The organism is Hydrogenophaga sp. IBVHS1, from assembly GCF_002127265.1.
Taxonomy (GTDB): Bacteria; Pseudomonadota; Gammaproteobacteria; order Burkholderiales; family Burkholderiaceae_C; genus Hydrogenophaga.
Genome location: NZ_NFUU01000001.1, coordinates 610833 through 666600, shown reverse-complemented (window position 1 = coordinate 666600; position 55768 = coordinate 610833). Strand labels below are relative to the sequence as shown.

Below are 55768 nucleotides of genomic sequence, written 5' to 3'. Positions count from 1 at the left end.
CGGCCATGATCGGCTGGATGGGCACGGCCATGCTTTGCTACGTGACACCCAAGGAACACCTGGGCCTGCCCGACCGCGACGACGTGAAACAGGGCCTGATCGCTTACAGAATAGCCGCGCACGCGGCCGATGTGGCCAAGGGCCACCCCGGCGCCCGCGCACGAGACGACGCGATGAGCAAGGCGCGATTCGAGTTTCGCTGGCACGACCAGTTCAACCTCGGGCTGGACCCGCACACCGCGCGCGATTTCCACGACGAGACCCTGCCCAAGGACAGCAGCAAGGAGGCGCACTTCTGCAGCATGTGCGGGCCGAAGTTCTGCTCGATGAAGATCACGCAGGACGTGCGCGACTACGCCGAAAGACAGGGATTGAGCGAGGCCGACGCCCTCGCTCGGGGCATGGCCGCGAAGTCCGCCGAGTTCAAGGCCACCGGCGGCGAGTTCTATGTGCCGGTGGACTCGATCCTGAAAAAGGCCGACGCATAAACTCGGCGGCATGACCGACGACGACCTGCCCCCGCTGCACCCCACGCCCCCCGGCTTCTACCGCCACTACAAGGGCGGCTGGTACGAGGTGCTGGACACCGTGCGCTGCAGCGAGACCCTGCAGGGCATGACCCTGTACCGCGCGCTGTACGGCGGCTGGGGGCTGTGGGTGCGGCCAGCGGCGATGTTTGCCGAGGTCGGCGTGTTCGAAGGGCGTGAGCAGCCGCGGTTCACACGTCACGAGGAGGCTACCGTGCCGCTGGAGATCTTGGACGCGGCTAAAAGAGCTCCTGCTGCGCCCGCACCGCCTGCGGTCTGAACTGCGACGTATCCAGCGGCTCGCGCTCCTGGTTGAAACCCAGGCGCTGGCAGGCCTTGTCGAAGCGCTGGCGGATCAGCTCGGCCCAGACGCCGCTGCCCTTCATGCGCTGCGAGAAATCGGCGTCGTAATCCTTCCCGCCGCGCATCTCCTGCACACGCGCCATCACGCGCGCGGCGCGGTCGGGGTAGTGCTGTTCCAGCCACTGGCGAAACATAGGGCTCACTTCCCAGGGCAGACGCAGCACGGTGTAAAAGGCCCGGCGCGCACCGGCCTCGTGCGCGGCTTCCAGCACCTGCTCCATGTCGTCGTTGATGAAGGGAATTTGCGGCGCCACGCTGACACCCACGGGAATGCCGGCCTCGGCCAGCGTGCGCAGCGTGCGCAGACGCCGGTGCGGCGCGGCGGCGCGCGGCTCCAGAATGCGCGCGAGCTTCGCATCCAGTGTGGTGATGGTCACGTACACCGCGGCCAGGCCTTGTGCGGCCATGGGCGCGAGCAGGTCGATGTCGCGCTCCACGCCGCTGCCCTTGGTGACGATGGCGAGCGGATGGTGCGTGTCGCTCAGCACCTGCAGCACACCGCGCATCAATCGCCACTCGCGCTCAACGGGCTGATACGCATCCGTCACGGTGCCGATGGCGAGCAACTCGGGCACGTGGCGCGGACTGGCCAGTTCGCGCCGCAACACCTCGGCCACGTTGCGCTTGGCGATGAGCTTCGTTTCGAAATCGAGGCCGGGCGAGAGGTTGAGGTAGCTGTGCGTGGGCCGCGCATAGCAGTACACGCAACCGTGTTCACAGCCCCGGTACGGATTGAGGCCGAGGTTGAAGCCGATGTCGGGCGAGTCATTGCGGGTGATGGCGCTCTTGCAGTCTTCCCAGGTGACCTCGGTGGCCGGCGGCGGCGCTTCGTCCCTGGCCAGTGCGGTTTGATCCAGCGCGCCCCAGCCGTCATCAAAAGCCTCACGCGCGGCGCGCTCGAAGCGGTGCGGCTGCTGGTGGGCAACGCCGCGCCCCTTGATGGCCTGAATGGGAATGTGGACGCTTTTCATGGAGACGATCACTGTACACAAAACCAGTGTAGAGTGCGCGATCCAGGAGGATCCATGAACCCATCTTTACAGGCGGCCAGCACCGCCGATTCCATCGTGTCCGTGCGCGGCGTGAGCAAGACCTACCCGGGCGGATTCCAGGCCCTCAAGCGGGTTGATCTTGACATCCGGCGCGGCGAGATCTTTGCGCTGCTCGGCCCCAATGGCGCCGGCAAGACCACGCTCATCAGCATCGTCTGCGGCATTGCCAAGCCCAGCGAAGGCGTGGTGCTGGCCGATGGCTTCGACACCGAGCGAGACTTCCGGCAGGCGCGTGAGGCCATCGGCCTGGTGCCGCAGGAGCTGCACACCGATGCCTTTGAAACCGTGTGGGCCACGGTGACCTTCAGCCGGGGCCTGTTCGGCAAACCACCCAACCCGGCCTACATCGAGAAGGTGCTCAAAGACCTCTCGCTCTGGGACAAGAAGGACAACAAGATCATGACGCTCTCGGGCGGCATGAAGCGGCGGGTGCTGATCGCCAAGGCGTTGTCGCACGAGCCCAAAATTCTGTTTCTCGACGAACCCAGTGCGGGCGTGGACGTGGAGCTGCGGCACGACATGTGGCGCATGGTGCGCAAGTTGCGCGAAGGCGGCACCACCATCATTCTCACCACGCACTACATCGAAGAGGCCGAAGACATGGCCGACCGCATTGGCGTCATCAGCCAGGGCGAGCTGATCGTGGTGGAAGACAAGCATGTGCTGATGCGCAAGCTCGGCAAGAAGCAGCTCACGCTCACGCTGCAGCATGCGCTCGCGCAGGTGCCCGAAGCGCTGGCGCACTGGCCACTCGAACTCTCGGGCGAAGGGCTCACGCTGACCTACACCTTCGACACGCAGAAGGAAGAAACCGGCATCGCCGAACTGCTGCGCGCGCTGGCGGGGCAAGGCATCGATTTCAAGGACCTGCAGTCCAGCGAGAGTTCGCTGGAAGACATCTTCGTCAGCCTGGTCCACAAGAAGCAGGAGAGCCTGGCATGAACATCCACGGCATCAAGGCCATCTACCGTTTCGAGATGGCGCGCACTTTCCGCACCATCACGCAGAGCATCATGGCGCCGGTGCTCACCACCTCGCTCTACTTCATCGTGTTCGGCACGGCCATCGGCTCGCGCATGGGCGAGATCGACGGCGTGAGCTACGGCGCCTACATCATCCCCGGCCTGGTCATGCTCTCGCTTCTGAGCGAGAGCATCTCCAACGCGTCCTTCGGCATCTACATGCCCAAGTGGTCGGGCACCATCTACGAGCTGCTCTCGGCGCCGGTGTCGTGGGTGGAGGTGTTGCTGGGCTATGTGGGGGCGGCGGCCACCAAGTCGGTCATGCTCGGTCTGCTGATCCTGCTCACCGCGCGCGTGTTCGTGCCGTACCACATCGCCCACCCCGGCTGGATGATCGGCTTCCTGCTGCTCACCGCCGTCACCTTCAGCCTGTTCGGTTTCATCATCGGCCTGTGGGCCGACAGCTTCCAGAAACTGCAGGTGATTCCGCTGCTGGTGGTCACACCGCTCACCTTCCTGGGCGGTGCGTTCTATTCCATCAACATGCTGCCGCCCGTGTGGCAGACGGTGTCTCTCGTGAACCCGGTGGTCTACCTCATCAGCGGCTTCCGCTGGGCCTTCTATGGCGTGGCCGATGTGCACATTGCCGTGAGCACCGGCATGACGCTGGTCTTCATGGCGGCCTGCCTGGGCTTCATCTGGTGGGTCTTCAAAACCGGGTACAAGCTGCGCCGCTGAGGGCCCGCCGTGGATTCGCTCATCGCCGCCTCTGCCCGTGCGCTGGCCGCCGGCGATGCGCTGGGCGCCCTGAAGCGCGTGGCCCTGCGGGAGGACCCGCCGGCGCTGGCACTGCGAGGCATTGCCATGGCGCAACTCGGTGAGCACGCGCGTGCCCGCACCCTTTTGCAACTCGCTGCGCGCCGCTTTGGCACGCACGAGGAACGGGCGCGCGCCCGCTGCGTGGTGGCCGAAGCTGAAGTGGCCGTGGCCATGCGGGATTTCAGCGGCCCGGTGCGCGCGCTGTCTGCCGCGGCGGCCACACTGGAGGCGCACGGCGACCGTGCCAACGCGCTGCAGGCGCGGCTGATCGCAGCGCGGCGTTTGCTGCTGCTGGGCCGGCTGGACGAAGCCGCGTCCACGCTCGGACGACCCGACACGCAGGGCCTGCCGCCGGTGCTGGTGGCGGTGGCTGAACTGACCGGGGCCGAACTGGCGCTGCGTTCGCTGCGGGTCGACGAGGCGCAGGCGGCGCTGCAACGCGCCCACCAATCGGCCACGCTAGCGGGCGTTCCCGCGCTGGTGGCCGAGGTGGCGCAGGCGCAAGCCACACTGGAACGCCCTGCCGCCCGGCGCCTCGGTGCGGGCGGCGAACAGGCCTTGCGACTGGACGAGGTGGCGGCCCTCAAGGCCACCGACGCGCTGGTGGTGGATGCCTGCCAGCGAGGCCTTGGCGCGGGAGCGGAATGGCAAACGCTGGCGCGGCGCCCGGTGCTGTTCACGCTGGCACGCGCCCTGGCCGAGGCGTGGCCCGGCGAGATCGACCGCGAAACCCTGATCGCCACCGCCTTTAGAACCCGCCGCCCCGACGAAACTCACCGCGCACGTCTGCGGGTGGAAATCGGTCGCCTGCGCGCACTGGTGCCCACGCTGGCCCGCATCGAGGCCACCGCGCGCGGCTTCGCACTGAGGCCGCTGGACGATCGCCCTGTGGTGGTACTGGCGCCCCCCATCGATGGCGAGCAGGCCTCGGTGGTGGCACTGCTTTCGGACGGCGCGGCCTGGTCCACGTCGGCTCTCGCGCTGGCGCTGGGTGCCAGCCAGCGAACGGTGCAGCGTGCGCTGGCTGAACTGGAAACCGCAGAGCGCGTGCGCGCCATCGGGCAAGCGCGGGCACGCCGCTGGCAGGCGCCGCCGTTCACGGAATTCACGACGATCTTGTTACTCCCTGCTGCGCTGCCGATTGCCTAGAGTGGCGCCATGGCTTTATTCCGAGGCCAACCAAAGGAACCACCATGCCCACCACCACCAGCGCCCCCTTGAAATCCAATTCACGCGCCAAAGCGAGCGCCGCCGAGATCGTGCGGGAGTACGGCCCGTTTGCCCAACCCGAACCCGCCCACGGTGTGACCTACGACGGCCGCAACGTCTGGGTGGCCAGCGGGGCGACCCTGGTCGCCTTCGACCCCGACAGCGGCGAGCGCACACGCACCCTGAACTGCACTGGCGATGCTGGCACCGCCTTCGACGGCACGCACCTCTACCAGATCGCCGAGCAACGCATCGACAAGATCGATCCGGCCACCGGCAAGATCCTCGCCACCATTCCCGCCCCCGGCCAGGGCGCCGACTCGGGGCTCACCTGGGCCGAAGGCAGCCTGTGGGTGGGGCAGTACCGCAACCGCACCATCCACCAGATCGACCCGGCCACGGGGACTGTCCTGCGCACCATCGAGTCGAACCGCTTCGTGACCGGCGTGACCTGGGTCGACGGTGAACTCTGGCACGGCACCTGGGAAGGCGAGGAGAGCGACATCCGCCGCATCGACCCGGCCAGCGGCGAGGTGCTGGAGCGACTGGAGATGCCTGCGGGCCTGGGGGTCAGCGGGCTGGAATCCGACGGCGCCGATCTTTTCTACTGCGGCGGTGGGCCCACCGGCAAAGTGCGCGCCGTGCGCCGCCCCCGAAGCGCGAGCCGCGCCTGAGGACGCCTCAGCGAGACAGCGCGAGGAAGAAGCGAACCATCTCTGCCGAGGCATCGGGTCCTGCGCCGTCGGCGTAGGACCCCCGCGCATCGCCACCGGACCAGGCATGCCCGGCCCCGTGCAGGACCCAGGACTCGATGACCCTCCGACCCGATGCGTCGGTGTGCACGGTGCAGGTGTAACGCCGGCCACGTGCCTCGCCCGTCTGAGTGCTTTCGGTCAGGTTTCCGCCCCCCGCTGCGGCCTGGTGCGCGCTCCGGGCCTGCTTCACGATTTCGGTGGCGTTGGTCTGCTGCACGGTGTGATCGCGGTCGCCATGGAACACGATGGTGGGCACGGCCCGCGCGGCAGCGCGGTTTGATGCTGCGGGACGGGCCGGCAGGTCTTTCAGGCCGGGCATGCCACTGCGGCCGCCCTTCATGGTGGCCATCGCCGAAGCCACGTCCTGCGCACTGCCGAAAGGCAGACCCGAATGCGCCCCCACGCCGGCGAAAAGCTCCGGATAGGTCTCGCCCATCACCACCGCCATCGCCGCACCTGCGGACAAGCCAGCGACGAATACCTGGCGCGGTGCCACGCCGTGGCGCCCAGCCACCTCTCGCACGATGCCCGCAATCAACACGGGTTCGCCCGCGTCTCGCGCCTGGTCTTGCGGCCGGAACCAGTTCCAGCACTTTGACGAATTGGCCTGCGCGGTCTGCTCGGGATAGACCACGAGGAAGCCGTGCTCGTCGGCCAGGCGGTTCATGCGCGTGCCCACGGCGAAGTCGTCCGCCGACTGCGTGCAGCCATGCAGCATCACCAGCAACGGCGGCTCGTCCACCACGCGGGTGGGCGTGTAGAGCTTGTACGGCCGCACACCCGCGCTGTGCCGGAACTCATGCTTGATGAATTTTCCGGGCGCCTGCACGCTGGCTTCTGTCGTGGCTTCTGTCGTGGCTTCTGCGGTGTCTGCGACCGAGTCCACCACGGTAGCCTCCACGTCGAACACGGTCGCGCTCTGAGTCGCGCGGGCGCCTGCCTCACTCGCACCCGCTGGATCCAGTGCGCGCCGTATGGTGTCGGTCACATCGCGCATCGGGCCCGTCGAAGTGTCCAGGCCAGCGGATGCCAGCGCTCGCTGGATGGTGTCGTTGATGGCCTGCGCGTCGTAGGACGGTGGGCGGGCGCCGAAGGGGCTTTTCATAAAGGCTTTCTGTTGCCGAGGTGAGGGGCCGAGGCTTTGTGCTCGCTCATGCCCTTGCGCGAACCGTGGCGGTGCGCGTAGATCCAGGTGAACTCTGCACCCAGCAGAAAAATCTGCGCCGAGTAGTAGACCCACATCAGCAGTACCACCAGCGAAGCGGCGGCGCCAAAAGGTGAGGCCACACCACTGCGGCCGATGTACAGCCCGATGAGGAACTTGCCGACCGTGAACAGGAAGGCGGTGAGCGCCGCACCGATCAACACGTCGGGCCAGGCCACCCTCACGCTGGGCACCCACTTGTAGATCATGGCGAACATCGAGGTCATGAGCGCAAAGCTCAGCGTCCAGTCCACCAGGTTCGCGACCAGCGCCATCTCCCCGAACCAGGGCGCCCACCATTTGCCCAGCGCCGCCAGCGCGGCACTTGCCACCAGCGAAACCATCAGCAGGAACACGATGCCCAGCACGATGCCGACCGAGAGCAGGCGGCTTTTGAGGAACTGAAAAATGCCGCTGCCACCCCGCTTCTCGGGCGCACGCCAGATGCGATCCATGGCGTCCTGCAGTTCGACGAACACCGTGGTGGCGCCCACGATCAGCACACCTACCCCCACCACCGTGCCGTAGGCGCCAGCCTCTGGCCGGTTCAGGCTTTCGAGCAGCGTCTGCACCGTGCGCGCACTCTCGGTGCCCAGCAGACCCGAGAGCTGTTCCAGGATTTCGCCACGCGCAGCCTGTTCACCGAAGAACAGGCCAGCGAGCGAAATCACGATCAGCAGCAACGGCGTGATCGAGAAGATGGTGTAGAAAGCCAGCGCCGCACCCATGCTGGGCGCGTAGTCGTCGATCCACGCGTTGAGGGTGTCGCGGATCAACGCACCGATTGGCCGGATCATCGCAGTGGGCGCCGCACGCGCGTTTCGCTCACGTCCTCGAGGCCCAGTCCATCGCCAGCTTGCCACCTGCCGCCGCCGCCGTGCTGACGAAGGTGCCCCACGCAATGTCGATCACCGAAAGGCGCCAGGGCCAGTCGCGCAGCGTGGCGAGGTTGGTGAGGTCGTAGGTGGCGTAGGCGAAGAAGCCAAACAGCGCCGCCATCAAAAGGGTGTGGCCCCAGTCGCTGCCGCCAGATTGTGGCGACACACCGAAGATCACCACGCCCGCCGCGTACAGCGCATAAAACGCCACCGCCACAGCGATGTTGGGCCGTTCCGACATGAGGTGACCGATGCCTTGCTGGTACATCGGCTTGGCGATCACGCCCAGCCAGATGAGATCCAGCACGATCATGACAACGGCAGTGCCGGCGTAGGCTGCAAGGTATTTGTTCATGGACAGAAGTATCTACCGGACGCTGCGGGTGAGCCAACCCCAGGGATTCTTCAGGGCCGCGACAGCCCGCTGTGCGAACCCGATTCGCCCATGGCGATGGGTTTGCCCGCCAGCGCAGACGCCACCACACCGAAGGCGCGAACCATCTTGCTGTCGGGTGCGTCCCAGTAGTCGGCGGCCTCGGCCACGAACTTGATCAGGCCCAGATTGGGCGAGTCGGGCCCTTCCGGAAACCAGGGTTTGGCAAAAGCCGTCCACAGCCGTTCGATGTGTGCGCGGTCGGTCACGATCTCACCGCGTCCCGACAGCGAAACGTATGTGCCTTCGGAAGCATCGGCAAACGCCAGGTTCACCGATTGCAACTGCTCCACCTTGTGCGAGCGCAGGTCGGTGTAGAACCAGATGGCACCACTCTCGTCCATTTCCAGCGGCGCCATGGGCCGGCTGGCCAGGCTGCCATCGGGTTCCACGGTGGTGAGCATCGCGGTGCTGATGTCGTCGATGAGGTCGGCAATGTGCTGACGGTCGGGGCTGGTCTGGGTGTCTGGCTTCATGGGTCAAGTTCCTTGAATGGTGAGGTGGGCTCTGTTCGACCGATCAGGTGAAGATGGCGATCAGGATGATGATGGGCAGGGGTACGCCGAGAAAGAGCAACAGAAGTGAACGCATGTCGGCCTCTTTGAATGGTGGGTTGAAGGGACAGGCTCAGGCGTCGCGGCGGCGCCCGCCGAACGTGGCCGCCAGACTGGCCACGAAGGCGCCCGCGAGCAGCGAGATGAAGAGCCAGAGCGCACTCTTCGCCGATGCCGAACGGGCCTTGTCAGCGGCCTCCCGTGCCGCTGTTTCGGCTTCGCGAAGGCGGGTCTGGGTGCGTTCGTAGGTGTCGGTCACTCGGCGTTCGGCTTCCTGCTGCGACAACCCGGTGCGTTGCGCCACCAGCTGACCCACATGGCGAACGTCATCGGGTGGCAAGGGATCGGTGAAGCCCGCGTTCAAGAAGATGCGCGTCACTTCGATGCTGTCTTGTGGCGAGCGCTGGAGGGTGAACGGCTGAGGGGCAGCGGGCGCGACACCCGGCGTGGTGGACGTGGCAGCGGCCGCGTCCTGCGGTGTGGGTGCATTGCGGCGGAACAGCGAGTCGACGAAATAGCCCATGAGGTCCTCGCCTTCACCCGCCTTCGAGCCGGAGGCCACAGCGCCCACCGCAGTGGTGGCGGCGGTGCTGGCAGCGCCGCCCGCCACAGTGGCCGTGGCCTGCACCCCGGTACCAACGATCGACGCCACCACCGACGTGAGCAGCGCCGCCGTCGTCAACGTCGCCACGGCCCAGGCGAGAAAGCCATGGGCGGTGTCACGGAAGTACACCTCGTCGATGTGCGTGCGGAGCCAGCGTGTGCGCAGCCGCCCGGCCAGATACCCACCCATGCCCGAGGCAACCAGTTGCGTGGCAGTGAGCCACACGATGGTGGACACACCGAGCGCCGTGGCGCTGGCGCCCTCGCTGGCCCAGGGCGATACGGCCGACAGCCCGAGGCCGACACCCAGCATCAGCAGGATCAACGAAAGTGCCGCCGCAGCAGCGGCGCCGGCGAAGACCGCACCCCAGGAAACGGCACCGAGCATGGTGGGACTGCCGTCGTCGTTGTCGATGTTGTAAGAAGGGACCTGACCGGGCCTGCCGGTGTCCGAGGTGGTGATGGCCATGAAGATCCTCCGCGTCTCTGCAATATGAGACTGCACCGTATCTGCTCGGTGAAGGAAGGGTCTGTGCGCTCTCGCACCTTTCAGGTGGGCCGGTGTTTCATCAGCAAGGCGTGGAGGCCCTGTGCAGCGGATGAAAGCGCACGGTCTGCGCGCTGAACCAGGAACACCTGCCGCTTCAGGCCGGCGGATTTGATCCTGCGCGCCAGCAAGCCGGGTTGCTGAAAGTGGAACAGCGTGAGCGAAGGCACGATGGTGATGCCCAGGCCCGCCTGCACCATTCCCGCCACTGTGCTGAGTTGTTCGAGTTCGAGCACGGTGCGCATGCGGTGCGGGTACAGCGCGGCCTCCACATACTGCCGCACGCTGCTGGAGCGGGCGAGCTGAATGATGGGCCACGCGTGCAGCTCGGCCAGGCGAACCGGGCCTTGGGCCTTGGCCAGCTCATGCGCTTTCGGGTAGACCACGTGGAAATCGTCCGAGCAGAAGCGCTCGGTGCGCAGCTCGGGCAGATCGGTGCGCGACGAGGCCAGCGCGAAATCGGCACGACCCGAACGCACACGCTCCAGGCATTCGTCGGACAACACATCCGCCACATCGAGCTCGATGCCGGGATGTGCCTGGTGAAAGCGCGCGAGCAGAGGCGGCAACCATCCCGCTGCGAGCGAAGGCAGGATGGCAATGGCGACACGACCGCGCCGGCGCGCGACGTGATCGCGCACGCCCTCGATGGCACCCTCCGCGTCCTTGATCAACCGCAACGCTGCATCGAGAAACGCATCGCCCTCCGCGGTGAGTTCCACATGCCGCGTGGTGCGTTCGAACAGCCGCCCACCGAGATTGGTTTCCAGCGAACGAATCAGGGCCGAGAACGCGGGCTGCGACAGATGGCAGAGCGACGCCGCGCGCGTGAAGTTGCGCTGCTCGGCCAGCGCCACGAAAGCACGCAATTCACGGGTGGACAGATTGATCTGCATTGCGGATCAATATATCTGAATTTCGAGTTTCCACAATGACTGGATCGCGCCTACATTGCCCGGCATGGCAGACAACAACATGCTTCACGTGGGTTCGGCCGCCGGCTTCTCCGGCGACCGCATCGACGCCGCCGACGCCGTGGTGGATGCCCTCATCCGCACCGGAGGACCAGCCTGCCTGATCTTCGAGACCCTCGCAGAACGCACGCTGGCCCTGGCGCAACTCGCCCGCCTGCAGGACCCGGAGGGCGGCTTTGAACCGCTGCTGGAGGAACTGGTGCGCCCCGTGCTTGCGCGCTGCCTGGCGCACCGCATTCCGATCGTGAGCAATTTCGGCGCCGCCAATCCGCTCGGCGCGGGCAAGCGCATCCAGGCCATCGCTGCATCGCTGGGCTTGCGCGCGCCTCGCGTGGCGGTGGTTCAAGGCGACGATGTGTCGAACCGGGTGGTCGACCGCCTGATGACGCCGGACTTGCAACAGCAGCTGGCCGGCCGTGCGGTCATCAGCGCCAACGCCTACATCGGCGCCCAGGCCATAGCCGATGCATTGCGCGCGGGAGCCGACGTGGTGGTGACAGGCCGGGTGGCAGACCCTTCTCTGGTGCTGGGCCCGGCCCTTGCGCACCACGGCTGGAGGCTGGACGACTGGGACCGCATCGCCGGGGCCACCATGGCGGGGCACTTGCTGGAATGCGGCGCGCAGGTCACCGGCGGCTATTACGCAGACCCGGGCGTGAAGGAGGTACCCGATCTGGCACGGGTGGGTTACCCCATCGCGGCCATCGAAGCCGACGGAAGCTGCACGGTCTTCAAACCCGAAGGCACGGGTGGCGTGGTCGACGAGCACACCGTGAAGGAACAGCTGCTCTACGAAGTGCACGACCCCGCCGCCTACCTCACGCCCGATGTGGTGGCCGACATCACCCACGCGCGTGTTGAACAGGTGGGACCCGACCGGGTGCGACTGTCTGGAGTGCGGGGGCACGGCCGGCCCGACACCTTGAAGGTGAACGTGTGCTTCGAGAGCGGCTGGCTGGCCGAAGGGGAAATCTCCTATGCCGGTGTTCGCGCTGAATCCCGCGCCCGGCTTGCCGCCGATATCCTGACCCAGCGCCTGCAAGGCACGGGCCCGCTGCGCATCGACCTGATCGGTGTGACCAGCGTGCTGGCCGACGACCACGGTCGCTGGTTGCAGGAGACCCCACACGGCCGCGCCACCGACGTGCGCCTGCGTGTGGCCACACGGCATGCCGACAAGAGCACCGCGCAACGCCTCATGCGCGAGGTGAACGCGCTCTACACCTGCGGCCCGGCGGGCGGTGGCGGCGTTCGCACGGCACTGCGGCCCACGTTGGGCACCGTTTCGTGCACGCTGGACCGCGAACAGGTTCCCACCCGCTTCCTCATGCTGGAGTCCGCGCCATGAGCGTTGCCGTCCACATCCCGCTCTGGCGCGCCGCCCACGGCCGCACCGGTGACAAGGGCAACCGCTCCAACATCAGCGTGATTGCCTGGAGCGAGGCGCTCTACCCGTTCATCGAAGCGCAGATCACCGCGCTGCGCGTGGCCGAGCACTTCCGTCACCGCGCGCCCACTCGCGTGGTTCGCCATGTGCTGCCCAACCTGCACGCGCTGAACTTCGTGCTCGACGAAGTGCTGGACGGCGGCGTCAACGACGCCCTGAACCTGGACAGCCACGGCAAGGCGCTGTCCTTTCATCTGCTGGAACTCACGCTTGAGGTTCCTGCCGACCTGGTTTCCCATCTGCGCGGTCCGTCGGACTGACGCAGCTTCCATCCCCACCCACAAGGAGACAGACATGACCCATCCCTTCACCCGACGCCGCGCCGTCATCGCCCTGGCATCTGCACTGGCAGCGCCAGCCGCCATGGCGCAGGCCACACTCACCACCAAACCCATCACCTTTGTCGTGCCATTCGCTGCCGGCAGCGCCACCGACATCCTGGCACGCGCGCTCGGCCAATCGGTCAGCGAACAGACCGGCCAGCCCGTGGTGGTCGACAACAAGGCCGGCGCCAGCGGGATGATTGCCGCGCAGGCGGTGGCCGCGGCGCCCAAGGACGGTCACACAGTGCTCATCACCACCAACACCACGCATGCGGCGAACCAGCACCTCTACAAGAAGCTGTCGTACGACCCGGTGAAGGACTTCGCGGCCATCACCGGCATCGGCAAGGGCGGCCAGATCATGATCGTGCGCGCCGATGCACCTTACAAGACCGTGGCCGATGTGCTGGCCGCGGCCAAAGCGGCACCCGGCAAGCTCTCCTTCGGCAGTGGCAGCTCATCGAGCCGTGTGGCGGGTGAACTGTTTCAGCAACTCGCTGGTGTGAACATCCTGCACGTGCCCTACCGCAGCAACCCCATGGGCATCACCGACCTGCTGGGCGGCCAGATCACCATGATGTTCACCGACGCCTCGACCGGCATGCCGCAGATCACCACCGGCAAGGTGCGCGCGCTCGGTGTGACGGCATCGAAACGCATGACGGCACTGCCGGATGTGCCCACCATCGCCGAAGCCGGCGTGAAGGGTTACGACATGGGCTACTGGTTCGCCGCCTACGCTCCTGCCGGCACGCCGGCCCCCGTGGTGACGCGCCTCAACGAACTGCTGCACAAAGCCATCGAAAGCCAGGGCGTGCGCCAGTTCTTCGCCAACAGCGGCGGTGAAGTGTTTCCCACCTCACCGGCCGAGCTGGTGAAGTTTCAGGCCAATGAAACCGAGATGTGGGGCCGGGTGATCAAGGCGGCCGGGATCGAGGCGGAGTGATTCAGGGGGTCGCCGCCATGTGCGTCGACAGGAAGTCCAGCACCGCGCGCACCGAGGGCAGCAGGCTGCGACGGTGGGGAACCAGCGCGGTGGTGGTCACCGCGCCTGCTGACCAACGGGGCAGCACCTGAACGAGCTCGCCACGCGCCACGTGGTGACCGCAGATGCTTTGAGGCAGGCAGGTGATGCCAAGGCCGGCTGAAGCCGCATGGAGCAGCGCCACGGACTCGTCCGCCACCAGGCGGGGTGGCATCGTCACGGTTTCGCTCGCACCATCGTCGCGCCGCAGTGCCCATGCCACGGCTTCGGGCGAGGTCAGCAAGCCCGGGTGCTTCAACAGGTCTGCGGGTTTGCGAGGCGTGCCATTCGCCTTGAGCAAGGAGGGCGCGGCCACCAGCCACACCGCTTCTTCCATCAACTTGCGCTGCACCAGCCCCGAATCGGGCAATGGCGAAAAGTGGCTGCGCACGGCGATGTCGAACCCTTCCTGCAAGAGGTCCACGAAACGATCGCTGGCATGCAGCTGGATGAGCAATCGCGGCCATTGGCGGGCCAGCGCCGGCAGGTGTTGCGCCAGCAGGAACTGCACCACCGGCACGGCGGCGGTGATGCGCACGGTACCGCTGGGTTCGGCGAGACGTTGCTGCACGATCTGCTGAGCACTCTCCGCTTCGATCAGCGCGGCCCGCGCGTGCTCGTAGAAGTCGCGCCCGGTCTCCGTCAGGTGAAAGCTGCGCGAATTGCGTTCGATAAGACGCACACCCAGACTGGTTTCCAGTGCGGCCACGCGCTTGCTCAAGGTGGACTTGGGCACTGAGAAGCGCCGCGCTGCCGGCGCGAAGCCACCGCTTTCCACCGCCTGGGCGAACAGGGTCAGGTCGTTCAGGTTCATGGGGCCATTGTCCACATTCGTGGACTTTGCATCCACTTTTTGCCATCTAGTCATCCATCGTCCACGACGCAACAATTCGCTCCTTCATCCAACCCAAGGAGTTTTTCATGCATCCCATCCTCTTCTACGGTGTGCCGGAATGCTGCTCGTTCGGCTCCATCGTGGCGCTCGAATGGAGCGGCCTGCCCTACCAGCTCTGCCGCATCGAGATGCCCACCGTGGTGAGCAGCGAGGCCTACCGGCGCATCAACCCGGTAGCCGAGACGCCTTCTCTGCGCACCGCCGATGGTCGCCAAGTAAACCAGAGCATGGCCATCCTCCACCACATCGGTGCGCAAAGCACAGGCAGCGGATTGGTCCCCGCGCAAGGCACGCCTGAGTTCGACTTTTTCAATGAAGTGCTGGCCTTTCTCAACACCGACTTCTTCGAGTCGTTCTCGCCCCTCTGGTACGCCATGGAGCATGGACTGGCGAACGAGGAGCAGCGTGTCGTGACCACCATGGGGCACCACAAGGTGCGCAAGGTGCACGCAGATCTGGAGCAGATGCTGGGCTCGAATCCCTGCCTGGCGGGCTCACGACGCACCGCCGCCGACGCCTACTTCATGGGCATCGCACGCTGGAACGACTTCCACCAGGTGCTGGACCGGCGCGAGTTCCCGGCCCTGGCCGCTCTGCACGCGCGTCTTGAGCTCGACCCCGCCGTGCGCTTCGCCCATGCGGTGGAGCGCGGTGAGTTTGCGCAGAGCACAGGCGCGTTCGGTGGGCATGTGGATCTGGATGACTTGCTGCTGAGGCTTCAGGCGGAGGCTCCCGCCAACTCCACCGCATCCGAAGCGTTCAGCCGGCACGTCGGGTAGGCCCCGGGGAGGCATGCGCTTGGGTTGCTGACCCGCAATGCAAGCGCCTTGTCATGACAATGCATTTGCATTACCATGCGATATCATTTTCGGGACCACCGCCATGCCGAACTCTCTCGCCGCCGAATCCACTCTCACCGACCGGTACCAGACCACGGTACCAGAGGCCGTGCGCCGCACGCTCGGCCTGAACAAGCGCGACAAGATCAGCTACCTGATCCGACCCGATGGCGAGGTGGTGCTGACACGCGCCGTGTCCGATGCAGCGGTCGACCCTGCCTTCGAGCCATTCCTGAACTTGCTTGCCCTCGACATCGCCCGCCACCCTGAGCACCTCAAGTCGTTGGACGCGGGCCTGCTTCGACACGTGAAAGCCTTGACCCAGGCCGTCCAGGTCGATCTGGATGCGCCGCTCTCGGCCGACGATGAATGAGCCGCGCGTCCCCAAAAAAGCCTGCGGGCGCGCCTGTGGTGGTCAACGGCTGGACGCTGTTTGCGCATCCTCTTTTTCTCGAGCAGTTGCGTGCGCTGACGCAAGATGTCGTCGACCTCCAGCGCAAGGATCCCAAGGGCTATATCCACAAAAACGCCACCAAACGCCTTGCCGCCATCCGCCAGTTGGCGTTTGAAGTCATCCCGCAAGACCCGACCCGACCTGAATACCGTCAGGGCGACACGCTGGGTGAGACTCACCGGCACTGGTTCCGTGTGAAGTTCTTTCAACAATACCGGTTGTTCTTCCGCTTTCACGCTCCCAGCCAGACCATCGTGTACGCATGGGTGAACGATGAGGCCACCAAACGCGCCTACGAAAGCCGTCAGGATGCCTACCGCGTCTTCTCGCGCATGCTGGAAAGCGGCCATCCACCGGATGACTGGTCGCAGCTGTTGACCGAGGCTCAGCGGTCAGACCCACCGCTGACGCTGCACAGTCCAAGCGCTCTGAACGTCTGGGATTGATCACATGCGCTCCCGGTTTGTTGCCTCCATCTGCCTCGCGTTGGTCTGCGCCACAGCACAAGCCACCGAGCCTGAAAACATCCCCTTCATCGACGCCCACGTGCACCTCAACGACGAGCGCATGCAGGTCGAGCTGATGCAGCGCCACGGTGTGGAGCGCGCCGTGGTGTTCTGGGGCCGCAGCAGCGACAACGACACCGTGGCGGCCAGCGCGAAGCGACACCCGGGTCGCTTCATTCCGTTTGCTTCCGTATCCCCCGAGCGCGCCGCGTACCGGCGCGGCTGGGAGCGGGACGACCCGGCCCTGCTGGAGACGCTGGACACGATGCTGGCCACCGGGCTGTATCTCGGCATTGGCGAGATCTCGGTCACGCACTTCCCTTCCCCTGGCCTGCCCGAGGCCGACTTCAATCCCAACGGCGCCACGCTGCGCGGCATCCTTTCGCTGGCGCGCAAGCACCTTGTGCCCGTGATGGTCCACGCTGAGTGGACGCGGCTGCGCGAGTTCAGCGAACTGCTGCGGTCGTTCCCCGATGTGCCGGTGATCTGGGCGCATGGTGGCTACACGCCTCTCTTCGTCGCGCAGCGCATGCTCGATCAGCACCCCAACCTGTTTTACGAACTGAGCGCACGCACCTGGCCTGTGCACCCGCGCTCGCCCGACTACACCATCCTGCGCGACGGCCAGAACGTGTGGCCGCAGTGGCTCGCCTTCATCGAGAGCAAGCCCGAGCGCTTCCTGGTCGGCACGGACGCCAGCCACCGCTCCGCCGAGAGCGAGGCCATGAAGTTTCAGAGCGTGCAAAACTTCCTGCGCCAGCTCACCCCTGCAACACGAGATCTGGTGGCGCGTGGGAACATCATGAAGCTGTTGAGGTTGCCCCCATGAATCCCTTCTGACAAGGACATCACATGCCCACCACCGAAACCCTGGAGCGCTTCATCGAGCGCGTCGAACAAGGCCTTCACGCGGAAGCCATCGAAGAGTTCTATGCAGAGAACGCCAGCATGCGGGAAAACCTGGCTGCGCCGAGGACGGGCAGGGATCGCCTTGTGGCGCTCGAACGCAAGGTGCTGGCGCGCGCGCGCTCCGTGCAGTCAACCTGCGTGCGGCCTGTGTTCGTCAACGACTCACACGTCGTCATCCGCTGGATTTTCGAGTTCGAGTGGAAGGACGGCAGCGCGACGCGCATGGAAGAGCTGGCCTACCAGCGCTGGGAAGGCGAGCAAATCGCCGAGGAGCAATTCTTCTACGATCCGGCGCAGATGGCGCCGACGCAGCCCGCCTGATTCCCTGCAGGGGTGCTATCGCTTCTGCCGCGTGGCTTTCGCTTTGGTCGCTGGCTGCTTCAATCGGTTGCCTGCCTGATCAATCCACAGCAACGCATCTGCATGCGCGACGAAGCGTCGCAGGTAGTCGGGCGACAAGGTCTGCAACATGCCGAGCGTGCGCAGCACCAGCATGTGCGAGTTGAGCGGGCCGGCATTCTCGGGGCCGCGTTGCACGGCGTGGGTCACCTCGTTTTCGGTGGAGATGCGAGCCCAGCTTTCGCGGAAGGCCTGCACGCTGCGGAGTTCAGCGCCCGGCGGGCTGAACCCTGCGATGTGCTGGTTGAGCTGGGCCAGCGGGGAAAGCAGAACCCGTTCACTCACGGTTCGGCGCTTTCGATGGCGTGGCCTTGGGCACCGGGGCCATCTCTACCCTTCGATTGAGCGCCCTGCCCTTTTCTTCGCTGTTGGAAGCCACGGGTTGTTCGGCACCGAACGCGGCGCTGAACACGCGCTGAGGTGGCATGCCTTCCTGGATGAGCGCGCGGGTCACCGTGAGGGCGCGCTGGGCGGAGAGTTCCAGGTTGTCGGCGAAACGCTGGTTGGTGGCCTGCACGGGTCGGTCGTCGGTGAAGCCGCTGACCATCAGCATTTCATCTCGCTCACCCAGGTACACCTGCAGCGGCGGCACCAGGCTTTGCAGAATCTGCCGGCCTTCGGGGCGCAGTTCGTCGGAGTTCAAGGCAAAGAGCACGCTGCCGCTGATGCCGATGCGGCCGTTGTCCAGCGTCACGCGGCCGTTTTGCAATGGGATGGCAAGTGCCTTCTCCAACGCCATGCGGCGCTGTTCTTCCTGCTGGCGTTTCTGCACCTCGGCCTGCAGGCTGGCCGCCAGGTCCATCTGCACCACCAGCACGCCCACCAGAATCAGCACGAAGGCGCCAACCAGGCCGGACATGAGGTCGCCGAACACCGCCCACACGGGCGCGGTGCGGTCGGTGCCGTCGTCGTCATCGAGCGCGCGATCGTCCAGGCGGGTCATCATGCGATGGCTTTCTTCTCGGCCTTCTCGGCCTTCGCCACCGGCTCGGCGCTGCGCAGGCGGCGCAGGTCTTCCAGAATCCCTTGCTGCGATGTGATGCTGAGGTCGATCACCTCGCGGGCCTGGGCCACGTAGTAGGCGAGCTGTTCGTCGCTGCGCTGGATGGACTGGCTCACCGCGTTTTCCACGCCCTGCAGGCTGGCAATGAGCTTTTCGTTGGTGGTGCTGAACAGCTGCACGCCGTGGCCGAACGCCTCGCCCAGGTTGGCGAGTTCGGTGGCGCTGCCACTCACCTGCGCCGCCACGTCTTCGGCGCGCACGGCCTGTGCGCCCACCGTGTCGGCGAACTGCCGGCCCACCTGCTCGAGCACGGTCCCGGCCGAAGTGACGAGCGATTCGATGGCAGCGCGCTGTTCGCCGGTGGCCACCTCCACACTTTTCAGCAGGCCATCGATCTGGTTCATGAGTTCGGCGCGTTCCTGCAGCGCGCGGTTGTCGCGCTCGGTGAGCTGGCTCATGTCGTGCCGCAGTTGCCCGATCACCTCTGCCGCGGCCATAGGTGCTTCGGCGGCGGTGTGCAGCAGGCTCTGCATGACCGCTTCACCTCGTGCGGCTTCTTCAGCGCGCAGCGTGGCGAGTTCGTTGCGCCACAGCGTGGCCGTTTGCGCCAACTGGTCGGCGGCGGCCTGTTGCTGAGCCAGTGAATTTGCGCCCGCCTGTTGCCATTCAGCTTGCAGTGTGGTGGCCAGGGATTGCAGGGACGCGGCCCACGCGGCCTGCCGCTGCTCCAGTCGCTCGCCCATGCCGGTCAACTGCGTGTTCACCAACTCGCCCACGCGCTCGTGCAGGCGCGTGGTGTCCTGCGCGATCGCGTTCATGGCGTTGCTCACCACGGGTTGCAGGCTCTCACCCGCGGCGCGGGCGCTGGCGGCCATGCTCTCCTTCAGTGACTGCTCCACCGAGCCTGCGAGACTGCTGTAGGCCTGTGCCGCTTCCTGGTGAAACTGCGCCTGTCTTGCCAGCAACTGTTCGTCAAGCTGCTGGCTGCGGCGCTCCATCTGCTCCATCAGCGCGCTGAGCTGGTTCGCCACCGCAGGCAGTGCACCCGCCTGCTGCTGCAGGGCCTTGAAGGTTTCCTGCCGCTGGTGCGCCAGCGAGAACGGGCGCAAGGTGGTGGCGGTCAGGGCGTCCAGCTGCCGCGCCACGTCCTGCCGCTCGCGCCGGCTCAAGGCAGACATGAGGCCCAGCATGGCCGAGGTTGCCACGCCCACCACCGAGGTACCAAAGGCCAGGCCAAGGCCCTTGATGGGCGCGGCCAATGCGGAGCGGATGGCCTGCAGGTCGGCCGAGCCTTCGAGCGTGAACACCACCCCCTTGAAGGTGACCACCATGCCGAGGAAAGTGCCGAGCATGCCGAGCATCACCAGCAGACCGATGAGGTAAGGCGTGAGCGCAAGACCCGGCAAGGCACCGCGCTCGGCTTCCACGCGTTGGCGCACAGCGTTCTGCAGCGCGGGTGGCACGCGGCTGAGCCAGTCGCCCAGTTGCTCCAGCGGCTGGGGCACATTGGCCAGCGCCTGCGCGAGGGACGCCGTGACCGCGCGAAAGCGCCGGATCTCCTGCGCCCCGATCAAGTAGATGGCGCCGATGAGCACGGTCATGCCGAGGGCAGTGGCGCTCGTGCCCACGAAGCCCAGGCCCACCCAGACAATGGCGGCGAGGCCGAGAACGAAGGCGGAGAGGAGAAACAGGCGGTTCAGAGAAGGGCTGCTCATAAGAGGGCGTTCAGTTCGTGTCTTGGGTCAGCGCTTCCACGAGCCCAGTGGCCGGCTGAAGGCGAAGCTCCAGTTCGGCTCGAAGGGTCTGCTGGAAATCGTGTTCGAAAAGGGGTGGCCAGCCTTCCGGCTCGGCCTTGCGCAGTTGCTGGAAACGGGTTTTCAGAAAGGACGGCACACCGGCCAGCAACTTCTGTTCGCGCCCGCCCATCATCTGGTCCACCACGGCATCCAGCGCCACCAGTTGCGCCAGGCGCGTAGAAGTCTGGCTCAGCGCCTGCCGCAGGTGGCCGCGGAAGGCGTCAATGGCCATTTCCATGCGGCGTTGATGGTCCAGGTAACGCTGGTGGTGCGGAGAAAACTCGGTGTCGGCCGCGTGCACCGGGTGGATGGGTGGTGCGGCGATCGAATGGGTCAAGGTGGTGCGCAAGCGTTGCAGTTCGGCCTGCGCGGCCGGCGCATCCATGGGCTTTCCCCCTCGCCGGCGGGTCTTGATAGCGGGCAGGCTCTGATGCGCGGCATGCAGCGCAATGGCATCGGCCACGTTCAGCCATTCACCCAGCCGCTCGCCGATGTCGCGCCGGGGCGCGGCCTCGGGCTCGGCAGGCAGCCATGCGGCGAGCTGTCGCACCAGCGGGGAACGGTTGAAATGGCTGTAACGCAAACACTTTTCCTTTGGAACACTTCGCGCCGGTCGGTGAACACCACCGCCCAGGGCACCACGCAGAGGTCGCTCAGACCACCAGCACGGCGCGGAAGTCGTTCACGTTGGTGTGCGTGGGCCCGGTGATGACGAGATCGCCGATCGGCTGGAAGAAGCCGTAGGCGTCGTTGCGGGCGAGGTGGTCGGTGACTTTGAGGCCCTGGGCACCGGCCCGGGCGAGCGTGTCGGGCGTGACCAGCGCGCCCGCATTATCTTCCACGCCGTCGATGCCGTCGGTATCGGCCGCCAGGGCCCACACGCCCGCCTGCCCGCCCAGCGCCTGCGCAAGGCCCAGGCAGAACTCGCCGGCGCGCCCGCCCCGGCCCCGTGGCTGGCCCTCGGCGCGGGGCCGCACCGTCACCGTGGTTTCACCGCCGCTCAAGAAAACGCAGGGTTTGCCAAAGCTGCTTCGGCCCAGCGCGGTGGAGCGCGCCAGCGCCGCGTGCACCTTGCCCACCTCGCGCGACTCGCCTTCGATCTCGTCACTGAGCAGCACCACATTCAGGCCCAGGGCGCGCGCCGCCACGGCTGCGGCTTCCAGGCTTTGCTGCGGTGTGGCGATCAGTTGTACCTCGTGCCCTTGCAGGCGTGGGTCGCCGGGCTTGGGAGTTTCAAGCGCGCCGCTCTCCAGTTGTGCGCGCACCGGCGCAGGCACGTCGATGGCATAGCGGCGCAGAATGTCCAGCGCCTCGGTGCAGGTGGAGGCGTCGGCTACGGTGGGGCCGCTGGCGATCACGCTCACATCGTCGCCGGGCACGTCGCTGATGGTGAGCGTGACCACGCGCGCCGGCGCACAGGCCGCCGCCAGGCGCCCGCCCTTGATGCGCGAGAGGTGCTTGCGCACGGTGTTCATCTCGCCGATGTGCGCGCCGCTCTCGAGCAACTGGCGGTTGATGCGTTGCTTGTCTTCGAGCGTGAGGCCTTCGCATGGCAGCGTGAGCAGGGCCGAGCCACCACCGGAGATCAGGCAGAGCACCAGGTCGTCGGCCGTGAGTCCCTCGGCCAGCTTCAGGATGCGCTGGGCCGCGTCCAGCCCCGCCGCGTCAGGCACGGGGTGCGATGCTTCCACCACCTCGATGCGCAGCGGCAAGCCTTCGGGGCGCGGGGGCGTGTGGTGGTAGCGGGTGACGACGAGGCCGCTGAGCGGTGCGTCGGCGGGCCACAGGGCCTCCACCGCCTGCGCCATGGCACCGCCCGCCTTGCCTGCGCCGAGCACCACGGTGCGGCCTTTGGGCGGTTCGGGCAGGAAAGCGGCGGTGTTGTGCAGCGGCAGAGCGCGCTGCACCGCCACGTCGTACAGGTGGCGCAGCAAGGCGCGGGGATCGTTCAGGCTGGGGGTTGCAGTTGGCTGGGGCATGGGGGCGAGTTTAAGTGCGGGGAGCCCTCACCCCTGCCCTCTCCCAGAGGGAGAGGGAGTAACGCACTTCAGGCAGACGGCTCCGGGGCAATGGGATGCCTGGCCATGATCTCGAGGCTCCGACAGAGGGCCGAGTGGTCGAGTCCCGCCATGCCATGCGCGGCACAGCTCTGCATCAATTGCGCCGCGCTCGCGGTGTGCGGCAGGCTCACCCCGAGTTCCCTCGCGCCCTGCAACGCGAGGTTCAGGTCTTTCTGGTGCAGCTCGATGCGAAAGCCGGGATTGAAGCTGCGTTTCACCATGCGTTCGCCGTGCACCTCAAGGATGCGGCTGGCCGCGAAGCCGCCCATCAGCGCCGCGCGCACTTTGGCCGGGTCGGCGCCGGCCTTGCTGGCAAACAGCAGGGCTTCGGCCACGGCCTCGATGTTCAGCGCCACGATGATCTGGTTTGCCACCTTGGTGGTCTGGCCGTCGCCGTTGCCGCCCACCAGCGTGATGTTCTTGCCCATCGCCTCAAACAACGGCTTCGCGCGCTCGAACGCGGCCTGCGTCCCACCGACCATGATGGTGAGGCTCGCGGCCCTGGCACCCACTTCCCCGCCGCTGACCGGGGCGTCCAGATACTCGCAGCCGAGCGCGTTGATCTTCTGCGCAAAGGTCTTGGTGGCCATGGGGCTGATGGAGCTCATGTCGATCACCAGCTTGCCCTCGCTCAAGCCTCGGGCCACACCGGTCTCACCGAACAGCACGTCTTCCACGTGCGGCGTGTCGGGCACCATGCAGATGACGATGTCTGCGCGCCTGGCCACCTCGGTGGCGTTGGTGCACACGGTGGCGCCGGCTTCTGCAAAGGCCGCCGGAATCTTGCTCCGGCTGGCCACGAAAAGCGTGTACCCGGCCTTGCGCAGGTTCAGCGCCATCGGTGCGCCCATGATGCCCAGACCAATGAAGCCAACTTTCATGGCGTTGTTCGTTGTCATGCGTGAATCCTCACAAGGTCTGTCCGTGCGCAGCGATCCAGGCCAGGCCCTTGTCCGTGCCACCGGGGCCCGCGTCCTGCGGCTTGTATTCGCAACCAATGTGTCCCGTGTAGCCCAGCTCGTCGATGCGGTCGAACAGGTAGCGGTAGTGAATTTCGCCGGTACCCGGCTCGTGGCGGCCCGGCGTGTCGGCCAATTGCATGTGCGCGATGCGCGGCAGCAGCTCTTTGATGGTGTTGGTCAGCTCGCCCTCCATGCGCTGCGCGTGGTAGATGTCGTACTGCAGGAAGAGGTTGTCAGAGCCCACGTCATCAAGGATGCCAATCGCCTGGCGCGGTCGGTTGACGAAGAAGCCGGGCATGTCGAAGTGGTTGATGGGCTCGAGCAGCAGGCGCACGCCGTGCTGCTTCGCAGCGTCCGCAGCGAAGCGCAGGTTGCTCACCAGCGCGGCTCGGGCCTCTACCTCGCTCACACCCGCCGGTGGAATGCCGGCCATGCAATGCAGGTTCGGCGTACCGAGCGCGGTGGCGTATTGCAGGGCCAGCATCACGTTGGTGCGGAACGCCTCTTCGCCACCAGGCCAGCATGCCTTGCCGCGTTCACCCTTGGCCCAGTCGCCGGGCGGCATGTTGTGCAGCACCAGCTGCAGGCGGTTCTGCTTCAGGCGATGCGTGATCTCCTCGGCCTTGAAGTCGTAGGGAAACAGAAACTCGACGGCCTTGAAGCCGGCGCGCGCGGCGGCTTCGAAGCGGTCCAGGAACGGCAGCTCGTTCCAGAGCATGGAGAGGTTGGCAGCGAATTGGGGCATCTCATCCGTTCCTTGTTCTAGTCCAGCAGGCCGACCGTTTCCAGACCCTGAGGGGCACGGCAATCGATCGCTTCAAACTCATTGATCTTGTCGATCTCGGTGCCCATGGCGATGTTGGTGACGCGCTCCAGTATGCATTCCACCACCACCGGTACTCGGTGCTGCGCGGCCATCTGCTGCGCCTGTCGCAGCGCGCCCTGCAGCTTCTCGGGGTCGGTTACACGCAGGGCCTTGCAACCCAGGCCTTCGACCACGGCCACGTGGTCCACGCCGTAGCCGCGCAGTTCACCCGCGTCCTCGCTCATGTTCTGGTTCTCGAACGCAAGCTGCACGCAGTAGTCCATGTCGAAGCCGCGCTGGCTCTGGCGGATCAGCCCAAGGTATGAGTTGTTCACCAGCACGTGCACATAGGGCAGGCGAAACTGCGCGCCCACCGCGAGCTCCTCGATGAGGAACTGAAAGTCGTAGTCGCCCGAGAGCGCCACCACGTTCTTTGTCGGGTCCGAGGCCACCACGCCGAGTGCCGCGGGCAAAGTCCAGCCCAAGGGTCCGGCCTGACCGCAGTTGATCCACTGGCGCGGGCCGTACACATGCAGGAACTGCGCGCCTGCGATCTGCGACAGACCGATGGTGCTCACGTACACCGTGTCGCGGCCAAACACCTGGTTCATCTCTTCGTACACGCGGTGCGGCTTCATGGGGATCTGCTCGAAGTGCGTCTGGCGCAGCATGAGCCGCTTGCGCTCGGCGCAGCGGCCGGCCCAGCTGGCGTAGCTCGGCCACTGGCCGGCGGCCCTGCGCTCGCGCGCCACCTGCACGAAGAGTTCGAGCGCGGTTTTCGCGTCCGAAACAATGCCGAAGTCGGGCTCGAACACGCGACCGATCTGTGTGGGTTCGATGTCCACGTGCACGAACTTTCGGCCTTTGGTGTAGGTCTCGACCGAGCCCGTGTGGCGGTTGGCCCAGCGGTTGCCGATGCCCAGCACGAAGTCGCTCGCCAGCATCGTCGCATTGCCGTAGCGGTGGCTGGTCTGCAGGCCCACCATGCCAGCCATGAGCGGGTGGTCGTCGGGGATGGTGCCCCAGCCCATGAGCGTGGGGATCACCGGCACGCCGGTCAGCTCGGCGAACTCCACCAGCAAGTCGGCCGCGTCAGCGTTGATGATGCCGCCACCGGCCACGATGAGTGGCCTGGTGCTGGCCGCCAGCATGTCGAGGGCCTTCTCGATCTGTTTGCGGCTGGCGGCTGGCTTGTAGGCGGGCAGCGGCTCGTAGGTGTCGGGGTCGAACTCGATCTCGCCCATCTGCACGTCGAACGGCAGGTCAATCAGCACCGGCCCCGGGCGGCCCGAGCGCATGAGGTGGAAGGCCTGCTGGAACACGCGCGGCACCAGCGCGGGCTCGCGCACCGTCACCGCCCACTTGGTCACCGGCTTGGCAATGCTTTCGATGTCCACCGCCTGGAAGTCTTCCTTGTAGAGACGGGCGCGTGGCGCCTGGCCGGTGACGCAGAGGATGGGAATGCTGTCGGCCTGAGCGGAATAGAGGCCGGTGATCATGTCGGTGCCCGCCGGGCCGCTGGTGCCGATGCACAGGCCGATGTTCCCCGCTTTGGCGCGCGTATAGCCCTCGGCCATGTGCGAAGCGGCCTCCACATGCCGCGCCAGAATGTGCGAAATGCTGCCGCGCTGGCGCATGGCGGCGTAGAACGGGTTGATGGCGGCCCCGGGCACGCCGAAGGCCTGCGAGATGCCTTCCTTCTCCAGCACACAGATGGCAGCTTGCGCCGCAGTCATTCGGGCCATGGTGCGATTCCTTACCTGGGTTGATGAACTGGGTCCGATGCTAGGGAGAACCTGCCTCCTTGAGAATGGCAGTGCAGGTACTTTGATTCGGTACTCCAGGTATGCAATCGGCCGGCGCCGGCGTTAACATGCCGCCATGGACCGCTTCAAGGAAATCGAAGCCTTCGTGCTGGTGATGGAGCACGGCAGCCTGGCCGCCGCCGCACCGCACGCGGGCATCACCCCGGTGATGATGGGCCGGCGCATCGACGCGCTGGAGCGCAGGCTGGGCACGCTGCTCATCCACCGCTCCACACGCCGGCTGGCCCTCACCGAGCAGGGTGCGCGTTACCTCGACGAATGCCGCGCGCTGCTGGCGCAATGGTCGGCGGCAGAGGCCACGGTGTCGGCCCAGAAACACCGCGCCAGCGGGCACCTGGTGGTGTCGGCCCCGGCCGCGTTCGGGCGCCTGCATGTGGCGCCGCACGCCAGCGCTTTTCTCAAGGCCAACCCGGAGGTGAAGATCTCCTTCAACCTCACCGACCGCGTGGTGGATCTGGTTCGCGAGGGTTACGACGTGGGCCTGCGCATCGGTGGCGCGATCGACCCCAATTTCGTGGCCGTGCACCTGGCCACCAACCAGCGCGTGGTGTGCGGCACACCGGCCTACTTCCGCAAGCACGGCAAGCCGAAAACGCTGGACGACCTGAAGCGCCACAACTGCCTGGCCTTCAACCTGCAGGGGGGCCAGCAGCGCGGCTGGTATTTTCAGGAGGACGGCAAGACCGTGACGGTGCGTGCCGAAGGCAACCTGGACTGCAACGACGGCGAACTGCTGCACCGCTGGGTGAGCGAGGGCCTGGGCCTGGGCTGGCGCTCCACCTGGGAAATCCAGGCCCAACTGCAGCGGGGAGAACTGGTGACGGTGCTTGACGAATTCGCCCTGCCCGCCTACGACATCCTCGCCGTCTACCCGCAGCAGCGCCACCTGCCCGCCAAGGTGCGGTTTTTCATCGACCACCTGAAGAAGGTTTACTCGCAGCCCGGCTACTGGCTGCGCGAATCGCCATGAACAACGCAACCCTGCTGATCCGGAACGCCACCTGCATCGCCACCTTCGACCACAACGACCCCGCGCAAGGCCGCGAGTTGAAGGACGCCTCGATCTTCGTGCGCGGCAACCTCATCGAATGGATCGGTGCCGATGTCGACCTGCCCCCGGCGCTGCGCGACGAGGCGAATGAGGTGATCGATGCGCGCGGCCATCTGGTGACGCCGGGCCTGGTGAACACGCACCACCACATGTACCAATCGTTGACCCGCGCGATTCCCGGCGTGCAGGACGCTGAACTCTTCAGCTGGCTGCGCGGGCTCTACCCCATCTGGGCCAGGCTCACGCCCGAGATGGTGCGCGTGTCCACACAGGTGGCCATGGCCGAGCTGCTCCTGAGCGGCTGCACCACCAGCAGCGACCACCTCTACATCTACCCCAACGGTGTGCGGCTGGAAGACAGCATCGAAGCCGCGCAGGAAATTGGCATGCGGTTCCTCGCCACGCGCGGCAGCATGAGCGTGGGCGCGAGTTCGGGTGGCCTGCCGCCGGACTCGGTGGTCGAAAAGGAAGACGCGATCCTGAAAGACAGCCAGCGCCTCATCGAAATCTGGCACGACAGCGCCCATGGCGCCATGTTGCAGGTGGCGCTGGCGCCCTGCTCGCCGTTTTCCGTGAGCCCGGCCTTGATGAAGGAGAGCGCTGCACTCGCCCGATCATTCAAGGGCCTGGGGGTGCGCCTGCACACCCACCTGGCCGAGAACGACCACGACATGGCCTACAGCCGTGAGAAGTTCAACAAGACGCCCGCGCAGTACGCGCAGGAGCTCGGCTGGCTCGGCGACGACGTGTGGCACGCGCACTGCGTGAAGCTCGACGACGAAGGCATCTCCCTCTTTGCCGCCAGCCGCACCGGGGTGGCCCACTGCCCCTGCAGCAACATGCGCCTGGCCTCGGGCATTGCGCCCGTGCGCCACATGCTGAACGCCGGCGTGCCGGTGGGCCTGGGTGTGGACGGCAGCGCCAGCAACGATGGCGCGCACATGGTCAACGAGGCACGCCAGGCCCTGCTGCTGGCGCGCGTGGGGCGCGCGCTGCAACCACCGGAAACGCGCGAGGGCAGGACCTTCTTCGGCTGCGACCTCGGCCCGGCCGAGATGACCGCGCGCGACGCGCTGCACATCGCCACGCGCGGCGGCGCGCAGGTGCTGGGCCGATCGGACGTGGGCCACGTTGCGCCCGGCATGTGCGCCGACCTTGCGCTGTTCGACCTGCGCACGCTCGGCTTTGCCGGCGGTGCGGTGCACGACCCGGTGGCCAGCCTGCTGCTCTGCGCCAGCCCAATGGCAGCGCACACGGTGGTGAACGGCCAGGTGGTGGTGCGCGACGGGCAACTCACCACGGTGGACCTCGGCCCACTCGTGGAGCAGCACAACCGGCTGGCAATGCAGCTGGCCAAGGGCGCTCGCAGCGCCTGAGCGCTCAGCCCTCGCCCACGCCGGGCAGCTTCAGGGGTCGGTCCTCGAACTCGGTGTTGAGCACCACGGTGCTGGTGGTGCGCGCCACGCCCGGGATGGCCTTGATCTGGTAAAGCACTTCCTCCAGCGCGCGGGCGTGGGTGGTGCGGATCTTGGCCAGAAAGTCGAACTCGCCGGCCACGCTGTGGAGCTCCAGCACCTCGGGCAGTTCGCGCAGGCGCGGCGCCACTTCGCGGCAGTGCACACCGCCGTCGTTACGGATCGCCACGAAGGCGGTGAAGCGCAGGCCCACGCGGTCGGGGTCCACGCTGAGCGAGAAGCGCTCGATCACGCCGCGCTCCACCATCTTTTTCACCCGCTCGTGCACGGCAGCGGTGGACAAGCCCACCTCGGAGGCCACATCGGCGTAGGAACGACGGCTGTCGGTGCTCAATGCCGTAAGAATTCTGGCGTCTGTGTCATCGAGCTGAATATTTGCTTGCATGGCGACTGAATTCTGTTCAAAATACGGACACACGGCGATTCGCCGGAAATTATCCTACGCAAAGCCGGATATGCCGTCCATTTTCAACCCCAAAGCCGTGGATCGCCAAACCCTCAAGCTGGGCGGCGCCTTGCTCATCGTGTACCTGGTGTGGGGCACCACCTATTTCGCGCTCGACGTGGCGATGCAGACGCTGCCCCCGTTGCTCATGAATGGCGTTCGCTTCCTGCTGGCGGGCTTGCTCATGCTGGCCATTGCGCGCTGGCAAGGGCTGGCCTGGCCCACGGGGGCCCAATGGCGTGCCAGCGCGCTCATCGGCACGCTCATGGCTTTCGCTGCGATGAGCCTGATGGTGGTGGCGCAGAAGCTGGGCATTGGCTCGGGCCTCATGGCCACGGTGGTTACGACCATGCCGATGTGGCTGGCGCTGTGGACGCGCTGGGGCGGCGAGCGCGTGCCGGTGACGAGCTGGATCGGCCTGGTGCTGGGCGCCACCGGCGCAGCGTTGCTGGCACTTGAAGGCGATTTCTCCACCACGCTGATCGGCACGCTGTGCGCCTTTGGCGCGCCCCTGGCATGGAGCCTGGGCTCTTACGCCTCGCGCCGGCTCGACCTGCCCCCACCTGCCATGGCCTCGGCCGCGCAGTGGCTGCTGGGCGGCCTGCTCGGGCTCGTGGTGGCATGGCTGTGGGAACCGGGTTCGCGCGATGTGGCCTGGGCGCAGGTCTCGCTCGCCTCGGCGCTGGCCTGGCTCTACCTGGTGGTCATGGGCACCATGGTGACGCTCAACGCCTACCTGTGGTTGCTCAAGAACACCTCCGCCGCGCTCGCCGGCAGCTACTCCTTCGTCAATCCGGTGGTGGCGCTGTGTGTGGGGGTCTTGCTCGGCGGCGAGCGCCTGACCGGCTGGGTGTTCGTGGCCATGCCGCTGATCCTGCTGGCGCTGGCGCTCATCCTGTATGGCCGCGACCTCATGCGCCTGCTGCGCACGCTCTGGCCCGCGCGCCCTTCCGGTTCGATGCCCGGCGTGCGCTGAACCTACCTCAGGGGTTTCGCAACAAGCCGAGCTCGACCTCGGCCACGTCCATGCGCACCATGCCTTTGGCCACCAGCACCTGGGCCAGGCGATCGATTTCCTCGCCCACGGCGCCGGCCATCATGGCGATGTTCTGCGCGTGCAGGGCCATGTGGCCTTTCTGGATACCGGTGGTGGCCAGCGCCTTCAAGGCCGAGAAGTTCTGCGCCAGACCCACCGCCGCGACGATGCGGGCCAGCTCCTCGGCGCTGGACACGTTCAACAGCTTCAGCGCCAGGCGCGCCATGGGGTGCACCTTGGTGGCGCCCCCCACCAGACCCACGGCCATGGGCAGTTCGATGGTGCCCGCCAGGTCACCGCGCGCGGTGGCTTCCCAGGCGGTCAGGCTGGCGTAGCGCCCGCTGCGCGCGGCGTAGGCATGGGCACCGGCTTCCACGGCGCGTGTGTCGTTGCCCGTCGCGAGCACCACGGCGCTCACGCCGTTCATGATGCCCTTGTTGTGCGTGGCGGCGCGGTAGGGATCGGCATCGGCGAAGTGGTAGGCCGAGAGCATGGCGTCGCGCACATCGGCGCCACCGATGGCCTCCAGTGGCCACACGCAGCGCGCACGCGCCAGCCGGCGGTCCGCCAGGTTCGAGAGGATGCGCAGGTTGGTGGTGCCCGAAGTCCACTGCGCAATGTGCGGTGCGAGCTTCTCGGCCATGGTGTTCACCGCGTTGGCGCCCATCGCATCGCGCGTATCCACGATCAGGTGCGTGATCACCATCGCTCCACCGCGTGTGTCGAGCACGCGCACCTCCAGATCGCGAAAACCGCCGCCGAGCTTGACCAGCACGGGATCGCAGGCGTCGCACATGGCTCGAATGTCCTCCAGCCGCTCCAGAATGCGGATGCGCGCATGCTGCGGATCACTCACACCCGTCAGCTGTATCTGCGCAATCATCTGCGTGCCCGACATCGATGTGATGAAGCCTCCCGCGTCGTAGCTCTGGCGCGCCGCGTTGCACACCGCCGCCACCACCGACGATTCTTCCGTGGCCATGGGCACCAGACGGTCGCGGCCGTCGATGCGCAGGTTGGTTGCCACCCCCATGGGGATGTTCATGGTGCCGACGAAGTTCTCGATCATGTGATCGGCGGTCTCGGCTGGCAGGTTGCCGGTCTGCGCCAGCAGCGCCTGGTCTGCGGCGTCGAGATTGGCGAAATGCGCCACGCGCTCGATGCGCTGCGCCACGCCGAGCTTGTGAAAACCGCCGATGCGGCTGGAAGGTGTGGGGGTGTTCATGCGGTCAACCTTGTTGAGGATGTGCGGATTCAGCGCGAAGCCATCAGCTTCGGCAGCCAGGTGATGAGGTCGGGAAACGCAGCGCAGATCAGCAGGCCGATGAACTGCAGAAAGAAGAAGGGAATGATTCCCTTGTAGACCGCGCCCATGCCGATGTGCTTGGGCAGGGTGCCCTTGATGTAGAAAAGCGTGTAGCCAAAGGGCGGGCTGATGTAGCCCATCTGGATCGTGATGGCGTAGAGCACGCCGAACCAGATCTCGTCGAAGCCGAGCAGGCGCACGATGGGCAGGAACACCGGCACCGTGAGCAGGATGATGCCGAGCTCGTCGAGCACGGTGCCCAGGAAAATCAGCAGCAGCATCATGGCCGCGAGAATCCACCAGCGGTTGACCTCCATGCCTTTGATGAATTCGAGCAAGGTGTCTGCACCACCCAGGCCGGTGAAGATCGCCACATAGGCCTTGGCGCCCAGCGTGATCCAGAGAATCATCGACGTGGCCTTGAGCGTGTCCACACCGGCCTGGCTCAGCATGGGCAGGTTCAGCTTGCGCTTGAACAACGCGGGCACGATGGCCCCGGCCACGCCCACCGCCGCAGACTCCGTGGGTGTGGCAATACCGAAGAAGATGGAACCGAGGATGAGCACGATGAGCATGCTCGGAAACACCAGCGCCTTCAGCGCCAGGATCTTGTCGCGCAGCGGCGCCTGGCGCGTGCTCGGGTCCAGCGGCACCCACTCGGGCTTGAGCCAGCCCACCACCACGATGTAGGCGATGTACAGCGTGGCCAGGATCAGCCCCGGGATGAGGCCGGCGATCAGCATCTGGCCAATGGAGACCTGCGCCGTGACCGCGTACACGATGGTGAGAACCGACGGTGGAATGAGGATGCCCAGCGTGCCCGACGCGCAGATGGTGCCCAGCGCGAGCTCGGGCTTGTAGCCACGCCGCAGCATCTCGGGCAGCGCGAGGATGCCCATGGCGGTGACCGCCGCACCGACCACGCCGGTCATGGCCGCCATCACCACGCAGATGATCACGGTGCCGATGGCCAGGCCGCCGCGCAGGCGGCCGAACCACAGCTCCATGGCTTTGTAGAGGTCTTCGATCACGCCCGAGCGCTGCAGGATGCAGGCCATGAGGATGAAGAGCGGAATCGCCAGCAGCGCCTCCGACTTCATGGTGTCGTAGATCTGCAGCACCAGCACGATGACGGCACTGGGCTCCCACAGCGTGACGATGAACAGCAGCGAGAGGCCACCGAGCACGAAGGCGATCGGCAGACCGCTGAGCATGAAGAGCGTGAGGCTGCCGAACATCAGCAGCAGGATGGTGTTCGGGCTCACGTCATCGCCCCCTCAACCGCCGACGCGTCCCCACCGGTGCGGTAGAACACACGGCACAACTCCACCACCGCCTGCAGCAGCATGAGCACCAGCGCGAGCGGCACCACCGCCTTGGCCGGCCAGATGGGTGGGTTCCAGGCCGAGAAGCTGGTCTCGCGGTACTCCCACGCGCTCCAGGCCGATGGCCAGCTGAAGTAGATGAGGATGGCGCAGAACAGGATGATCACGGGGAAATTCACCAGGTCCATGCGGCGCTGCCACACCGGGTTCAGCCGCTGGCGAACCAGGTCGAGCGTGACATGGCCACGCAGGTGCAGCAGGTGCGGGCCACCGAGCAGAAAGTACGGGCCGAACAGCAGCACCGCGAGCTCCATGGCCCACACGGTGGGGTCGTTGAAGAGGTAGCGGCGCACCACCTCGTAAAGCATCACGGGCACCACGATGGCCATGAGCCACACGGTGAGGTAAAAAATGGCGCGGTTCACGCGCGTGACGGCCGAAGTGGCCGCCAACAGCCAGGCGGGCATACCGGTTTCCTTGAAGGGCCAGCGAAAGCGCCCCGCACCGCCCAGGCAGCGCGGGACGCGTGCGATCAGGCCAGCAGGCCCAGTTCCTTCATGAAGGCGATCTGGCTGTCCAGAATCTTGCCGGCCAGGGCATCGCCCTTGGTGGCGGCGCGCCAGGCTTCGATGGCCTTGGGGCGCGCGGCGGCCACGTCGGCCGCGCTGAAGCGGATGATCTCGCAGCCCTTGGCCTGGTACTTCGCGAGCACCGAGGCGTCGTTCACCACGATGCGCTGGCGCAGCGCACCCGACACCTCGCGCGCGGCCACCGCCAGCGCGGCCTTGAACTCGGCCGGCAGCTTGTCGTGCGCCCCGCGGTTGGCCACATAGGCGGTGGCGGTGGTGGGCTGGTGGAAGCCGGGCACGATGACGAACTTGGCCACCTCTGCCAGGCCGGCTTCGAAGTTGGCCGTGAGGTCACCGCGGTCCGCCATGTCGATCACGCCCTTGTCGAGCGCGGAGTACACCTCGCCGGTGGGCAGCGGCGTCACCGCCACGCCGAACGCGCCCATGACCGAAGAGGCGAGGCCCACGAAGCGGCCCTTCTTGCCGGCCAGGTCGGAAATCTTGCGCACCGGCACCTTGGAGTGCAGCGGCTCCTGGCCGTACACCGTGGGGGCGATGTAGTGCAGGCCGGCCGGCGCATAGGCCTGGCGCGCCATCTCCAGACCACCCTTTTCGTAGAACCAGGCTTCGTATTCATCGGGCTCGGCAAAGCCGAAGGGCACCGTGCTGGTGAAGGCGAACGAAGGAATCTTGCCGGCCTCGTAGCCATCGAAGGTCTTCATCATTTCAAAGGCGCCACCGCGCACGGCATCGAAGGCCTGCGCGGCCGGCACGATCTGGCCGGCGGCGAACAGGTTGATCTTGAAGCGGCCGCCGGTGAGCTCGGCCACCCGCGCGACGAACTGCTCTTCAAATTTCTGCGGCGTGGTGCCGCCGTCCCACAAGGCCTGCATGCGCCAGGTGACGGTGGACTGGGCGCTCGCCAGCCTGGGCGCGGCAAGGCCCGCCACAGCGGCCCCGGCCAGGGCGGACTTGAGCATCGCGCGCCGCGCAACGGTTTTCTCGGTCATCTGTTTGTCTCCATTCGATTCTGGTTGTGGTCATCCCGCACGGGCTGGCGGGCGGTGGTGTCGCCGGTTGGGGCGACGACCGGCAAAGTGTATCGACGGGTCCCACCATCAACAGGTACAGTTTGGTGACGGACGGAGAAACCGTACCCATCAATTCATGGAGACAGCGCCGTGCAAGAGACCCCGAACTCTCCCGACCACAACGCCTCACCAGACACCAAGGTGGAAGCGCTGGTCAAGCGCATCGCATCGGCCATCGACCACGGCCTGCTGCCCGCCGGCACGCGGTTGCGCTCCATTCGCGACTGCGCAGACAAAGAAGCGCTTTCACGCAACACCGTGGTGGAGGCCTACAACCGCCTGATCGCACGCGGCTATGCCGAATCGCGACCCGGCTCGGGCTACTTCGCGCGCAAGGCCTCCGGGCCGCGCACGCAGGCGCCGGCAGCGCACCTGAGCGAGGCGGTCGACGTGGTCTCGCTGTTGCGTGAGCAGCTGGAACAGCATTACGAGGTGCGCGTGGGCGATGGCCGCCCGCCTGCCTCGTGGATGGAAGGGTCCGAGCTGGGCCGCCACCTGCGCGGCGTGCGCTCCAGCACCTGGAACCAGCTCGAACACGGCTACGGCACGCCGTGGGGTTACCTGCCGCTGCGCCAGACCATTGCGCGGCTGCTTCACGAGCGCGCCATTCAGGCCGACGCGCGCCAGGTGCTGCTGACCCAGGGCGCCAACCACGCGCTCGACCTCATCGTGCGCCAGTTGCTGCAGCCGGGCGACGTGGTGCTGGTGGACTCACCTGGCTACTACCCGTTGTTCGGCAAACTGAAGCTGGCCAAGGTGGACATGGTGGGCGTACCGCGCCTGGCCGACGGGCCGGATCTCGAAGCCCTGCACACGCTGGCCACCGCGCACCGGCCCAAGGTGTTCTTCACGCAGTCGCTGGCCCACAACCCCACGGGCGGCTCGCTCTCGCTGGCGAAGGCGCACCGGCTGCTGCAGCTCGCTGCACAGCACGACCTGCAGATCGTGGAAGACGACCCGTTTGCCGATCTCATGCCCGCCAGCGCACCGCGCCTCTCCGCACTGGACCAGCTCGACCGCGTGATCTACGTGAGCAGCTTTTCCAAGACGCTGTCGGCCGGCCTGCGCGTGGGCTTCATCGCGGGACCGAGCGCCACCATCAACGATTTGTGCGACCTCAAGATGGTCACGCTGGTGTCCACCTCGGACTTCGTGGAGCGCGTGGTGAGCCAGCTGATCGATGGCGGCCAGTACCGCCGCCACCTCACGCGCCTCAAGGCGAGGCTCGATGCGGCACAGCGCCAGTCGATCCCGGCGATGGAGCGTGCCGGGCTTCGGCTGTTCTCGCCCTACACCGGTGGCTACTACGCGTGGGTCGAACTGCCGCAGCGCGAGTCAGAGATCGGTCTGGTGCGGCGAGCTGCTGCGCAGGGCATCTTCATTTCACCCGGCTCGGTGTTCTACCCGGACCGCCATTCCGAACGCGCACGCATGCGCGTGAACATGGCCTACGCGGGGGACGCTCGTTTCCTGCGGTTGTTTCAGGCCGGCTGAACCAGCACGCGCAGCAACCAGTCGTTGAGGTCTTCCACCTCCTCGGCGCACACCGAATGCTCCATCGGGTAGCTGTGCCAGTCGACGTCGTAACCAAGGGACTGCAGCACATCGCGCGTGGCCTCGCCGCGATCCAGCACCACCACGGGGTCGTGCTTGCCGTGCGCTAGAAAGATCGGCACATCGCGGTTGACGTCGCTGCGTTCGGCCGCCGTGGTGCCGGCCAGCGGCAGATAACCGGAGAGGCCCACCAGCCCGGCCAGGCGCTGTGGCGCGCGCAGGCCCGCCATGAGCGTCATGGCACAACCTTGCGAAAAACCCATGAGCACGGTGCGGCTGGCCGGCACACCGCGCGCCGCTTCGCGATCCAGCAATCCCTGCACCAGCGCACTGCCCTGGCGCAAACCCGGCTCGTCTTCAGGCCGCTCAGCGCCCGGCTGGCTCGGCGGTGGAAAGATGTCGTACCAAGCGCGCATGCGGTAGCCGCCGTTGAGCGAGACCGGCCGCACCGGCGCGCTGGGGAAGACGAAGCGCACGGGACCCACCGAGCTCAAGTCGAGCTCCTGCGCAATGGGCACGAAGTCGTTGCCATCGGCGCCGAGGCCGTGCAGCACGATGATGGAGGCAACCGGTGTGGCGGCCGGGTCGCCGCCGCTCACGAGTTCGAGCAGTTCAAGGGAAGTGGTGTTCATGGGACGCAGCATACCGCTGCGCCCTTTACTCGACGAACCCCGGCAACCACAGGGAAATCGCCGGGAACGCGCACAGGATCAGCAGGCGCAGCACGTCCACCGCAATGAAAGGCATGGTGCCCTTGTAGATCGAACCCAGTGGCACGTCGCGCGCAATCGAGTTGATGACGAACACGTTCATCCCCACGGGCGGGCAGATCATGCCAAAGGTCACCGCCATCACCACGATCACACCGAACCACACCGGATCGAAGCCGAGCTGCATCATGGCCGGGAACACGATGGGCACCGTGAGCAGGATCATGGCGAGCTCGTCCATCACCGCCCCCAGAATGAGGTAACCCACCATGATGAGCGCGAGCACGCCATAGGGCCCCACCGGCAGGTGCACCAGGAACTCCACCGCGTTCTGCGTGAACTGGGTGATGGTGAGGAAATAGCCGAACAGGTAAGCCCCCACCACGATCATCATGATGGCCGAAGACACACGCAGCGCGCCGATGAGCGCCGCGCGGATCTGCGGCCAGCGCAACCGCCCGCGCAGCATGCCGATCAGCAGCGTGCCGATGGCGCCCACGCCGGCGGCTTCCTGCACCGTGAAGATGCCGCCATAGATGCCGCCGAGCACAAACACGAACAGCACCACCACCGCCCACAAGGCGCGCAGCGAAGCGAAGCGCTCGCCCCAGCCGTGGCGCTCGCCACGCGGCATGGCATCGGGCCGCAACCGCGCCACCACCGCCACCACCGCACTGTAGAACGCCACCGCCATCAGGCCGGGGATGATGCCGGCCGCAAAGAGTTTGGTGATGTCGGTCTCGGTCATGATGCCGTAGAGCACCAGGATCACCGAGGGCGGGATCATGATGCCCAGCGTGCCGCCGGCGGCAATGAGCCCAGCCGAAAAGCCGGCGTTGTAGCCGGCGCGGCGCATCTCCGGCAGCGCCACCTGCGTCATGGTGGCCGCCGTGGCCACGGAAGAACCGTTGATGGCCGAGAAGCCGCCACAGGCCGCGATGGAGGCCAGCGCCAGGCCGCCGCGCCGATGCCCGAGCCAGGCGCGGCCGGCCTTGAACAGCTCGGTGCTCATGCCGGAATGCGAGGCGAAGGCGCCCATCAGGATGAACATGGGAATCACGCTGAGGTTGTAGTCGGTGAGCACCGACAACGGCACGTTGGCCAGCAGGTTCAGCGCCGGCCTGGTGCCTGAGAGCACGGCAAAACCACCCACGCCCGCGATGCCCATGGCAATGCCAATGGGCACGCGCAGCGCCATGAGCCCGAACATGGAGACGAAGCCCAGCAGGGCCACCAGATCACGATCCATGGGCGGCTCCCGGCACGTCGTCTTCCAGCGGCTCGGGCGCGGCCGCGCGGCCCTGCCACAGGTGCACCAGCCGCACCACCGCCAGCACCGCCGCCACCGTGGCACCCACCGCGGCCACGCTGTAGAACCACTGCAGCGGAAGCCGCAAGTCCATCGTGCCCTGGCTGCCCGTGCCCGCCACCTTCACCCACACCATCCAGGCCAGCGGAATCATGAAGGCCGCCGTGATGGTGGTGGCCACCAGATCCACGCGTCGCTGGCCGGCGGGCTGCAGGTGCTCCCACACGATGTCCACACCGATGTGCGTGCCGTAGTAGGTGGCTAGCGCAATGCCCCAGAACATGGCAATGCCCTGGAGCATCTGCGAGCCGTCGAACCAGTCGGGAATCTGCGTGCTGAACGCATAGCGCACCAGCACGTTGCCCGCCGTCAACACCGCCACCAGCAGCAGGGTGAGCGCGGCCACCGTTTCGATGGCCGAGAACAGCCGTCTCATCAGTTGGAGGCCTTGCGCGCCGCCAGCTCCTTGCGCAGATCATCCAGCGCGGCCTGCCCAGGAACGCCCGCGCCATCGGCCGCCTTCACCCACTGGGTGTACACCGGCTCCACCGCCTTCTTCCACACGTCGAGTTGGGCGGGCGAGATCGGCACGATGGTGTGGCCGGCAGTCTTCTCCAGCTTGCCCTGGCCCGAGTCTTCCTCGTCGCCCCAGGCACCACCCACCTTGCCGGCCCACTCGTTGTTGCAGTGGTCGTCAATCACTTTTTTCTGACCGGCGGCCAGTTTGTCGTACCAGGGCTTGTTCATCACCCAGACGAAGTCCGAGGTGTAGAGGCGCATGTCGCTGTGGAACTTCACCGCCTTGTCGATGCCGAAGGTGACGATGGAATTCCACGGGAAGGTGATGGCGTCGGCCAGGCCTTTTTCCAGCGCATCGCGCGATTCGGGTGCAGACACCTGCACGTTGGTCGCACCCAGCAGTGACATGGTCTGCGCCACGGTGCCGTTGGCCGAGCGGATCTTCATGCCCTTGAGCTGGCCCGGTTCGGTGATGGGCTTCTTGGAGTGGAAGGTGCCCACGTGCACGTGCGCGAAGCAGAACTTCACGTCCTTCATCTCGGCAGCGGCGTACTTGCGGTACCACTGGTCGAGCGCGGCGGAGCCAGGGCCCGGCTTGGCGATCAGGAACGGCAACTCACCAGCGGCCACGATTGGGAAGCGGCCGGCCTGGTAGCCGGGGTTCACCCAGGTCATGTCGGCGATGCCGTCGCGCGCCATGTCGTAATGGTCGGCGGCCTTGCCGAGCTGCTGCGCAGGAAACAGCGCCACCTTGATCGAACCCTTGGACGCGGCTTCGACCGACTTGGCCCAGGGCTCGAAGCCGAGTTTGGCCAGCGGGTGCGAGGCGGGCAGCCAGTGGGCGAACTTGAGTTCGGCCGGCTTGTCCTGCGCCTGCGCGCCTGCAGCGCCCAGCAACAGGGCCGCCACGGCGATGGCACGAAGCGTGGGCTGGAAGGTCTTTTTCATGTTTGTCTCCTGTTGAGGTCTTCTGGAAGGAATCGCAGGCGGCGTGCGCTCATGCGGCGGGGGAAACGGGTTTGTCGCGCCGGGGCCGTTCGGCCCAGAACACGGGTTGGTTGCCAGCGGCAGCGGGCCGGTGCGCGATGTTGAGCTTGCCTTCGGGGTCGGCCAGTGTCGCCTTGAGCGCATCGCGTAGCGCGGTGGCGGCGGTGTGCGCATCCAGCGTTCCCGCGAGGGCGGGCGCCACATGCTGCGTCCACAGACGGGCGTAATTCAGGCGACCTCGGGCCTGCGTGTCGCCGTAGCCCTTGAGTACCTGCGGCAGGCCCGCCAGCCCCAGCGCCAGCTCGGGTGATTGCGGCAGCACCTGGCCCATGGCACCGAGCCAGGCAGCGAGCGTTTCATGTTCCTGCGCAAAGCGCAAGGAACGCGGTCGCAGCGGGCGCAAGCGCGCCAGGCTGCGAAGCATGAGGTAACCCCACAGGCTGGTGGAGCGGATATGCATGCTCACGTGCGCCTTGCCCAGCCAGCCGCGCCGCTGCGCGAGCTTCATCAGGCCCTCGCCCATCGAGCGCGGCAATACGGCGGCCACCTCGTCGATGCCGGGCTTGAAGTGTTCGGTGACGCGCACGATGTCGCCATCTCGGGCCTGCGCTTCGCTGGTCACGCGGGCATAGCGGCTGCGGCGGGTCTTGAGGTCGGCGACGCGGATCACATCTTCAAAACACATCCACAGCGCGAGATGGCGCACGGCTTCTTCCAGCGCTTCAGCGGCCGCCGGTGTGCCCGCGATCACCAGGCTTTGCACGTGGTCCAGGAAAAGGACGGCGTAAGCGTCGTTCTGGTAGTCGCGGCAGCGCAGCGCGCCGTGCGCGGCCAGTGTCTGCACGGCGGGCGACCAGGTTTTCAGGCGCGTGACCCACGCGTCGCGCACGCCAACCGGCAGGCCGGCATCGGCGAGCACCTGCTGTGCGTCGGGTGCCACTTCGCTGGCCACACGGGAGGGATGCCGCGCTTCATCGAAGGCCGCTGCGAAGCCCGCCAGACTCGCCTGCACGCCTTTGCCCGATGCGTGGATCACGGCCTCGCACACATCACGCGGCCAGGGCAGCACATCCGCACCCGCCAGGGCGCCAAACATCACGGCCGAGATCACAGTGCCGGTCTTCACGGTGACCGCTTCCATGTCGAACAGCACGGTCTGTCGCGCCAGCGCACGCGCCGCGTCGGCGAGGCGTTTCGGGTCCTGCCGGCCATCGGCCATGTGCATCTTTTCCAGCGTGGTGTACACGCGGTGCGTGGACGCCAGCAGCGTGGTGCGATCGGTGACGAAGCCGCGCTCGACCATGCGGGCGGCCTCCAGCAGTTCACTCGCCACCACCACATCCACGCGGCCGGCCACGGGCGTGAGTCCGAACACAGGCCGGTCGCCACGGATCAGCGGCTGGCGCAACAGCTCGATGTAGTAACTGGTGGCGCCGGTGCGCTGCGCCACCCCGGGCACCGAGGTGGCCTGCACCGGCAGGCCTTGAATGCGGGCGCACTGCACCAGCCAGTCGGCCAGCACACCGCCGCCTTCGCCGCCGAGCGCTGCGATCAGGATGCCGTAGGCGTTGTCTTGTGAAGTCGTCATGGATCAGGCCGGCTGCAGCAGGCCGATGAAGAAACGGTTGAATCGATCGGTGAGGCGGTCCCACCAGCTCGGATGGGTGACGATCTCGATCTTGTGGAACGACGGGCAGAGCACGGCCGCATCGGCCACTTCGCCGCACAGGCCGCAACCCACGCAACCGTTGGTGACGTGTGCCACCGGTTCACGGCGCAGCGGGTCGCTCGATGGTTTCACGGTGAGGGTGGGACAGCCCGAGAGGCGGATGCACGAATGGTCGCCGGTGCAGGTGTCTTCGTCCACGCCGTAGCGCGTGCGCACCGTGCGCAGGCCTTCCTTCAGTCGGCGGGCGCGAATCGGTTTCAAACGGCGCTGGCGCTCGAGCTGGCATTCGCCTTCGGCAATGACCACCTTCAAGCCCATGAAGGGCGAGTTGACCGCCTCCTTCAACAGATCGCGCACTTTCGACACGCGGTAGTTGTGCACCGTCTTGACCCATTTCACGCCCATGCCCTTGAGCGTGTTCTCGATCGTCATCTCGTCGGCCGTGGCGCTGGACCCTTCGGCCACCCGCTTGGCCTCGGACAGCGGCGAAGACATCGTCTCCTGCGTGCCGGTGGCCGAGGTGTAGCCGTTCTTCATGATCACCAGCACGCCATCGCCCTGGTTGAGAAGGGTCGAGCTCACGCCCGAGAGCAAGCCGTTGTGCCAGAAGCCACCGTCGCCCATGATGGCAATCGGCCGCTTGGCGGAGAAGTTCTTCACTGCCGCACTCGACGCCATGCTCATGCCGTAACCGAGGATGGAATTGCCAAACGAGAACGGCTCGAAGGTGGCGAAGGAATGGCAGCCGATGTCGGTGGAGATGTGCAGCTTGCCCACGTCTCGTTCGACCAGCTTGAGCGCCGCAAACACCGGTCGCTCGGGGCAGCCGGTGCAGAAGTTCGGCGGGCGCGCAGGCACGCCACCGCCCAGCTCGACCAACGCGCGCTGGCGCACCTCCACCAGCTCGGTGCCGAAGGATTTCGCCGCCGAGGTGTCCACCGCTGGCACATGCCGATCGACGAATTCGGCGAGGCCCTTGAGCAGGAGCTCGGCCGTGTACTCGCCGCCCATGGGCAGCAGGTCCTTGCCGTGCAGGCGGGTCTGCAGGTCGGCGCGGCGCAGCAGCGTGGCGATCTCCTGCTCGATGAATTCGGGCTGGCCTTCTTCGATCACCAGCACCGCGCGCTTGCTGGCAGCAAACGCCGCGATCTGCTCGGGCACCAGCGGATACACCACGTTGAGCACCAGCATGGGGAGCCGCGTGTCGCCATTTGCGTCGGCCAGGCCGGCCTGCTGCAGAGCACGGATGGTGGTGTTGTAGAGACCCCCCTGAACGATCAGCCCGACATCGGCATGCTCGCCGTCGAACAGTTCGTTGAGTCCAGCCTCGGCAATGAACTTTCGCGCCGCCGGCATGCGCACTTCGTACTTGTGCTTCTCGTGCCGGAAGGTGGATGGCGGGTGGGAGAGCCGGTCGTAGCTGAAGGACGCCGCTTCCTGCTGAAGCAGGCGGCTGGAAATGGCGGGCGCGATGTTGTCACTGGCGACAAAGCTGCCCTGCACGTGGCAGGCGCGAATGCGCAGCTCCATCATCACCGGCGTGTTCGAGGCCTCGGAAAGCTCGAAAGCCTTTTCGACCATGCGCACGATGGTGGGCAGGTTGGGGCGCGGGTCCATGAGCCAGAGCGCCGATTTGAGCGCGAAGGCGTGCGTGCGTTCCTGGATCACGCTGGCGCCTTCGCCGTAGTCTTCGCCGACCACGATGAGCGCGCCGCCCATCACCCCGGGCGATGCGAGGTTGGAGAGCGCGTCGGACGCCACGTTGGTGCCCACCACCGACTTCCAGGTGACCGCGCCGCGCACCGGGTACATGATGGAGGCAGCCAGCATGGCGGCGGCCGAACTCTCGTTGGTGCAGGCTTCCACGTGCACGCCGAGTTCGTCCATGTAGGGCTTGGCCTGCACCATCACATCGAGCAGGTGCGAGATGGGAGACCCCTGGTAGCCGCCCACATAGGTCACGCCCGACTGGAGCAGGGCCTTGGTCACGGCCAGGATGCCCTCGCCGTGGAAGGTCTCGCCGTTGCCGAGCTTCAGCGCTTCAATCTCGCTGTGAAATGAACGTTCCAATCGTGGGTCTCCAGTCGTTATGTTTGGGAATTTAGGCGACCGATCCCCATCTGACCAATGGATTGATCGGATGTGGCACATTCATGAAACCGATAATTCGGGTGAACCCTTAGACCACTTCAAGGCCCTTGAGATGAACTTCCGGCAACTCGATCTGAACCTGCTGCGCGTGCTGGTTGCCATCCACCGCAGCGGCTCGGTCACCGCCGCCGGCAAGGCACTGGCGCTCTCGCAGCCCGCCACCAGCAACGCGCTGGCGCGCCTGCGCGAGTATTTTCAGGACGACCTCTTTGTGCGCTCGCCGCGCGGGCTCAAGCCCACGCGTCTGTGCGAACGCCTGGCGCCCGAGGTGCAGGGGCAACTTCAGTTGCTGGAAACAGCGGTGATGGCGCGCGACCAGTTCGACCCCGCCCATGCCGAAATGCGCTGGCGCCTGTCCTTGTCGGACCTGGGCGAAATCATGTTCCTGCCGGAGCTGGCCGCCACGCTGCGCCAGCAGGCGCCGCAGGCGCACCTCACCAATGTGTCGGTGGCGGCCGAAGACGTGCCCGCCGCGCTCGAATCGCGCGACATCGACTTCGCCATCGGCATCCTGCAGCCGAGGCACCGGGGGGTGCGCTCCGACCTTCTGTTTCGCGAACACTACGTGGCCCTGACCTCAACCAACTGGCGACCAAAATCGGGGAAAGTGGGCCGCACACTGAGCGCGCGCCAGCTCGGCGAGGCTTCGCTGGTGGTGGCCTCGCCCACCGCCACCTTTCACGGCAGTGTGGAAAAGATGCTGCTGCGCATGAAGCTCTCCGAACGCATCGTGCTGCGCGCGCGCCACTTCGGCGCCCTGCCCGAACTCGCCCTCAACACCGACCTGCTCACCATCGTGCCGCAGATGTACGCCGCCAACCTGGGACAGCGCCGCGACCTGCGCGTGTGGGAACTGCCGCGCGCCGCCGCGCCCAGCTACGAAGTGCGCCTGGTCTGGCACGAAAGCACCGCACGAGACCCGGCCCACCAGTGGATCCGCGCACAGGTGCACCAGTTGTTTGGTCGCGCCAAAAACACCGCGTGAATATGATGCCGCCCATGACACCCCAAACCCTCATCGACCACCTGGATCAGGGCAGCCTCTGGCCTGCGCCGATCACCACCGACCCCGCGTTCGACCTGGACACCGCGTATGCACGGCAACTCGAAGTCAGGCAACTTCGCATGGCGCGCGGAGAGCAACCGCGCGGCTTCAAGGTGGGCTTCACCAACCGCAACATCTGGCCGCGCTACAACGTCTTCGCGCCGATCTGGGGCACCGTGTGGAACACCACGCTCACGTTCTGCGACGGTGAAGGCACCGTGGGGCTAGCGCACACGTGCCAGCCGCGCCTGGAGCCCGAGATTGTGTTCGGCATGAAAGCCACACCCGTGCGCGACGCAACGCTGGAGCAGTTGTTTGAGGCCATTGATTGGGTGGCGCCCGGGTTCGAGGTGGTGCAGTCGCACCTGCCGGGCTGGAAGTTTTTGCCGGCGGACACGGTGGCCGACGGCGCCTTGCACGCGCGCCTGCTGGTGGGCCGGCGCACGCCGGTGGCTGAGCTGGCTGGCAACGCTCTCGCGCTCGACGCGTTGCTCGCCAGCGCAGAGGTCGCCCTGCAGAAGGGCGACGCCACGGTGGAGCAAGGCCGCGGCGCGAATGTGCTCGACAGCCCGCTGCGGGCCCTGCTCGATTTCGTCAAGACACTGCGTGCCTGCCCGGGTGCACCCGATCTGCAGGCGGGCGATGTGGTCACCACCGGCACCTGGACGGACGCGTGGCCGGTAACGGCGGGCGAGCATTGGCGCGCCCGTTTTTCAACGCCACTCACCAGCCTGGCGGTGCGCTTCACCGATGAAGGCTCTGGGCAGCTTGCAGGTAAACCCCTCTAAACAGCTTGGCCCGCGCGGGGTAGATTCGCCTGTTCGCATTCAAAACGGAGACAAAACACATGAGCCAGATCGCACCTGAACTGTTGGCCCTGCAACGCCTGTACCACTGGGAAAAAACAGCCCCCAACCGCGTGGCCCTCACGCAGCCCATGGGGGGCGGCGCGGTGCAGGATTTCACCTGGGGTCAGATCGGCGAACAGGTGCGGCGCATGGCCACGCACCTCCAGTCACAGGGCTGGGAGCCCGGCTCAAAGGTCGCCATTCTTTCAAAGAACTGCGCCTGGTGGATGATGAGCGACCTGGCCATCTGGATGGCCGGCCACGTGTCGGTGCCGCTCTATCCCACCCTGGCGGCCGAAACGGTGCGGCAGATCCTCACGCACAGCGAAGCCAAAGCCTGCTTTGTGGGCAAGCTGGACGGCTGGGAGGGCATGAAGCCCGGTGTGCCTGCTGGCCTGCCGTGCATCAGCTACGCGCTCTCGCCCGACGATGCCTTGAAGAACTACGAAGGTTGGGACGCCATCTGCGCGCGCAACGCACCGCTGCAAGGCCAGCCGGTGCGCCCGGCCAACGACCTTGCCACGCTCATCTACACCTCCGGCACCACCGGCATGCCCAAGGGCGTGATGCACAGCTTCGGCAACTTCGCCTGGGCGCTCGACGCCGGCCTGAAACGCATCCCCATGTCGGGCGAAGACCGAATGCTGTCTTACCTGCCGCTCGCCCATGTGGTGGAGCGCATGCTGGTCGAACACGGCTGGCTGCGCACCGGCATGCACGTGTACTTCGCCGAATCGCTCGAAACCTTCACCGCCGATTTGCAACGCTCGCGCCCCACCATCTTCTTCTCGGTGCCGCGCCTGTGGGTGAAGTTCCAGCAAGGCATTCACCACAAGATGCCGCCGGCCAAGCTCAACCGCCTGCTGGGTATTCCCATACTGGGCGGCATTGTGCGCAAGAAGGTGATGAAAGCGCTCGGGCTGGACCAATGCAAGTTCGCCGCGGGTGGCGCGGCTCCCATGCCGGTTGCGCTGCTCCAGTGGTACAGCAAGCTGGGCCTGCACATCAACGAAGGCTATGGCATGACGGAGAACCTGGCGCTCTCCCACATCACCGAACCCGGCAAGAACCAGCAAGGCACGGTGGGCCCGGTGTACGAGGGTGTGCAACAGCGCCTGGATCCGCAGACTGGAGAAGTACAGATGCTCAGCCAGGCGCTGATGATGGGCTACTACAAGGAGCCCGAGAAAAGCCGCGAGTGCTTCACCGACGACGGCTGGCTGAAGACCGGCGACAAGGGCAGCATCGACGGGCAAGGCCTGCTTCGCATCACGGGTCGTGTGAAGGATCTGTTCAAGACCGGCAAGGGCAAATACGTGGCGCCCGCGCCGATCGAAGACAAGCTGGTCATGCACGATGCGGTGGAGGCCTGCGTGGTCACCGGCGCCAACCTCGGCCAGCCGCTGGGCATCTTGATGCTCAACGCCGATGCCGTCGCTCGAGTGGCCGATGCCGGCGCACGCACCGAACTTGAAACTTCGCTCGCCAGCCACCTCAAGTCCATCAACGCCACGCTCGACCCGCACGAACAACTGCAATGCCTGGTGGTCGTCACCACGGCGTGGACGGTGGACAACGACATCATCACGCCGACCTTCAAGGTCAAGCGCAACCGCATCGAAGACCTTTACGCGAAGAACTACGAGGCGTGGGAATCGTCAGGCAAAAAAGTTATCTGGCAGTGACGCCGGAGGCGACGCGCTCCTGCGCCACGCGCTGGAGCACGCCCCGGCCGCCTTGTTCGCACAAGGCCATCACCACCGAGAAGCCATCCATGTTCCCGTAGTAAGGGTCGGGCACTTCGCCCGGCTCGTCGATGCCAGCGTACGCCAGAAACAGATGCAGCTTGTGTCGATGCGCCGGCGGGCATTCCCGCTCGAGGTGCGCAAGGTTCAGCCGGTCCATGGCCAGAATCAGGTCGAAGGTCTCGAAATCCTCCGGCTGCACACGCCTTGCGCGCTGCTCGTCGATCTGTCGGTAGCCGCGCGCCCTGGCCACCTCGATGGCGCGCGAATCCGCCTTTTCGCCCTGACGTCCTGCATAGGTGCCGGCCGAGTCCACCTCCACCACGTTGGTCAGTTGCAGGCGCCTCAGTTCGGCGTGCATCACGCTCTCGGCCAAAGGTGACCGGCAGATGTTGCCCATGCAGACGATGAGTATTCGATACATGCCGCTGAGGTTACCAAAGAGAAGGCCCGCCAGAGGCGGGCCTTGAACAGGGGGAGGAATGCCGCCTCAGATGAGGTAGCTGTCCAGGCTCTTGCCGGAGGCGATGACCGTGCGCACCCACTCGGGCTTGCGGCCCGGGCCACCTGCCCAGAGTTCGCCATTGGGGCCGCGGTATTTGGCAGGTGCACCCGATTTGGATTTGCCGGCCTTCTTGCCGCCACCCGTGCTGGCGCCCAGATCGGCGGCGGTAATGCCGAATTGCTTCATCTTGGCCTTGATGTCTGCAATCACGGACGAGATTTCATTCTTGCGAGCCTGCTCGGCTTGCGCCATGAGGTTTTGGGCTTGCGCCATCAGTTCGGAATACGTTGCCATTTGGAAGGTCCTTTTTCTGGTTTCGCTGCAGTTATTATCGATTGCATCCCAACGATGCAAGCCGAATTCTAATGAGGTTTCAGCGATTTCACCCAGTCTTGCAGCTCTGAAGGCAATTCAGTTTGTAACTCGATTGGCGCCGATGTGAGGGGATGCACCAATGCCAGACGCCAGGCATGCAGAAACATGCGCTTCAATCCTGCGCGAGGCAATTGCCGATTCAGTTCAAAGTCACCGTATTTGTCGTCGCCTGCAATCGGAAAGCCCGCGCTGGCCAGATGCACGCGGATCTGGTGGGTACGCCCGGTCTTGATGGTGACCTCCAGCAACGTGAATCCTTCAGGCGACGCAGCAGCGAGCGCGCCCGGCGCCTGCAGCCGGGTGGCCACCTTCACCAGCGTCACGGAGCGCATGCCCTCGGGGTCCTCGCGGGTGGTGACCTTCACACGCCGTTCTCCGTCCGGCAGCAGAAACTTGTGCAAGGGCTGGTCGAGCACCTTGAGCCGGGCTGGCCAGTTGCCTTTGACCAGAGCCAGATAGGTCTTGCCGGTGGAACGATCGCGAAATTGGTCCTGCAATGCCGTGAGCGCACTCTTCTTCTTGGCAATCAGCAAGATGCCGCTCGTTTCACGGTCGAGCCGATGGACCAATTCGAGGAAGCGAGCCTGCGGGCGCGCCTGGCGGATTTGCTCGATCACGCCAAAACTCACGCCGCTACCACCATGTACCGCCACGCCAGCGGGCTTGTCGATTGCCAGAAAAGCATCGTCCTCGTGGATCAGGGGGAATTCGCGCGGAGGCGCCGGATTGGCTGCCTTTTCTTCTGCGCGCTCAGAAAGGCGAATAGGTGGAATGCGAAGCGTGTCGCCTGTGGCCACGCGGTCATCGGCTCCCACGCGCCCTTTGTTGCGGCGCACTTCACCGGATCGGATGATGCGGTAGATGTGCGATTTGGGCACGCCCTTGAGCATGCGAATAAGGAAATTGTCCAGACGCTGACCGGCCGACTCTTCGTCGACCGTGATGAGTCGGACTTCCGCAGGGGGCGACTGGCTGGACATGTTGCGGAATTAGGCCACCACAAGGGGCGGGGAGCTGACTATAATGCGCCACACCCGTCGTGTGCCGTAAGTGATTGATTTGCTTTGAGTTTAAGCCAGTCACTGTGGGCAAAGGCCTGATCTTGCCGGGCAAGAGGCCAGACGCGGGTTGGTTGCCACCCTCAGCACCCGGGTCTGGCGCCACTGCCTGACGCATTTCAGCGTGAATCCAGGCAAGGCGTCGGATCGGTCGAAGCTGCGGGCGAATCCGCTGAAGAAAATGCGAACCCGAATACGGAATACCCCAATCGCCCAGCCCCGGAATGAGGCTGGGTGAGGACACAAGTGAAACCAGAGTGAGACCGGCCAGATCCATGTCGTTGACAGCCATCGAGCCATCCCTGTTCACCCAACTCCACGCGCCTACGCCCTGACCCGGCGGTTCGACGCGCGGCACCCCGGTGCCCGCCTGTGTCGAACGCCTCCCGCGAACCGCGGGTCAACGGCTCTCCGGCAATTCCTCCCTTCGTTCGCTTTTCCCGCTGGTTCACGGCGAGTTGGCGCTTCGGGCCCAAGGCCCGGGCGCTGTTGTGTGCTGGAACGAAGGAAAACACATCATGAAACGCATGTTGATCAACGCCACGCAGGCCGAAGAGCGCCGCCTGGCGATCGTGGACGGGCAAAAACTGCTCGACTACGAAATCGAAATCGAAGGGCGCGAACAGCGCAAGGGCAACATCTACAAAGCCGTGGTCACCCGCGTGGAACCCTCGCTGGAGGCCTGCTTCGTCGACTACGGCGAAGAACGCCACGGCTTCCTCCCGTTCAAGGAAATCTCGCGCCAGTACTTCACCGCGGGCGTCTCGGTCAACCAGGCGCGCATCAACGATGTGATCCGCGAGGGCCAGGAACTGCTGGTGCAGGTGGAAAAGGAAGAGCGCGGCAACAAGGGCGCAGCCCTCACCACGTTTGTGAGCCTGGCCGGCCGCTACGTGGTGCTGATGCCGAACAACCCGCGCGGCGGCGGCGTGAGCCGGCGCATTGAAGGCGAAGACCGCCAGGAACTCAAGCAGGCACTCGACCAGCTCGAATACCCCAACGGCATGAGCATCATCGCGCGCACCGCCGGCATCGGCCGCGACGCGCCCGAGCTGCAGTGGGACCTGAACTACCTGCTCAAGCTGTGGAACGCCATTGACGGCGCCGCACAAGGCGGCAAGGGCGCCTACCTGATCTACCAGGAATCGAGCCTGGTGATCCGCGCAATCCGCGACTACTTCAACAGCGACATCGGCGAGATCCTGATCGACACCGACGACATCTTCGAGCAGGCGCACCAGTTCATGAGCCACGTTATGCCCGAGCACGGGCACCGCGTGAAGCGCTACCGCGACGACGCACCGCTGTTCTCGCGCTTCCAGATCGAGCACCAGATCGAAACCGCCTACAGCCGCACCGTGAACCTGCCTTCGGGCGGCGCCATCGTGATCGACCAGACCGAAGCGCTGGTGGCGGTGGATGTGAACTCGGCGCGCGCCATCAAGGGCGGCGACATCGAGGAAACCGCGACCCGCACCAACCTGGAAGCCGCCGACGAAGTGGCGCGCCAGGCCCGCCTGCGCGACCTCGGCGGCCTGATCGTGATCGACTTCATCGACATGGAAGAGTCGAAGAACCGGCGCGAAGTGGAAAACCGCCTGCGCGACGCGCTGCGCCAGGACCGTGCGCGCGTGCAGTTCGGCGCCATCAGCAAGTTCGGCCTGCTTGAAATGAGCCGCCAGCGCCTGAAGCCTGCGCTCAATGAAGGCGCGTCCATCCCCTGCCCGCGTTGCGGTGGCTCCGGCCACATCCGCGACACCGAAAGCTCGGCCCTGCAGATCCTGCGCATCATTCAGGAAGAGTCGCTCAAGGACAGCACGGCCGCCGTGCTGGTGCAGGTGCCGGTTGAAGTGGCCAGCTTCCTGCTCAACGAAAAGCGCACCGAGATCACCAAGATCGAACTCAAGCAGCGCATCAGCGTGCTGCTGGTGCCCAACAAGTCGCTCGACACGCCCAACTACAAGCTGGAACGCCTGAAGCACGACGACCCGCGCCTGGACAACCTGGACGCCAGCTACAAGATGGCCGAGGAAGTGGACGACGTGGCCAGCTTCACGCGCCGCAGCCAGGAACGCACGAACAAGCAGGAGCCCGTGATCAAGGGCGTGCTGCCCGATGGTCCTGCACCGGTGGCCGCGCCGCGCCCCGAGCCGATCGCTGCGCCGGTGGCCGCTGCGGCCGCGCCCGTGGTGTCGAAGCCAGCACCGGTGGCGCCCGCTCCCGCGCCCGCCGAGAAGGGTTTCTTCGGCTGGCTCAAGAGCCTGTTCGGCGCCGAAACGGCACCGGCCAAGCCTGCTGCGCCGATCGTGACGTCCCCCGCCCCCGGCAAGACCGGTGCGCGAGAAGAACGCCCCGACGGCCGCCGTGAAGGTGGTCGCGATGGCCGGGGTCGCGGTGGCCGCAATGGCTCCGAAGGCCGTGGATCGCGCGAAGGCCGCGAAGGCAACCGCAACGGTCGTGGCGGCGAAGGCCGCCCGGTGGAAGGACGTGGCGAAGGCCGTGTGGAGGGTCGCAGCGAAGGTCGTAGCGAAGGCCGCGGTGATGGCCGGCGTGGCGAGCCGCGTCCTGAGGGGCGCAACGAGAACCGGAACGACAACCGTGGCGAGGGCCGAGGTGAAGGCCGTGGCGAAGGCCGCAACCGCCGTGAAGGTCGCGGCGAGGGTCGCCGCGATGCGGCACCGATGGACACCAACGGTGCCGTCGCGACAGCGTTGCAAGTAGGCGCTCCGGCAGGCGAGGCGCAGGCACCCGAGCAGGCCGAAGGCCAGCGCCGCGAGCGCCGTCCACGCAACGACAATCGCCGCCGCCAGGGTGGCGCCGAGGGCCAGGACGGCACCGCCCGCCCCGAGTCCACAGACGCGGCCCCCAATGAAGCCGGTGTGGACAGCGCTGCGGACAGCATGCCCCGTGAAGGCGAAGGCGAAGCGGGCGCACCACGCTCCGGCCGCAACCGCAACCGCGATCGTTATGGCCGTGACCGCCGCGAGCGCGCACCGCGTGACGGCGAGGCGGCACCTGAAGCCAGTCTCGACGCGCCCGTGACCCAGCCCATGGCGTACAGCTCGCCAGCCGATGAAGCCGAGGCTGCGGCCCAGGAAGCCCCGGTGCGCAGCTACTTCAGCCTGCCGGCGCAGGACGAAACGCCCGCCAACCGGGAGACACCGAGCAACGTTCCCGAAACCGCGCGTACTCAAACTGCACCCGTGGCTCCGGTGACTTCGCACGTTCTGCCCGTTCCGCCCGTGGAAGCGGCCGCGCCGATCGAGGTGGCAGCTCCACCCAAGCCCGCGCCCGCACCAGTGGCACCGCGCCCGGCCCCGGCGCCAGTGGTCGCGCAGGCGCCTGCTGCAGCCCCGGCTGCCGCGCGTGCGCTGCCCAAGGTGCAGGCTTATGCGCTGTCGATCGACGAACTCCAGCAAGTGGCACAGGCCAGTGGCCTGGAGTGGGTCAATTCGGATCAACAGAAGGTTGCACAGGTGCAGGCTGCCATCGCCGCAGAACCCAAGCCGATCCACGTACCGCGCGAACCCCAGCCGCCGGTGGTGATCGACGAAGGCCCGCTGGTGCTGGTGGAAACACGCAAGGACCTGCGCAACATGACGCTTCCCTTTGAGGGGTAACGCTTCCAGGCAGTCTCTGCACTGAGACTCGCACAAGAAAAAGCCGGTCGGATTTCCGACCGGCTTTTTCTTTGTGCACTTGCCTGATCAGTCCAGCAGCGCCGCCTGCTTCCACGCGGCTTGTGCTGCGTCTGCGTCACCACGCTCTTCGGCCAGTTGCGCCAGCCCCCGCCAGGTGCGGCGCAGCAGATCGGGGTCGCGCAGGCTGTGGCTGGCCTGGCCGAGCATCTGGGCGGCCTTGCCCCAGAGCTGTCGGCGCAGGCAGGCCTGGCCCGCCAGGTATTGCAGATTGGGGTTCTGAGGCATCTGGCGCTGGAGCTGCTCCAGTTGCGCCAGCCCGGGCGCGTCGAGCTGGTCCAGCCCAGGTTCCAGGGCCATCACCATGTGGCGCTGCTGGACGGGATCGAGTGCGTCAAAGCCCGGCCACAGTGGGTCGAGCCAGGCGCGCACGCGTTGCAAGCCCGACAGCCGTTCCGGTTCGCTGCCATCGGCGCGCATGCCCGCCACCAGCTGGTTGGCGCGCCGGGCGGCCGCCAGCGCGAGCTCGGGCATCGTGCGCTCGTCGGCGTCCAGACCATTCCAGAACGCATCGAGCTGGGCCAGATCGTGTGCCTCACTCAAGGCATCGAGGGCCAGCCCGCGCACGATGCTGCGTGAGGCTTCGGGAGAAAAGGCGCGGTGCTTGGCCAGCAGGCGTGCAGTTTCCAGGGCCTCGCCTGCGGCGCCACCCAGCCGCGCAATGCGCAACTTCAGGCGCAGCGCAACGATGCGCCTTGCAGCACCCTGGGGCAGTTCAGCCAGACGGCTGCGTGCCGCTTCACCATCGCGGTCTTCGACGGCCCAGCGCACGGCGCGCAGCAGCACGCCTTCGTGGGCATCGGGTGCGCTGCGGGCCAGCTTGGGACTGAGCGCGGCCTGCAGGTTCTCATCGCGGCGCTCGCGGTTCTGAAGCGACTGCGCGCTCTCGGCCACCAGCAGGTGGGCGAGCAACTGCATCTGGTCGCGGCGCGGCCACTGCCCGGATGGCACGGATCGGAGCTGATCCACCGCCTGCTGCGCGGCAGACTGGGCCCGCACGAAACGCCCGGCGAGCTGGTGCGAGAGCGCATCCAGCACATGCCCTACCACCACGCGCTCGACCTGCTGGCTGCGCCACCGCTGCGCCTGCACAGGCAGGTCGCGCAGCAACGCAAAGGCACGCATGGCCACGTACAAAAGCACGAAGCCGACGATCAGACAAAAGATGGCGAAGTTGAACGAGACGTCGAACCGGTACGGAGACCAGAACAGCGTGAGTGTGGCGTCGTTGTGGCCCACGAGCAGGGCGAGCGCCACCGCCAGGGCCGCCAGTGCAAGCAGCCAGAACACGCTGCGCATGGCACCGCCGAAACGGGCGGCCATCAGCGGCCTCCAGCGGCTGCGTTCAGCGCCGCCAACGTTTCTTCCGGACGTGGCAGGTCGCTCTCGACAAGCTCCTTGCGCAGCCGACCCAGGGTGGACTGAGCCTGCGCGATGGGCGCCGCCGAGGTGTCGAAATAACGGGCGAGCGCCGACTCGACGGCGATCAGGTCGGCCTGACTGGACCGCATGTGGCGCGCCAGCAGACCGAGGCGCGCATTGAGCAGCTTGAGCTTGAGGTTCTCCCGCAGGAACAACGCCTGATCGGGCGCGAGCAGGATCGCCTCCGGGCGGTCGATGCGGCTCACGCGAACGAGCTCGCGGCTGCTGCGCGAAACGTCGGCCACGATGCGCTCCCACAGGCCCGTCCACCAAACCGACAGGCGTGTGCCCCAACCCGCTGCAGCGCCATCTTCGGTGGCACCAGCGGAGCTGCCTTCCAGTGCAGGTTCGGCGGGAGCCGGCGCGGCAACGGGTGCGGGTGCAGCAGGCGCAGCTTTGCGAACTCTGGTCTTCGGCGCGGTCACCGGGTGGCCGGGGCCCACCTGGTTGAGCAACGGCCAGTCGTCGATCTGTCGCGCCAGTTCGTCGAGCTGCTGGACGAGCGAGGGGATGTCGGCCAGCGCGGCACCACGGATGCGTTCGATGTCGCGCGCGATGGCGCGTTGCACCGGGTTCAGCCGGGGTTGGGCCGCGCGCGCAATGCGCTGATCGGCGGCTTGAAGGGCCGAGATGAGGGGCTGTGCGCTGCCGGTGAGCTGGGCGTGCTGCTGCGCCAGACGCACTGCCGATTCCAGGTCCTGCACGAGGTTGTCGTCGCGCGAGCGCGAGAGCGAGAGCATGAGTTCTTCGAGCTGGCTGCGCTGCAGGCTCACCTCGGACAGGCGCAGTTCGGCCACCGCGAGCCGTGCTTGCAGTTCTTGCGTGAGCGCCTCGGCCTGTTCGGCGTAGCGCCGCGCGTCACCGGCCAGCGTGGCGGAATCCTGCGCGCGGCGGGCCATCTCCTGCTGGGTCAGGTTGAACTTCTGCCAGAGCAGCCCGCCCAGCACGAGCGCCAGCACCGCCAGCGTCACGCCAACCAATGCCAGGCCCCGACCCGCGCGAGGCGGAGAGGGCGGCGGAGGCGCGACTGGCGCGGCGGGGCGAACGACAGCGGGTTCGGCTGGCGAGGGCGTGGAGGGGTCAGGAAGAGATGCGCTCATGGTCGGTACCACGCCGATTCTAGGGCGCGCAACACATCACTCAGCGCAGGCCGTGTCACAAGCACCCGGCCGAATCCGGCCTCTCTCGCGTTCTCGCCGATGCGCGGGTGCGTGACCAGCGCACTGGCGCTCGACCAGTCGGGCGCGGGGGTGAGGGCGCGCAACGGCAGCAGCGCTTCGGAACTGCTGAACAGCCAGGCGCTGCCAGCGTCGCTGGCGGCGCGAACCAGCGCCTCGTCGTTGGGCGTGAACTTCGGGGGGCAACGCGCATAGGCCACACAACCCTCGACCCGAGCGCCGAGCGCCAGGCACTGCTGAATCAGCCAGTCGCGTCCATTGCCAGCCACTTCGCCCCCGGCCGCCGCACCCGCTTGGTCGCTGGTGCCTGAGGCGGACAAGGAGCCGCGCGAGGCGCCGCGCACGATCAGCACCAGGCGACCGGGCCCCACCTGCGAAGCCACCAGCGGCCACAGGTGTTCGGAATCAAACTGCGCCGAGTCGACCGTCGGCGTGTCGATCCGAGCGGTGTCGATCCCAAGGGATTCGAGGGCCTGAGCCAGCAAGCGTGCGGTGCCCGGCCCTGGCGCCCAGAAGCGGGTGCGCAGATGGGCAATGGGCGGGGGTGCCACGCCGGTGGCGAAGAAGTG

General features: G+C 66.4%; 55 protein-coding genes (2 of these 55 only partly in view). 22 read left to right on the top strand and 33 right to left on the bottom strand.

Annotated elements, in window-relative coordinates; translation table 11 throughout:
* Both thiC and CAP37_RS03330 read left to right on the top strand, forming a co-directional pair.
* On the top strand, nt 1-488 hold the end of the coding sequence (gene thiC, locus CAP37_RS03335; protein WP_086122862.1) for a phosphomethylpyrimidine synthase ThiC. Its footprint begins 1426 nt before the window's first position; the window shows 488 of its 1914 coding nt (coding positions 1427-1914); its start codon lies off the left edge, out of view; the stop codon is at nt 486-488.
* Nucleotides 489-498: 10 nt separating this feature from the next.
* Nucleotides 499-807, top strand: coding sequence for a DUF1653 domain-containing protein (locus CAP37_RS03330; protein ID WP_086122861.1), 309 nt, complete (start codon nt 499-501; stop codon nt 805-807).
* On the opposite strand, the gene CAP37_RS03325 is transcribed toward CAP37_RS03330, so the two are convergent.
* A complete protein-coding gene (locus tag CAP37_RS03325; protein WP_086124798.1) occupies nt 767-1861 on the bottom strand; it encodes a PA0069 family radical SAM protein in 1095 nt (364 codons plus the stop codon). The two genes, CAP37_RS03330 and CAP37_RS03325, sit on opposite strands and share 41 nt — an antisense overlap.
* 54 nt (nt 1862-1915) lie before the next feature.
* Between CAP37_RS03325 and CAP37_RS03320 the strand changes: the two genes are divergently transcribed.
* From CAP37_RS03320 to CAP37_RS03305, 4 genes are read left to right on the top strand one after another with little or no spacing between them, the layout of a single operon-like run.
* Complete coding sequence (locus CAP37_RS03320; protein WP_086122860.1) at nt 1916-2884, top strand: ABC transporter ATP-binding protein; 969 nt, start codon at nt 1916-1918, stop codon at nt 2882-2884.
* Entirely contained in the window at nt 2881-3642 is a 762-nt protein-coding gene (locus CAP37_RS03315) for an ABC transporter permease (protein WP_086122859.1), read from the top strand. The genes CAP37_RS03320 and CAP37_RS03315 overlap by 4 nt, the downstream gene beginning before the upstream one ends.
* A 9-nt stretch (nt 3643-3651) precedes the next feature.
* Nucleotides 3652-4872 carry a helix-turn-helix domain-containing protein gene (locus CAP37_RS03310; RefSeq protein ID WP_086122858.1) on the top strand — a complete coding sequence of 407 codons (1221 nt, stop codon included), beginning with the start codon at nt 3652-3654 and terminating at the stop codon, nt 4870-4872.
* Nucleotides 4873-4916: 44 nt separating this feature from the next.
* Nucleotides 4917-5606 carry a PQQ-binding-like beta-propeller repeat protein gene (locus tag CAP37_RS03305; protein WP_086122857.1) on the top strand — a complete coding sequence of 230 codons (690 nt, stop codon included), beginning with the start codon at nt 4917-4919 and terminating at the stop codon, nt 5604-5606.
* A 7-nt stretch (nt 5607-5613) separates the two neighbouring features.
* Here the strand turns inward: CAP37_RS03305 and CAP37_RS03300 are convergent, their stop codons facing one another.
* The 6 genes from CAP37_RS03300 to CAP37_RS03275 all read right to left on the bottom strand — a co-directional run bounded on the left by CAP37_RS03300 (nt 5614) and on the right by CAP37_RS03275 (nt 10802).
* Nucleotides 5614-6792 carry a PHB depolymerase family esterase gene (locus CAP37_RS03300; protein ID WP_086122856.1) on the bottom strand — a complete coding sequence of 393 codons (1179 nt, stop codon included), beginning with the start codon at nt 6790-6792 and terminating at the stop codon, nt 5614-5616.
* Nucleotides 6789-7688 (bottom strand): YihY/virulence factor BrkB family protein, encoded by a 900-nt coding sequence (locus CAP37_RS03295; RefSeq protein WP_086122855.1) that lies wholly within the window; start codon nt 7686-7688, stop codon nt 6789-6791. The genes CAP37_RS03300 and CAP37_RS03295 overlap by 4 nt, the downstream gene beginning before the upstream one ends.
* Nucleotides 7689-7716: 28 nt before the next feature.
* The gene (locus tag CAP37_RS03290) at nt 7717-8124 is read right to left on the bottom strand and encodes a DUF2177 family protein (RefSeq protein ID WP_086122854.1); all 408 of its coding nucleotides are present in this window, start codon (nt 8122-8124) and stop codon (nt 7717-7719) included.
* A gap of 50 nt (nt 8125-8174) precedes the next feature.
* Nucleotides 8175-8678: a pyridoxamine 5'-phosphate oxidase family protein gene (locus CAP37_RS03285; protein WP_086122853.1), complete on the bottom strand. Its 504-nt coding sequence runs from the start codon at nt 8676-8678 to the stop codon at nt 8175-8177.
* Between the two features lie 151 nt (nt 8679-8829).
* A complete protein-coding gene (locus CAP37_RS03280) occupies nt 8830-9828 on the bottom strand; it encodes a hypothetical protein (protein WP_086122852.1) in 999 nt (332 codons plus the stop codon).
* Between the two features lie 80 nt (nt 9829-9908).
* On the bottom strand, nt 9909-10802 hold the full coding sequence (locus tag CAP37_RS03275) for a LysR family transcriptional regulator (RefSeq protein ID WP_179190117.1): 894 nt from the start codon (nt 10800-10802) through the stop codon (nt 9909-9911).
* 64 nt (nt 10803-10866) lie between these two features.
* On the opposite strand from CAP37_RS03275, the gene CAP37_RS03270 reads away from it, so the two are divergent.
* Genes CAP37_RS03270 through CAP37_RS03260 form a run of 3 tightly spaced genes read left to right on the top strand, consistent with a single transcriptional unit; the run spans nt 10867 to nt 13596 of the window.
* Nucleotides 10867-12228: an acyclic terpene utilization AtuA family protein gene (locus tag CAP37_RS03270; protein WP_086122851.1), complete on the top strand. Its 1362-nt coding sequence runs from the start codon at nt 10867-10869 to the stop codon at nt 12226-12228.
* Nucleotides 12225-12587: a hypothetical protein gene (locus CAP37_RS03265; RefSeq protein ID WP_086122850.1), complete on the top strand. Its 363-nt coding sequence runs from the start codon at nt 12225-12227 to the stop codon at nt 12585-12587. Before CAP37_RS03270 ends, CAP37_RS03265 begins: the two co-directional genes overlap by 4 nt.
* Nucleotides 12588-12621: 34 nt before the next feature.
* Nucleotides 12622-13596 carry a tripartite tricarboxylate transporter substrate binding protein gene (locus tag CAP37_RS03260; protein ID WP_086122849.1) on the top strand — a complete coding sequence of 325 codons (975 nt, stop codon included), beginning with the start codon at nt 12622-12624 and terminating at the stop codon, nt 13594-13596.
* Between the two features lies 1 nt (nt 13597).
* Here CAP37_RS03260 and CAP37_RS03255 read toward each other — a convergent pair whose 3' ends face one another.
* Nucleotides 13598-14488: a LysR substrate-binding domain-containing protein gene (locus CAP37_RS03255; RefSeq protein WP_086122848.1), complete on the bottom strand. Its 891-nt coding sequence runs from the start codon at nt 14486-14488 to the stop codon at nt 13598-13600.
* 107 nt (nt 14489-14595) lie between these two features.
* Between CAP37_RS03255 and CAP37_RS03250 the strand changes: the two genes are divergently transcribed.
* The 5 genes from CAP37_RS03250 (at nt 14596) to CAP37_RS03230 (ending at nt 17598) form a co-directional block, all read left to right on the top strand.
* Nucleotides 14596-15348 (top strand): glutathione S-transferase family protein, encoded by a 753-nt coding sequence (locus CAP37_RS03250; RefSeq protein WP_086122847.1) that lies wholly within the window; start codon nt 14596-14598, stop codon nt 15346-15348.
* A gap of 103 nt (nt 15349-15451) precedes the next feature.
* Nucleotides 15452-15781, top strand: coding sequence for a type II toxin-antitoxin system PrlF family antitoxin (locus tag CAP37_RS03245; RefSeq protein WP_086122846.1), 330 nt, complete (start codon nt 15452-15454; stop codon nt 15779-15781).
* Nucleotides 15778-16308, top strand: a complete 531-nt coding sequence (locus tag CAP37_RS03240) for a type II toxin-antitoxin system YhaV family toxin (protein ID WP_086122845.1) — start codon at nt 15778-15780, stop codon at nt 16306-16308. Before CAP37_RS03245 ends, CAP37_RS03240 begins: the two co-directional genes overlap by 4 nt.
* 4 nt (nt 16309-16312) lie before the next feature.
* On the top strand, nt 16313-17197 hold the full coding sequence (locus tag CAP37_RS03235; RefSeq protein WP_086122844.1) for an amidohydrolase family protein: 885 nt from the start codon (nt 16313-16315) through the stop codon (nt 17195-17197).
* 23 nt (nt 17198-17220) lie between these two features.
* Entirely contained in the window at nt 17221-17598 is a 378-nt protein-coding gene (locus tag CAP37_RS03230; protein WP_086122843.1) for a nuclear transport factor 2 family protein, read from the top strand.
* Between the two features lie 15 nt (nt 17599-17613).
* Here CAP37_RS03230 and CAP37_RS03225 read toward each other — a convergent pair whose 3' ends face one another.
* The 8 genes from CAP37_RS03225 to gcl form a co-directional block, all read right to left on the bottom strand.
* Nucleotides 17614-17961, bottom strand: a complete 348-nt coding sequence (locus CAP37_RS03225; RefSeq protein ID WP_086122842.1) for a DUF2894 domain-containing protein — start codon at nt 17959-17961, stop codon at nt 17614-17616.
* Complete coding sequence (locus tag CAP37_RS03220; protein WP_086124796.1) at nt 17954-18619, bottom strand: OmpA family protein; 666 nt, start codon at nt 18617-18619, stop codon at nt 17954-17956. Before CAP37_RS03220 ends, CAP37_RS03225 begins: the two co-directional genes overlap by 8 nt.
* Complete coding sequence (locus CAP37_RS03215) at nt 18619-20394, bottom strand: hypothetical protein (protein WP_086122841.1); 1776 nt, start codon at nt 20392-20394, stop codon at nt 18619-18621. The genes CAP37_RS03220 and CAP37_RS03215 overlap by 1 nt, the downstream gene beginning before the upstream one ends.
* 10 nt (nt 20395-20404) lie before the next feature.
* The gene (locus CAP37_RS03210; protein ID WP_179190116.1) at nt 20405-21058 is read right to left on the bottom strand and encodes a DUF3348 family protein; all 654 of its coding nucleotides are present in this window, start codon (nt 21056-21058) and stop codon (nt 20405-20407) included.
* A 70-nt stretch (nt 21059-21128) separates the two neighbouring features.
* Entirely contained in the window at nt 21129-22454 is a 1326-nt protein-coding gene (locus CAP37_RS03205) for a glycerate kinase (protein ID WP_086122839.1), read from the bottom strand.
* Nucleotides 22455-22522: 68 nt separating this feature from the next.
* On the bottom strand, nt 22523-23434 hold the full coding sequence (locus tag CAP37_RS03200; protein ID WP_086122838.1) for a 2-hydroxy-3-oxopropionate reductase: 912 nt from the start codon (nt 23432-23434) through the stop codon (nt 22523-22525).
* Nucleotides 23435-23444: 10 nt separating this feature from the next.
* Nucleotides 23445-24242 carry a hydroxypyruvate isomerase gene (gene hyi / locus CAP37_RS03195; protein ID WP_086122837.1) on the bottom strand — a complete coding sequence of 266 codons (798 nt, stop codon included), beginning with the start codon at nt 24240-24242 and terminating at the stop codon, nt 23445-23447.
* Between the two features lie 17 nt (nt 24243-24259).
* Entirely contained in the window at nt 24260-26047 is a 1788-nt protein-coding gene (gene gcl, locus CAP37_RS03190; protein ID WP_086122836.1) for a glyoxylate carboligase, read from the bottom strand.
* A gap of 136 nt (nt 26048-26183) precedes the next feature.
* Here gcl and CAP37_RS03185 point away from each other — a divergent pair, with 136 nt between their 5' ends.
* Both CAP37_RS03185 and CAP37_RS03180 read left to right on the top strand, forming a co-directional pair.
* Complete coding sequence (locus CAP37_RS03185) at nt 26184-27098, top strand: LysR family transcriptional regulator (protein ID WP_086122835.1); 915 nt, start codon at nt 26184-26186, stop codon at nt 27096-27098.
* Nucleotides 27095-28555, top strand: a complete 1461-nt coding sequence (locus CAP37_RS03180) for an 8-oxoguanine deaminase (RefSeq protein WP_179190115.1) — start codon at nt 27095-27097, stop codon at nt 28553-28555. The genes CAP37_RS03185 and CAP37_RS03180 overlap by 4 nt, the downstream gene beginning before the upstream one ends.
* A 4-nt stretch (nt 28556-28559) precedes the next feature.
* On the opposite strand, the gene CAP37_RS03175 is transcribed toward CAP37_RS03180, so the two are convergent.
* Nucleotides 28560-29039: an Lrp/AsnC family transcriptional regulator gene (locus tag CAP37_RS03175; protein WP_086122833.1), complete on the bottom strand. Its 480-nt coding sequence runs from the start codon at nt 29037-29039 to the stop codon at nt 28560-28562.
* A 97-nt stretch (nt 29040-29136) separates the two neighbouring features.
* Here CAP37_RS03175 and CAP37_RS03170 point away from each other — a divergent pair, with 97 nt between their 5' ends.
* A complete protein-coding gene (locus CAP37_RS03170; protein ID WP_306297823.1) occupies nt 29137-30075 on the top strand; it encodes an EamA family transporter in 939 nt (312 codons plus the stop codon).
* A 7-nt stretch (nt 30076-30082) separates the two neighbouring features.
* On the opposite strand, the gene CAP37_RS03165 is transcribed toward CAP37_RS03170, so the two are convergent.
* The 4 genes from CAP37_RS03165 to dctP all read right to left on the bottom strand — a co-directional run bounded on the left by CAP37_RS03165 (nt 30083) and on the right by dctP (nt 34345).
* The gene (locus tag CAP37_RS03165) at nt 30083-31360 is read right to left on the bottom strand and encodes a hydroxymethylglutaryl-CoA reductase, degradative (RefSeq protein WP_086122831.1); all 1278 of its coding nucleotides are present in this window, start codon (nt 31358-31360) and stop codon (nt 30083-30085) included.
* 29 nt (nt 31361-31389) lie between these two features.
* Nucleotides 31390-32706 carry a TRAP transporter large permease subunit gene (locus CAP37_RS03160; RefSeq protein ID WP_086122830.1) on the bottom strand — a complete coding sequence of 439 codons (1317 nt, stop codon included), beginning with the start codon at nt 32704-32706 and terminating at the stop codon, nt 31390-31392.
* Nucleotides 32703-33233, bottom strand: a complete 531-nt coding sequence (locus tag CAP37_RS03155) for a TRAP transporter small permease subunit (protein WP_086122829.1) — start codon at nt 33231-33233, stop codon at nt 32703-32705. Before CAP37_RS03155 ends, CAP37_RS03160 begins: the two co-directional genes overlap by 4 nt.
* A 65-nt stretch (nt 33234-33298) precedes the next feature.
* Complete coding sequence (gene dctP / locus CAP37_RS03150; protein ID WP_086122828.1) at nt 33299-34345, bottom strand: TRAP transporter substrate-binding protein DctP; 1047 nt, start codon at nt 34343-34345, stop codon at nt 33299-33301.
* A gap of 171 nt (nt 34346-34516) precedes the next feature.
* Here dctP and CAP37_RS03145 point away from each other — a divergent pair, with 171 nt between their 5' ends.
* Entirely contained in the window at nt 34517-35920 is a 1404-nt protein-coding gene (locus tag CAP37_RS03145; RefSeq protein ID WP_086122827.1) for a PLP-dependent aminotransferase family protein, read from the top strand.
* On the opposite strand, the gene CAP37_RS03140 is transcribed toward CAP37_RS03145, so the two are convergent.
* Genes CAP37_RS03140 through CAP37_RS03115 form a run of 6 tightly spaced genes read right to left on the bottom strand, consistent with a single transcriptional unit; the run spans nt 35908 to nt 43244 of the window.
* Nucleotides 35908-36612, bottom strand: coding sequence for an alpha/beta hydrolase (locus tag CAP37_RS03140; RefSeq protein WP_086124795.1), 705 nt, complete (start codon nt 36610-36612; stop codon nt 35908-35910). The genes CAP37_RS03145 and CAP37_RS03140 overlap by 13 nt on opposite strands.
* A gap of 25 nt (nt 36613-36637) precedes the next feature.
* Nucleotides 36638-37939 carry a TRAP transporter large permease gene (locus CAP37_RS03135; RefSeq protein WP_086122826.1) on the bottom strand — a complete coding sequence of 434 codons (1302 nt, stop codon included), beginning with the start codon at nt 37937-37939 and terminating at the stop codon, nt 36638-36640.
* The gene (locus CAP37_RS03130) at nt 37929-38435 is read right to left on the bottom strand and encodes a TRAP transporter small permease (protein WP_086122825.1); all 507 of its coding nucleotides are present in this window, start codon (nt 38433-38435) and stop codon (nt 37929-37931) included. The genes CAP37_RS03135 and CAP37_RS03130 overlap by 11 nt, the downstream gene beginning before the upstream one ends.
* Nucleotides 38435-39466, bottom strand: a complete 1032-nt coding sequence (locus CAP37_RS03125; protein ID WP_086122824.1) for a TRAP transporter substrate-binding protein — start codon at nt 39464-39466, stop codon at nt 38435-38437. Before CAP37_RS03125 ends, CAP37_RS03130 begins: the two co-directional genes overlap by 1 nt.
* Nucleotides 39467-39515: 49 nt before the next feature.
* Nucleotides 39516-41093, bottom strand: a complete 1578-nt coding sequence (locus CAP37_RS03120) for an indolepyruvate oxidoreductase subunit beta family protein (RefSeq protein ID WP_086122823.1) — start codon at nt 41091-41093, stop codon at nt 39516-39518.
* A gap of 3 nt (nt 41094-41096) precedes the next feature.
* The gene (locus tag CAP37_RS03115; RefSeq protein WP_086122822.1) at nt 41097-43244 is read right to left on the bottom strand and encodes an indolepyruvate ferredoxin oxidoreductase subunit alpha; all 2148 of its coding nucleotides are present in this window, start codon (nt 43242-43244) and stop codon (nt 41097-41099) included.
* A 133-nt stretch (nt 43245-43377) separates the two neighbouring features.
* Between CAP37_RS03115 and CAP37_RS03110 the strand changes: the two genes are divergently transcribed.
* Genes CAP37_RS03110 through CAP37_RS03100 form a run of 3 tightly spaced genes read left to right on the top strand, consistent with a single transcriptional unit; the run spans nt 43378 to nt 46903 of the window.
* Nucleotides 43378-44310, top strand: a complete 933-nt coding sequence (locus CAP37_RS03110; protein WP_086124794.1) for a LysR family transcriptional regulator — start codon at nt 43378-43380, stop codon at nt 44308-44310.
* Nucleotides 44311-44324: 14 nt separating this feature from the next.
* Nucleotides 44325-45158 carry a 2-keto-4-pentenoate hydratase gene (locus CAP37_RS03105; RefSeq protein ID WP_086124793.1) on the top strand — a complete coding sequence of 278 codons (834 nt, stop codon included), beginning with the start codon at nt 44325-44327 and terminating at the stop codon, nt 45156-45158.
* A gap of 59 nt (nt 45159-45217) precedes the next feature.
* Nucleotides 45218-46903 (top strand): AMP-binding protein, encoded by a 1686-nt coding sequence (locus tag CAP37_RS03100; RefSeq protein ID WP_086122821.1) that lies wholly within the window; start codon nt 45218-45220, stop codon nt 46901-46903.
* On the opposite strand, the gene CAP37_RS03095 is transcribed toward CAP37_RS03100, so the two are convergent.
* From CAP37_RS03095 to CAP37_RS03085, 3 genes are all read right to left on the bottom strand, one after another.
* On the bottom strand, nt 46890-47387 hold the full coding sequence (locus CAP37_RS03095; protein ID WP_086122820.1) for a low molecular weight protein-tyrosine-phosphatase: 498 nt from the start codon (nt 47385-47387) through the stop codon (nt 46890-46892). The two genes, CAP37_RS03100 and CAP37_RS03095, sit on opposite strands and share 14 nt — an antisense overlap.
* A gap of 66 nt (nt 47388-47453) precedes the next feature.
* Complete coding sequence (locus CAP37_RS03090) at nt 47454-47762, bottom strand: H-NS family nucleoid-associated regulatory protein (protein ID WP_086122819.1); 309 nt, start codon at nt 47760-47762, stop codon at nt 47454-47456.
* 68 nt (nt 47763-47830) lie between these two features.
* The gene (locus CAP37_RS03085) at nt 47831-48823 is read right to left on the bottom strand and encodes an RluA family pseudouridine synthase (RefSeq protein WP_086122818.1); all 993 of its coding nucleotides are present in this window, start codon (nt 48821-48823) and stop codon (nt 47831-47833) included.
* A gap of 596 nt (nt 48824-49419) precedes the next feature.
* Between CAP37_RS03085 and CAP37_RS03080 the strand changes: the two genes are divergently transcribed.
* Entirely contained in the window at nt 49420-52521 is a 3102-nt protein-coding gene (locus CAP37_RS03080) for an Rne/Rng family ribonuclease (protein WP_086122817.1), read from the top strand.
* 87 nt (nt 52522-52608) lie between these two features.
* On the opposite strand, the gene CAP37_RS03075 is transcribed toward CAP37_RS03080, so the two are convergent.
* The 3 genes in view from CAP37_RS03075 to CAP37_RS03065 are tightly spaced (each overlapping or abutting the next) and all read right to left on the bottom strand, a layout consistent with a single transcriptional unit that may run on beyond the window.
* Nucleotides 52609-53922, bottom strand: coding sequence for a heme biosynthesis protein HemY (locus CAP37_RS03075; RefSeq protein WP_306297822.1), 1314 nt, complete (start codon nt 53920-53922; stop codon nt 52609-52611).
* Nucleotides 53922-55121, bottom strand: coding sequence for a uroporphyrinogen-III C-methyltransferase (locus tag CAP37_RS03070; protein WP_086122816.1), 1200 nt, complete (start codon nt 55119-55121; stop codon nt 53922-53924). The genes CAP37_RS03075 and CAP37_RS03070 overlap by 1 nt, the downstream gene beginning before the upstream one ends.
* Nucleotides 55118-55768: the 3' portion of a uroporphyrinogen-III synthase gene (locus tag CAP37_RS03065; protein WP_256926863.1), read on the bottom strand. Its footprint extends 246 nt past the window's final position; the window shows 651 of its 897 coding nt (coding positions 247-897); the start codon falls outside the window, past its right edge; it ends in the stop codon at nt 55118-55120. The genes CAP37_RS03070 and CAP37_RS03065 overlap by 4 nt, the downstream gene beginning before the upstream one ends.

Coding starts and splice junctions, on each gene's coding strand:
- CAP37_RS03175 (WP_086122833.1), bottom strand. CDS start 29,039: ATGCAAGCAAATATTCAGCTCGATGACACAGACGCCAGAATTCTTACG.
- CAP37_RS03080 (WP_086122817.1), top strand. CDS start 49,420: ATGAAACGCATGTTGATCAACGCCACGCAGGCCGAAGAGCGCCGCCTG.
- CAP37_RS03075 (WP_306297822.1), bottom strand. CDS start 53,922: ATGGCCGCCCGTTTCGGCGGTGCCATGCGCAGCGTGTTCTGGCTGCTT.
- CAP37_RS03220 (WP_086124796.1), bottom strand. CDS start 18,619: ATGACCCGCCTGGACGATCGCGCGCTCGATGACGACGACGGCACCGAC.
- hyi (WP_086122837.1), bottom strand. CDS start 24,242: ATGCCCCAATTCGCTGCCAACCTCTCCATGCTCTGGAACGAGCTGCCG.
- CAP37_RS03275 (WP_179190117.1), bottom strand. CDS start 10,802: ATGCAGATCAATCTGTCCACCCGTGAATTGCGTGCTTTCGTGGCGCTG.
- CAP37_RS03320 (WP_086122860.1), top strand. CDS start 1,916: ATGAACCCATCTTTACAGGCGGCCAGCACCGCCGATTCCATCGTGTCC.
- CAP37_RS03230 (WP_086122843.1), top strand. CDS start 17,221: ATGCCCACCACCGAAACCCTGGAGCGCTTCATCGAGCGCGTCGAACAA.
- CAP37_RS03180 (WP_179190115.1), top strand. CDS start 27,095: ATGAACAACGCAACCCTGCTGATCCGGAACGCCACCTGCATCGCCACC.
- dctP (WP_086122828.1), bottom strand. CDS start 34,345: ATGACCGAGAAAACCGTTGCGCGGCGCGCGATGCTCAAGTCCGCCCTG.
- CAP37_RS03250 (WP_086122847.1), top strand. CDS start 14,596: ATGCATCCCATCCTCTTCTACGGTGTGCCGGAATGCTGCTCGTTCGGC.
- CAP37_RS03185 (WP_086122835.1), top strand. CDS start 26,184: ATGGACCGCTTCAAGGAAATCGAAGCCTTCGTGCTGGTGATGGAGCAC.
- CAP37_RS03085 (WP_086122818.1), bottom strand. CDS start 48,823: ATGTCCAGCCAGTCGCCCCCTGCGGAAGTCCGACTCATCACGGTCGAC.
- CAP37_RS03165 (WP_086122831.1), bottom strand. CDS start 31,360: ATGAACACCCCCACACCTTCCAGCCGCATCGGCGGTTTTCACAAGCTC.
- CAP37_RS03325 (WP_086124798.1), bottom strand. CDS start 1,861: ATGAAAAGCGTCCACATTCCCATTCAGGCCATCAAGGGGCGCGGCGTT.
- CAP37_RS03100 (WP_086122821.1), top strand. CDS start 45,218: ATGAGCCAGATCGCACCTGAACTGTTGGCCCTGCAACGCCTGTACCAC.
- CAP37_RS03070 (WP_086122816.1), bottom strand. CDS start 55,121: ATGAGCGCATCTCTTCCTGACCCCTCCACGCCCTCGCCAGCCGAACCC.
- CAP37_RS03255 (WP_086122848.1), bottom strand. CDS start 14,488: ATGAACCTGAACGACCTGACCCTGTTCGCCCAGGCGGTGGAAAGCGGT.
- CAP37_RS03270 (WP_086122851.1), top strand. CDS start 10,867: ATGGCAGACAACAACATGCTTCACGTGGGTTCGGCCGCCGGCTTCTCC.
- CAP37_RS03300 (WP_086122856.1), bottom strand. CDS start 6,792: ATGAAAAGCCCCTTCGGCGCCCGCCCACCGTCCTACGACGCGCAGGCC.
- CAP37_RS03245 (WP_086122846.1), top strand. CDS start 15,452: ATGCCGAACTCTCTCGCCGCCGAATCCACTCTCACCGACCGGTACCAG.
- CAP37_RS03265 (WP_086122850.1), top strand. CDS start 12,225: ATGAGCGTTGCCGTCCACATCCCGCTCTGGCGCGCCGCCCACGGCCGC.
- CAP37_RS03110 (WP_086124794.1), top strand. CDS start 43,378: ATGAACTTCCGGCAACTCGATCTGAACCTGCTGCGCGTGCTGGTTGCC.
- CAP37_RS03280 (WP_086122852.1), bottom strand. CDS start 9,828: ATGGCCATCACCACCTCGGACACCGGCAGGCCCGGTCAGGTCCCTTCT.
- CAP37_RS03090 (WP_086122819.1), bottom strand. CDS start 47,762: ATGGCAACGTATTCCGAACTGATGGCGCAAGCCCAAAACCTCATGGCG.
- CAP37_RS03205 (WP_086122839.1), bottom strand. CDS start 22,454: ATGCCCCAGCCAACTGCAACCCCCAGCCTGAACGATCCCCGCGCCTTG.
- CAP37_RS03130 (WP_086122825.1), bottom strand. CDS start 38,435: ATGAGACGGCTGTTCTCGGCCATCGAAACGGTGGCCGCGCTCACCCTG.
- CAP37_RS03285 (WP_086122853.1), bottom strand. CDS start 8,678: ATGAAGCCAGACACCCAGACCAGCCCCGACCGTCAGCACATTGCCGAC.
- CAP37_RS03240 (WP_086122845.1), top strand. CDS start 15,778: ATGAGCCGCGCGTCCCCAAAAAAGCCTGCGGGCGCGCCTGTGGTGGTC.
- CAP37_RS03155 (WP_086122829.1), bottom strand. CDS start 33,233: ATGCCCGCCTGGCTGTTGGCGGCCACTTCGGCCGTCACGCGCGTGAAC.
- CAP37_RS03135 (WP_086122826.1), bottom strand. CDS start 37,939: ATGGATCGTGATCTGGTGGCCCTGCTGGGCTTCGTCTCCATGTTCGGG.
- CAP37_RS03095 (WP_086122820.1), bottom strand. CDS start 47,387: ATGTATCGAATACTCATCGTCTGCATGGGCAACATCTGCCGGTCACCT.
- gcl (WP_086122836.1), bottom strand. CDS start 26,047: ATGGCCCGAATGACTGCGGCGCAAGCTGCCATCTGTGTGCTGGAGAAG.
- CAP37_RS03120 (WP_086122823.1), bottom strand. CDS start 41,093: ATGACGACTTCACAAGACAACGCCTACGGCATCCTGATCGCAGCGCTC.
- CAP37_RS03140 (WP_086124795.1), bottom strand. CDS start 36,612: ATGAACACCACTTCCCTTGAACTGCTCGAACTCGTGAGCGGCGGCGAC.
- CAP37_RS03315 (WP_086122859.1), top strand. CDS start 2,881: ATGAACATCCACGGCATCAAGGCCATCTACCGTTTCGAGATGGCGCGC.
- CAP37_RS03295 (WP_086122855.1), bottom strand. CDS start 7,688: ATGATCCGGCCAATCGGTGCGTTGATCCGCGACACCCTCAACGCGTGG.
- CAP37_RS03260 (WP_086122849.1), top strand. CDS start 12,622: ATGACCCATCCCTTCACCCGACGCCGCGCCGTCATCGCCCTGGCATCT.
- CAP37_RS03305 (WP_086122857.1), top strand. CDS start 4,917: ATGCCCACCACCACCAGCGCCCCCTTGAAATCCAATTCACGCGCCAAA.
- CAP37_RS03235 (WP_086122844.1), top strand. CDS start 16,313: ATGCGCTCCCGGTTTGTTGCCTCCATCTGCCTCGCGTTGGTCTGCGCC.
- CAP37_RS03125 (WP_086122824.1), bottom strand. CDS start 39,466: ATGAAAAAGACCTTCCAGCCCACGCTTCGTGCCATCGCCGTGGCGGCC.
- CAP37_RS03215 (WP_086122841.1), bottom strand. CDS start 20,394: ATGAGCAGCCCTTCTCTGAACCGCCTGTTTCTCCTCTCCGCCTTCGTT.
- CAP37_RS03330 (WP_086122861.1), top strand. CDS start 499: ATGACCGACGACGACCTGCCCCCGCTGCACCCCACGCCCCCCGGCTTC.
- CAP37_RS03290 (WP_086122854.1), bottom strand. CDS start 8,124: ATGAACAAATACCTTGCAGCCTACGCCGGCACTGCCGTTGTCATGATC.
- CAP37_RS03105 (WP_086124793.1), top strand. CDS start 44,325: ATGACACCCCAAACCCTCATCGACCACCTGGATCAGGGCAGCCTCTGG.
- CAP37_RS03200 (WP_086122838.1), bottom strand. CDS start 23,434: ATGACAACGAACAACGCCATGAAAGTTGGCTTCATTGGTCTGGGCATC.